Annotated in this window: 55 protein-coding genes, 1 tRNA gene and 3 pseudogenes (1 of these 59 running past the window's edge); 26 read left to right on the top strand and 33 right to left on the bottom strand. The window is 68.3% G+C overall.

All coding sequences use genetic code 11. The features are described from left to right. Positions 1-251, bottom strand: part of the annotated coding region (locus tag ON27_RS08760) for an SDR family oxidoreductase (protein ID WP_043722230.1) (this coding region is incomplete at its 3' end). The annotated region extends 387 nt beyond the left edge of the window; 251 of its 638 annotated nt are in view. 225 nt (positions 252-476) lie between these two features. Here ON27_RS08760 and ON27_RS41165 point away from each other — a divergent pair. After that, positions 477-1100, top strand: coding sequence for a TetR/AcrR family transcriptional regulator (locus ON27_RS41165; protein ID WP_169334494.1), 624 nt, complete (start codon positions 477-479; stop codon positions 1098-1100). 1143 nt (positions 1101-2243) lie between these two features. On the opposite strand, the pseudogene ON27_RS44660 reads toward ON27_RS41165, so the two are convergent. Next, positions 2244-2858 (bottom strand): annotated as a pseudogene (locus ON27_RS44660) (Eco57I restriction-modification methylase domain-containing protein); the annotation flags it as partial. A gap of 181 nt (positions 2859-3039) precedes the next feature. On the opposite strand from ON27_RS44660, the gene ON27_RS08745 reads away from it, so the two are divergent. Next, positions 3040-3726: a nitroreductase gene (locus ON27_RS08745; protein ID WP_043722225.1), complete on the top strand. Its 687-nt coding sequence runs from the start codon at positions 3040-3042 to the stop codon at positions 3724-3726. A gap of 141 nt (positions 3727-3867) precedes the next feature. Here the strand turns inward: ON27_RS08745 and ON27_RS08740 are convergent, their stop codons facing one another. From ON27_RS08740 to aceE, 8 genes are all read right to left on the bottom strand, one after another. Next, on the bottom strand, positions 3868-4515 hold the full coding sequence (locus ON27_RS08740) for an SDR family NAD(P)-dependent oxidoreductase (protein ID WP_245559870.1): 648 nt from the start codon (positions 4513-4515) through the stop codon (positions 3868-3870). A gap of 58 nt (positions 4516-4573) precedes the next feature. Next, a complete protein-coding gene (locus ON27_RS44300) occupies positions 4574-5056 on the bottom strand; it encodes a winged helix-turn-helix transcriptional regulator (RefSeq protein WP_043722222.1) in 483 nt (160 codons plus the stop codon). A 238-nt stretch (positions 5057-5294) separates the two neighbouring features. Continuing rightward, complete coding sequence (locus ON27_RS08730) at positions 5295-6728, bottom strand: acyl-CoA carboxylase subunit beta (RefSeq protein ID WP_043722220.1); 1434 nt, start codon at positions 6726-6728, stop codon at positions 5295-5297. A gap of 122 nt (positions 6729-6850) precedes the next feature. Further along, positions 6851-8101: a KasA/KasB family beta-ketoacyl-ACP synthase gene (locus ON27_RS08725; RefSeq protein WP_043722215.1), complete on the bottom strand. Its 1251-nt coding sequence runs from the start codon at positions 8099-8101 to the stop codon at positions 6851-6853. A 10-nt stretch (positions 8102-8111) separates the two neighbouring features. Beyond that, positions 8112-8411, bottom strand: coding sequence for a meromycolate extension acyl carrier protein AcpM (acpM, locus tag ON27_RS08720; RefSeq protein WP_014982996.1), 300 nt, complete (start codon positions 8409-8411; stop codon positions 8112-8114). A gap of 120 nt (positions 8412-8531) precedes the next feature. After that, positions 8532-9446 (bottom strand): ACP S-malonyltransferase, encoded by a 915-nt coding sequence (locus tag ON27_RS08715; RefSeq protein ID WP_043722214.1) that lies wholly within the window; start codon positions 9444-9446, stop codon positions 8532-8534. A gap of 128 nt (positions 9447-9574) precedes the next feature. After that, positions 9575-10909, bottom strand: coding sequence for a PucR family transcriptional regulator (locus ON27_RS08710; RefSeq protein WP_051046362.1), 1335 nt, complete (start codon positions 10907-10909; stop codon positions 9575-9577). 11 nt (positions 10910-10920) lie between these two features. Beyond that, positions 10921-13836 (bottom strand): pyruvate dehydrogenase (acetyl-transferring), homodimeric type, encoded by a 2916-nt coding sequence (gene aceE / locus ON27_RS08705; protein ID WP_043722211.1) that lies wholly within the window; start codon positions 13834-13836, stop codon positions 10921-10923. Positions 13837-14050: 214 nt separating this feature from the next. Here aceE and ON27_RS08700 point away from each other — a divergent pair, with 214 nt between their 5' ends. The 8 genes and pseudogenes from ON27_RS08700 to ON27_RS08665 all read left to right on the top strand — a co-directional run bounded on the left by ON27_RS08700 (position 14051) and on the right by ON27_RS08665 (position 19458). Beyond that, on the top strand, positions 14051-14608 hold the full coding sequence (locus tag ON27_RS08700) for an Rv2240c family protein (RefSeq protein WP_043722209.1): 558 nt from the start codon (positions 14051-14053) through the stop codon (positions 14606-14608). A gap of 126 nt (positions 14609-14734) precedes the next feature. Beyond that, entirely contained in the window at positions 14735-15157 is a 423-nt protein-coding gene (locus ON27_RS08695; protein WP_043722255.1) for a DUF3052 domain-containing protein, read from the top strand. Between the two features lie 78 nt (positions 15158-15235). After that, the gene (locus tag ON27_RS08690) at positions 15236-15700 is read left to right on the top strand and encodes a peroxiredoxin (RefSeq protein WP_043722206.1); all 465 of its coding nucleotides are present in this window, start codon (positions 15236-15238) and stop codon (positions 15698-15700) included. Between the two features lie 17 nt (positions 15701-15717). Next, positions 15718-15792, top strand: a tRNA-Val gene (locus ON27_RS08685). 421 nt (positions 15793-16213) lie between these two features. Beyond that, positions 16214-16555 (top strand): annotated as a pseudogene (locus ON27_RS08680) (sigma factor); the annotation flags it as partial. Between the two features lie 136 nt (positions 16556-16691). After that, positions 16692-17039 carry a hypothetical protein gene (locus ON27_RS08675; protein WP_051046360.1) on the top strand — a complete coding sequence of 116 codons (348 nt, stop codon included), beginning with the start codon at positions 16692-16694 and terminating at the stop codon, positions 17037-17039. Between the two features lie 359 nt (positions 17040-17398). Then, the gene (locus tag ON27_RS08670; RefSeq protein WP_083887444.1) at positions 17399-18073 is read left to right on the top strand and encodes an undecaprenyl diphosphate synthase family protein; all 675 of its coding nucleotides are present in this window, start codon (positions 17399-17401) and stop codon (positions 18071-18073) included. Then, positions 18070-19458, top strand: coding sequence for a protoporphyrinogen/coproporphyrinogen oxidase (locus ON27_RS08665; protein ID WP_043722201.1), 1389 nt, complete (start codon positions 18070-18072; stop codon positions 19456-19458). The genes ON27_RS08670 and ON27_RS08665 overlap by 4 nt, the downstream gene beginning before the upstream one ends. A 73-nt stretch (positions 19459-19531) precedes the next feature. On the opposite strand, the gene ON27_RS08660 is transcribed toward ON27_RS08665, so the two are convergent. After that, entirely contained in the window at positions 19532-19858 is a 327-nt protein-coding gene (locus tag ON27_RS08660; protein ID WP_043722198.1) for a hypothetical protein, read from the bottom strand. Positions 19859-19978: 120 nt separating this feature from the next. Between ON27_RS08660 and ON27_RS08655 the strand changes: the two genes are divergently transcribed. Then, positions 19979-21571, top strand: coding sequence for a hypothetical protein (locus ON27_RS08655; RefSeq protein ID WP_157227126.1), 1593 nt, complete (start codon positions 19979-19981; stop codon positions 21569-21571). Positions 21572-21591: 20 nt separating this feature from the next. Here the strand turns inward: ON27_RS08655 and ON27_RS08650 are convergent, their stop codons facing one another. Both ON27_RS08650 and ON27_RS08645 read right to left on the bottom strand, forming a co-directional pair. Beyond that, positions 21592-22779 carry a glycosyltransferase family 4 protein gene (locus tag ON27_RS08650; protein WP_157227125.1) on the bottom strand — a complete coding sequence of 396 codons (1188 nt, stop codon included), beginning with the start codon at positions 22777-22779 and terminating at the stop codon, positions 21592-21594. A 364-nt stretch (positions 22780-23143) separates the two neighbouring features. Then, on the bottom strand, positions 23144-23440 hold the full coding sequence (locus ON27_RS08645) for a hypothetical protein (RefSeq protein WP_043722189.1): 297 nt from the start codon (positions 23438-23440) through the stop codon (positions 23144-23146). 273 nt (positions 23441-23713) lie between these two features. Between ON27_RS08645 and ON27_RS40785 the strand changes: the two genes are divergently transcribed. Continuing rightward, entirely contained in the window at positions 23714-24322 is a 609-nt protein-coding gene (locus ON27_RS40785; protein WP_083887447.1) for a GNAT family N-acetyltransferase, read from the top strand. A gap of 79 nt (positions 24323-24401) precedes the next feature. Here the strand turns inward: ON27_RS40785 and ON27_RS08635 are convergent, their stop codons facing one another. Next, positions 24402-25220, bottom strand: coding sequence for a class I SAM-dependent methyltransferase (locus ON27_RS08635; protein WP_043722186.1), 819 nt, complete (start codon positions 25218-25220; stop codon positions 24402-24404). Positions 25221-25458: 238 nt separating this feature from the next. Here ON27_RS08635 and ON27_RS08630 point away from each other — a divergent pair, with 238 nt between their 5' ends. Continuing rightward, entirely contained in the window at positions 25459-25680 is a 222-nt protein-coding gene (locus tag ON27_RS08630) for a hypothetical protein (protein ID WP_043722185.1), read from the top strand. A gap of 133 nt (positions 25681-25813) precedes the next feature. On the opposite strand, the gene ON27_RS08625 is transcribed toward ON27_RS08630, so the two are convergent. Beyond that, positions 25814-26050 (bottom strand): hypothetical protein, encoded by a 237-nt coding sequence (locus ON27_RS08625; RefSeq protein ID WP_157227124.1) that lies wholly within the window; start codon positions 26048-26050, stop codon positions 25814-25816. A gap of 150 nt (positions 26051-26200) precedes the next feature. On the opposite strand from ON27_RS08625, the gene ON27_RS08620 reads away from it, so the two are divergent. Beyond that, a complete protein-coding gene (locus tag ON27_RS08620) occupies positions 26201-27061 on the top strand; it encodes a methyltransferase domain-containing protein (RefSeq protein WP_051046364.1) in 861 nt (286 codons plus the stop codon). Between the two features lie 80 nt (positions 27062-27141). On the opposite strand, the gene ON27_RS08615 is transcribed toward ON27_RS08620, so the two are convergent. The 5 genes from ON27_RS08615 to ON27_RS08595 form a co-directional block, all read right to left on the bottom strand. Beyond that, entirely contained in the window at positions 27142-27483 is a 342-nt protein-coding gene (locus tag ON27_RS08615; RefSeq protein WP_043722181.1) for a hypothetical protein, read from the bottom strand. Continuing rightward, on the bottom strand, positions 27480-27854 hold the full coding sequence (locus ON27_RS08610; RefSeq protein WP_043722179.1) for a hypothetical protein: 375 nt from the start codon (positions 27852-27854) through the stop codon (positions 27480-27482). Before ON27_RS08610 ends, ON27_RS08615 begins: the two co-directional genes overlap by 4 nt. A 124-nt stretch (positions 27855-27978) precedes the next feature. Beyond that, the gene (locus tag ON27_RS08605; protein ID WP_043722176.1) at positions 27979-29154 is read right to left on the bottom strand and encodes a helix-turn-helix domain-containing protein; all 1176 of its coding nucleotides are present in this window, start codon (positions 29152-29154) and stop codon (positions 27979-27981) included. A gap of 206 nt (positions 29155-29360) precedes the next feature. Then, positions 29361-29894 (bottom strand): DUF3145 domain-containing protein, encoded by a 534-nt coding sequence (locus ON27_RS08600; RefSeq protein WP_043722247.1) that lies wholly within the window; start codon positions 29892-29894, stop codon positions 29361-29363. A gap of 95 nt (positions 29895-29989) precedes the next feature. Next, positions 29990-30823: a serine hydrolase domain-containing protein gene (locus tag ON27_RS08595; protein WP_043722173.1), complete on the bottom strand. Its 834-nt coding sequence runs from the start codon at positions 30821-30823 to the stop codon at positions 29990-29992. Positions 30824-30865: 42 nt separating this feature from the next. On the opposite strand from ON27_RS08595, the gene ON27_RS08590 reads away from it, so the two are divergent. Both ON27_RS08590 and ON27_RS08585 read left to right on the top strand, forming a co-directional pair. Further along, positions 30866-32059, top strand: coding sequence for a serine hydrolase domain-containing protein (locus ON27_RS08590; RefSeq protein ID WP_043722172.1), 1194 nt, complete (start codon positions 30866-30868; stop codon positions 32057-32059). A gap of 68 nt (positions 32060-32127) precedes the next feature. Further along, positions 32128-32475 (top strand): iron chaperone, encoded by a 348-nt coding sequence (locus tag ON27_RS08585; RefSeq protein ID WP_043722170.1) that lies wholly within the window; start codon positions 32128-32130, stop codon positions 32473-32475. 6 nt (positions 32476-32481) lie between these two features. On the opposite strand, the gene ON27_RS08580 is transcribed toward ON27_RS08585, so the two are convergent. From ON27_RS08580 to ON27_RS08570, 3 genes are all read right to left on the bottom strand, one after another. After that, the gene (locus tag ON27_RS08580) at positions 32482-33612 is read right to left on the bottom strand and encodes an NDMA-dependent alcohol dehydrogenase (protein WP_043722168.1); all 1131 of its coding nucleotides are present in this window, start codon (positions 33610-33612) and stop codon (positions 32482-32484) included. Positions 33613-33755: 143 nt separating this feature from the next. After that, entirely contained in the window at positions 33756-34286 is a 531-nt protein-coding gene (locus ON27_RS08575) for a DinB family protein (RefSeq protein WP_043722167.1), read from the bottom strand. A gap of 71 nt (positions 34287-34357) precedes the next feature. After that, a complete protein-coding gene (locus ON27_RS08570; protein ID WP_043722164.1) occupies positions 34358-35413 on the bottom strand; it encodes a phosphotransferase family protein in 1056 nt (351 codons plus the stop codon). Between the two features lie 89 nt (positions 35414-35502). On the opposite strand from ON27_RS08570, the gene pabB reads away from it, so the two are divergent. Further along, entirely contained in the window at positions 35503-37752 is a 2250-nt protein-coding gene (gene pabB / locus ON27_RS08565; protein ID WP_043722162.1) for an aminodeoxychorismate synthase component I, read from the top strand. 7 nt (positions 37753-37759) lie between these two features. Here the strand turns inward: pabB and ON27_RS08560 are convergent, their stop codons facing one another. Next, positions 37760-38257, bottom strand: coding sequence for a hypothetical protein (locus tag ON27_RS08560; RefSeq protein ID WP_051046359.1), 498 nt, complete (start codon positions 38255-38257; stop codon positions 37760-37762). 84 nt (positions 38258-38341) lie between these two features. Between ON27_RS08560 and ON27_RS43860 the strand changes: the two are divergent. Both ON27_RS43860 and ON27_RS43855 read left to right on the top strand, forming a co-directional pair. Then, positions 38342-38764: pseudogene (locus ON27_RS43860) on the top strand (TerD family protein); the annotation flags it as partial. A 602-nt stretch (positions 38765-39366) separates the two neighbouring features. Then, positions 39367-40380 carry an HNH endonuclease gene (locus ON27_RS43855; protein ID WP_043722157.1) on the top strand — a complete coding sequence of 338 codons (1014 nt, stop codon included), beginning with the start codon at positions 39367-39369 and terminating at the stop codon, positions 40378-40380. 10 nt (positions 40381-40390) lie between these two features. Here ON27_RS43855 and ON27_RS08545 read toward each other — a convergent pair whose 3' ends face one another. From ON27_RS08545 to ON27_RS08525, 5 genes are all read right to left on the bottom strand, one after another. After that, entirely contained in the window at positions 40391-41116 is a 726-nt protein-coding gene (locus ON27_RS08545; RefSeq protein WP_043722154.1) for a TetR/AcrR family transcriptional regulator, read from the bottom strand. A gap of 8 nt (positions 41117-41124) precedes the next feature. Next, positions 41125-42354 carry a cytochrome P450 gene (locus ON27_RS08540; protein WP_043722241.1) on the bottom strand — a complete coding sequence of 410 codons (1230 nt, stop codon included), beginning with the start codon at positions 42352-42354 and terminating at the stop codon, positions 41125-41127. A 131-nt stretch (positions 42355-42485) separates the two neighbouring features. Then, entirely contained in the window at positions 42486-43892 is a 1407-nt protein-coding gene (locus ON27_RS08535; RefSeq protein WP_043722152.1) for a DUF1254 domain-containing protein, read from the bottom strand. Positions 43893-44009: 117 nt separating this feature from the next. After that, on the bottom strand, positions 44010-45413 hold the full coding sequence (locus tag ON27_RS08530) for a DUF1254 domain-containing protein (RefSeq protein WP_051046358.1): 1404 nt from the start codon (positions 45411-45413) through the stop codon (positions 44010-44012). A 126-nt stretch (positions 45414-45539) separates the two neighbouring features. Then, entirely contained in the window at positions 45540-45833 is a 294-nt protein-coding gene (locus ON27_RS08525; RefSeq protein ID WP_040865713.1) for a hypothetical protein, read from the bottom strand. Between the two features lie 390 nt (positions 45834-46223). Between ON27_RS08525 and ON27_RS08520 the strand changes: the two genes are divergently transcribed. Beyond that, entirely contained in the window at positions 46224-46499 is a 276-nt protein-coding gene (locus ON27_RS08520) for a hypothetical protein (RefSeq protein WP_043722149.1), read from the top strand. A 121-nt stretch (positions 46500-46620) separates the two neighbouring features. On the opposite strand, the gene ON27_RS08515 is transcribed toward ON27_RS08520, so the two are convergent. Further along, a complete protein-coding gene (locus tag ON27_RS08515; protein WP_043722145.1) occupies positions 46621-47907 on the bottom strand; it encodes a vWA domain-containing protein in 1287 nt (428 codons plus the stop codon). 394 nt (positions 47908-48301) lie between these two features. Next, entirely contained in the window at positions 48302-49759 is a 1458-nt protein-coding gene (locus tag ON27_RS08505; RefSeq protein WP_043722139.1) for an SDR family oxidoreductase, read from the bottom strand. Positions 49760-49881: 122 nt separating this feature from the next. On the opposite strand from ON27_RS08505, the gene ON27_RS08500 reads away from it, so the two are divergent. From ON27_RS08500 to ON27_RS08480, 5 genes are all read left to right on the top strand, one after another. Next, positions 49882-51039 (top strand): AI-2E family transporter, encoded by a 1158-nt coding sequence (locus ON27_RS08500; protein ID WP_051046357.1) that lies wholly within the window; start codon positions 49882-49884, stop codon positions 51037-51039. Between the two features lie 88 nt (positions 51040-51127). Further along, positions 51128-51643: an OsmC family protein gene (locus tag ON27_RS08495; RefSeq protein WP_043722134.1), complete on the top strand. Its 516-nt coding sequence runs from the start codon at positions 51128-51130 to the stop codon at positions 51641-51643. 43 nt (positions 51644-51686) lie between these two features. Further along, complete coding sequence (locus tag ON27_RS08490; RefSeq protein ID WP_043722133.1) at positions 51687-52982, top strand: bifunctional o-acetylhomoserine/o-acetylserine sulfhydrylase; 1296 nt, start codon at positions 51687-51689, stop codon at positions 52980-52982. Positions 52983-53296: 314 nt separating this feature from the next. Continuing rightward, positions 53297-54115 (top strand): hypothetical protein, encoded by an 819-nt coding sequence (locus ON27_RS08485; RefSeq protein WP_051046356.1) that lies wholly within the window; start codon positions 53297-53299, stop codon positions 54113-54115. Positions 54116-54240: 125 nt separating this feature from the next. Beyond that, positions 54241-54414, top strand: a complete 174-nt coding sequence (locus ON27_RS08480) for a CsbD family protein (RefSeq protein ID WP_043722130.1) — start codon at positions 54241-54243, stop codon at positions 54412-54414. Between the two features lie 203 nt (positions 54415-54617). On the opposite strand, the gene ON27_RS08475 is transcribed toward ON27_RS08480, so the two are convergent. Then, on the bottom strand, positions 54618-56702 hold the full coding sequence (locus ON27_RS08475; protein WP_083887440.1) for an MMPL family transporter: 2085 nt from the start codon (positions 56700-56702) through the stop codon (positions 54618-54620). A 116-nt stretch (positions 56703-56818) separates the two neighbouring features. Here ON27_RS08475 and ON27_RS08470 point away from each other — a divergent pair, with 116 nt between their 5' ends. Then, complete coding sequence (locus ON27_RS08470; protein WP_043722232.1) at positions 56819-57313, top strand: MarR family winged helix-turn-helix transcriptional regulator; 495 nt, start codon at positions 56819-56821, stop codon at positions 57311-57313. 27 nt (positions 57314-57340) lie between these two features. On the opposite strand, the gene ON27_RS08465 is transcribed toward ON27_RS08470, so the two are convergent. Further along, on the bottom strand, positions 57341-57671 hold a 331-nt coding region (locus tag ON27_RS08465), incomplete at its 5' end, for a sigma-70 family RNA polymerase sigma factor (protein WP_043722127.1).

Here is a 57671-nt window from a genome sequence, read left to right as displayed (position 1 = left end):
ACGCGCCCGAACCGCGCGACGGTCCGCTGCGCGAACTCGAACACAGCCGGGCGGTCGGTGACGTCCACGGTGCTCACCACCGGCTCGCTGCCCGCGGCGGCGCACAACGCGCCCGTCTCGGCGACGGCTTCCGCCGACTTGTCCGACAGCGCCAGCCAGGCCCCCGCACCGGCCAGCGTCACGGCCAATTCCCGGCCGATACCCGAGCCCGCACCGGTGACCGCCACCACGCGATTCGCGAAATACCCCACAGCCCAACCCCTTTCCGCACCGGCCGATGGTGCGGCCGGACGCCATCCACAGGCTAGTCAGTCGAATCTGGACGCGCGACCTATTGTCGGTGGACGGCACGGTTGGGCGATGCCCGGTCACGCTGCGCCGACCCAATGAAATAATGGATGTCCCGTCCGCACCCGTCGCGACGCCGCGCCTACCGGCCACGGCCCGGCCACCGCGCCGAAACCACTGGAGATCCGATGCCTACCGTCTCGCCCATACTGCAGCGCATTCTGGAGAAGCCGGTCGCCGACGGGGAAAAGCTGCTGGAAAGCGCGCTCTCGGCATTCCTCGACTTCGGCATCAAGCGAACCAGCATGGGCGAGATCGCCCGCCGCGCCGGCATCAGCCCGGCCACGCTGTACCGGCGCTACGAATCGAAGAACGACCTCGTCGAGGCGGTCAGCGTGCGGGAGGCGCAGCGCTTCGTCGCCGCCATCGACAAGCAAGTGCACGCCGTCTCGGGCACCGACGACCAACTGGTCGAGATCTTCGTCGCGTTCATCAGCGCGATCGCGGGCAACGAATTGCTGCGCAGGCTGCTGCGGACCGAGCCCGACCTGATCCTGCCCCGGCTGACCACCGAAGCCGGACCGATACTCGCCGTCGGCCGCGACTACCTGGCCGAGAAACTGCGCGGGTTACCGGATACCGGTGGCACGCACGATTTCGACGCCGATCTGGTCGCCGAGATCATGGCCCGTCTCGCGCTCTCGCTCGCCCTCACCCCCGACGGCCTCATCCCGGTCAGCGATCAAGGAGCCGCGCGCGAGTTCGCCCGCCGCACCCTGCTGCCGATGGTCGGGGTCCAGTTCAGCGCCTGACCGGACGCCGAACGCGGCGGCCACCCGCTCGTCCAGTTCGGCCTGGGCGGCCTGGTCCGGCGCTCGCCCGTGGGCGAACTCGCGCACCAGGTCGACGACCTCCGCCGACCGGGCGGCCGCCGGATCGGGCACCGGCAGCCGCGACACGTACTGGGTGATCCAGCGCCGCCTGCCCGAGTACAACCGGTTGCCGCACACCGCGTCGTAGAACCGCAGCCCGACTGCCGAATTGGCCACGCCCATCAGCAGATACGCCAAGCGCGTCGCCTCCGCGGGCGCCGCCGCCAAGTCGGGCAGCGAGATCCAGTAGCAGTCGCCGTTGACCACCGCGCCCGTTCTGTCCAGCGCGAAACGCGGACGGTCGCTGATGTCCGGGAAGACCAGTTTCGGCTCGCGCCACAAGTGCGGGCGCTGCGGAACCCAGATCTCGTACCAGGGGCGCCCGCTCGCTACGACGTAGCGGCGCCCGGCCAGCGTCTCCCGATGCGACAGCAGATACGCCGCGGCCCGGGGGAACTCGGCCAGATCTATCGGCGTCCGGCGCGAACGGGCCAGGTCGTAGGGGTAGAGCACCCGAACGTCGCGGGCGCGAACGGCCCGCCACGGCGCGAGGTCGTGGTGGGTGATCAGATCGAGCAGCAATTCCGGTTCCGGGCACGGGTCGGCGTCGGCCCAGCGGTCGGAGATGAACACGTGGTCGGCGGTGGTCTTGATGCCGACCCGGATGCGGGCCAGGTCGCCGAAACTGCGCCAGGTCGCCGCCGCTACCTGGGTCAACCAGGCGTCGACCGAGTCGTGCGACATCCGCCAAGCGACATCCGGTTCCCGCGTCGCGGGGCGGTGATCGCTTGCTTCCGTCTGCCCGTCGCGTGCCGCCGCGCGACCGGATGAACCCCCGCTGCCGTGCCCCGCCGCGTGATCGTCGCGCGGCGCCGTCACCAACTCGCCGACCTCGACCGCGAAGGTCCGGCCGTTGAACTCGACAAACGAGCCGTTCGTATCGGCAAGAGCCTCGAAAAGGGTTTTCCCGTTCGGCGTCTCATCGCTGACCTGGTAGGCGGAAACGTACCGGCAGCCGTCGCGGTGACTCGCGCGCCGAGCGATGGTGATCGCGGGCAAGACCGCGGCGGTGAAGAGTTTGGTGTCCCCCAGGTCGTACAGCTCCACCGGCGACAGGTCGGTCAGCAGCAGTCGCCGGATGTTCGCGCCCGCCTTGGTGGTCAGGAATCGGTTCGCGCACAACAGCCCCAGCACGCCCCCCTCGGCCAGCAATCGAGGCAGCGTCGCGACGAACGGATGGGTCAGGTCGATCCGCCCGCGCAGACCGAAGCGCTTGCTCAGCAACTGCGCGGTCGATCCGCCCAGCTGCTGGGTGCGCACATACGGCGGGTTCGTGATCACGGCGTCGAAGGAACCGTCCGCGAGCCGGGACGCGACGGCGAGGAAGTCGGCCTTGCGCCAGTGCGCGGCGATCCCTTGCGCACCGGCGCGTTCGCGGGCGACCGCGAGCGCGCCGGCGTCCAGATCGTAGCCGGTCAGCACCAGCCGGACACCCGGGAACCGAGCCGCGACCTCGTGATGCGTCGCGAGCAGCAGCTCGCCGTCGCCGCAGGCCGGATCGAGCACGCGCAGCACTCCGGCGTCCGAGGGCTCGACGTGGCGTAGCAGCCGCTGGGCGAGGAAGCGGGCCAGCGCCGGGGGCGTGTAATGCCTGCCGTGCCGTTTGCGGTCCCGCGCGGCGGGTGCTTCGGACGCCATATCGGGATTCTGCCTCGTCCCGCCACCCCGATAGCGGCAACGCGGACAACCGGATCGCCAGGCTGCGCGCGTCGCGCTCGACGCGCCCGCCCTCGGCGAGCCTACGACCGTCGGCTTTCGCGCCCGAGGCTTCGATGCTAGCGTTCAGTCTCGAAATAAGACTGCCAAAGGAGGCGGGGGAATGACAGTGACGACCGATGACTTCACGGCGCTGACGCGGGTGCTCGACGAGCGATGGACCTGCAGGCAGTTCCACTCGCGGCCGGTGCGGCGTGACACCATCCGCGCCCTGCTGCGGCTGGCCCAGCGCACGCCGTCGTGGTGCAACACCCAGCCGTGGCAGGTCGTGGTGACGGAGGGTGCGGGCACCGATCGCTTCCGGAAGGAACTGATCGAACACATCGCGACCGCCACACCCGCACCGGATTTCGAATTCCCCGCGCAATACACCGGGGTGTACCGGGACCGCAGGCGCGAATGCGGGAAGCAGCTGTACGACAGCGTCGGCATCACCAAAGGCGACCACGAGAAGACCATGCGGCAGGCCGTGCGGAACTTCGAACTCTTCGACGCGCCCCACGTGGCGATCGTGACCAGCGAAGCGGATCTGGGGGTCTACGGGGCCATCGACTGCGGCCTCTACATCGGCAGTTTCCTTTTGGGCGCGCAGAGCCTCGGCCTCGGCGCGGCGCCGCAGGCCGCGTTGGCGTCCTACTCCCCGTTCATCCGGGACTACTTCGGCATTCCCGAGAACCGCAAGGTGGTCTGCGGCGTCTCGTTCGGCTATCCGGATACCGAGCACCCGGTCAACGGGTTCCGCACCGCTCGCGCCGAACCCGACGAGGTCGCCACCTGGTTCGCCGAGTGACGTCCGCACCAGCCGTCGCGAACACCTCCGAGCAGTAGCGCCTGCTCAGAGGCGGCTGGGCAACCCACGAAGCAGCACCCGAAGCGGCGGCCGGGCACGCCTACCCGGCGTTCACCTCACCAGGGCAGCACACCGTATTCGTCACCCGCGGGAGCACCCCAGCGGTACCCCCTCAGCTGCCCGCTCGGCCCGTCCGCGGGCAGGGGTCGCGAGGTGCACGGCCACCTCCGCACCCTGCTCAGCGGTGCGGAAACCGGTGTTGCCGTTGAGATCCGTCGCGCAGTAACCGGGCTTCGCGGCATTCACTTTGATCGGCGTGTCCCTCAATTTCTTGGCATACATCGCGGTCACCAAGGTGAGGGCGGTCTTCGAGGACGGGTACGCGATCGAAGCCATCGGCCACATGGGCCCGCCGGGATCCATCATCAGCGCCAGTGAGCCGACCTCGCTCGACACGTTGACGATTCGACCGGCCTCGGCGCGGCGCAGCAACGGCAGCATCGCATTCGTCACGGCGACGACGCCGAACACGTTCGTTTCGTACACCTCTCGCAACGTGGTCAGGGCGGTGGACGAGGGCTTTCCGTCCCCGTCGCGTCGTCCCGCGATGCCCGCGTTGTTCACCAGGACGTCGAGCTCGCCGAACTCCTCATCGATCCACGCCGCCGCGCGGCCGACCGAATCGGTGTCGGTGACGTCCAGTTGGACGAAGCGTGCGTCCGCCCCCTCGGCGGTCAGCTTGTCGGCGGCAGCGGCGCCGCGGGCGGTGTTCCTCGCGCCGACCAGCACGGTGGCGCCCCGGGCGGCGAGTTGTCGAGCGGTTTCGTATCCGATGCCTTTTGGCGACTCAGCGCGTGATACCAGCGGAATCCGCGGCGGTGGCGTCGAGCAGACCCGGGCCCGGCTCGGGGGTGACGTCGCGGGCGGCGAGTTCCGCTCCGCAGAGGTCGCATTCGAGGCGTACGTGCGCCTCGCCCGCGCAGTCGCGGTGACCGTAGCGCACCGGCGGCCCCTCCGGCGCCATGTAGGCATCGCCCCAATCCCGGATGGCCAGCAGGATCGGGTAGATGTCGTGCCCTTTGGGGGTGAGGCGGTATTCCTCGTGCGCACCCACGGCAGCCTTCTGTTTGACGAGGATGCCGTTGTCGATCAGCCGGTCCAGGCGATCCTGCAATCTGCTGCGGGAGATGCCCAATGTGCTCTGGAAAGCGTTGAACCGCCGGATGCCGGAGAAGCAGGACTTGAGGATCAGCAGAGTCCAGCGATCACCGAAGATCACGAGGGGGCGCGTGATCGAGCACGGCACGTCGGCCAGTTCTTCGTAGCGCACCTCCCGATGCTACCGACCACTCCCCTGCTCTCGCCCCGTGAAACCTCACGATCCCGGCTGCCTCGGACAAGGAGACCAACTGAATCGGCTTCGCACTCCACCGGTGCGGAGCGCCGATGACGTCGGTGTCGCGAAGTCCGGCAGCACCGTCGCCGGCGCCGGACTCCGGTCCCCACGCGCGAAGCCCGGAAACGCGAAGCGGGCCCCGGCAGTGCCGGGGCCCGCTTCGGTGCGTAGGTCAGAGCGGGATGTTCTTGTGGTGGCTGGCGCGGGCCGGGGCCGCGGCCAGCGCCGCGGCGATGGTGCTGCGGGTCTTCGCCGGGTCGATGACCTGGTCGACGACGCCGATCGCGATGGCGCGGTCCACGCCGCCCGCGATGCGCTCGTGTTCGGCGGTGAGCCGCTCGTGCAGCGCCTCGCGCTCCTCCTCCGGCGCGGCCGCGAGGGCCTTCTTGTGCAGGATGCCGACCGCGGCCTTGGCGCCCATCACGGCCACCTCCGAACCGGGCCACGCGTAGACCGCCGTCGCACCGAGCGAGCGGGCGTTCATCGCGATGTAGGCGCCGCCGTAGATCTTGCGGGTGACCAGCGTGACCCGCGGAACGCGCGCCTCGGCGAACGCGTGCAGCAGCTTCGCGCCACGCCGCACGACGCCTTCCCATTCCTGGCCGACGCCGGGCAGGTAGCCGGGCACGTCGGTGACCACGATCAACGGAATGCCGAACGCGTCGCAGAGCCGCACGAAACGCGCCGCCTTCTCCGCGCTCTCGGAGTTCAGGCAGCCACCGAGCCGGATCGGGTTGTTCGCCAGCACGCCGACGGTGCGGCCGCCGAGGCGACCCAGACCGGTGACGATGCTGCGGGCGTACAGCCCCTGCAGCTCCTCGAACGACGACTCGCCGTCCACGTTGTCGAGCAGTTCGTGGATGATCGGCTTCACGTCGTAGGCGCGCTTGGCCGATTCCGGCAGCATGGCCTTCAGGTCCACGTCGCCGTGCTCGGCGGCGACCAGGTCGAACTCGCCCTGTTCGGCGAACATCGACACCAGTCGGCGCGCGCGGTGCAGCGCGTCGGCCTCGTCGTTGGCGACGATGTGGGTGACGCCGGACTTCTTGCCGTGCGTCTCCGGCCCGCCGAGGGTGGCCATGTCCACCTGCTCGCCGGTCACGCTGCGCACCACGTCCGGACCGGTCACGAAGACGCGGCCTTCCGGAGCCATGATCACGATGTCGGTCAGCGCCGGGCCGTAGGCAGCGCCACCGGCGGCGAAGCCGAGCACCACGGAGATCTGCGGCACCAGGCCGGACGCACGGACCATGGCCTCGAAGACCTGGCCGACCGCGTGCAGCGCCTCGACGCCCTCGGCCAGCCGAGCGCCGCCGGAGTGCCACAGGCCGACCACGGGAACGCCGGAGTCGATAGCGGTGTCGATGGCGTCGACGATGTGCTTGCAGCCCTCCACGCCCATCGCGCCGCCCATGACGGTGGCATCGGAGCAGTAGGCCACGGTGCGGACGCCGTCCACCTCGCCGATGGCGGCGAGCACGCCGGACTTGTCACGCGGATGTAGCGGAAGAATCGTGCCGGGATCGAAGAAGCGCTGGAGCCGACCGAGCGGATCGCGCGGGTCGGTCGAGGTCTCTTGGTGCAACGCGGGAGCGATGATCGTCATCGCGTGGTCTCCTCACTCACTGAGTGTTGCCGCTGCTGCGGCTGCGTATGTCGAACCACGGCGGGGTCGAGCCAGTTCAGGTGGCCGACCCCGCCGGGACCGTTGTGCAGTCGATCGCGCGGCTATGCCCGACCGAAGGCGAGCGCCACATTGTGCCCACCGAATCCGAAGGAGTTGTTGATCGCGTATTCGATCTCCTGGCGGCGGGCTTCGCCCTTCACCACATCGAGGTCGATCTGCGGGTCCTGGTTCTCCAGGTTCAGCGTCGGCGGCACGATGCCGTCGCGAATGCTGAGCACGGTCAGCACCGACTCCAGGGCGCCGACGGCGCCGATCGAGTGGCCGAGTGCCGACTTCGGCGCGTACACCGAGGCATGGCTGCCCACGGCCTTGTTGATCGCGTTCGCCTCGGCGGTGTCGCCGATCGGCGTCGCGGTCGCGTGCGCGTTGATGTGCGTGATGTCCTTCTTGGTCAGACCCGCGGACTGCATCGCCCTGGTCATCGCCCGCGCGGCGCCGTCACCCGTCGGATCGGGGGCGACGAGGTGGAAGCCGTCGGAGGTGATGCCCGCGCCGAGCAGTCGCGCGTGAATGGTCGCGCCACGGGCCTTGGCGTGCTCTTCGGTCTCGATGACCATCAGCGCGCCCGCCTCGCCGAAGACGAAGCCGTCGCGATCCTTGTCGAAGGGACGCGAGGCGCCCTTCGGGTCGTCGTTGCGGGTGCTCATGGCGCGCATCATGGTGAACGCCGCGATCGGCACCGCGTCGATGAAGCCTTCGACGCCACCGGTGACGACGATGTCGGCGTCACCCATGACGATCATGCGCCAGGCATTGGCGATGGCCTCGGAGCCGGACGAGCATGCCGAGACCGGAGTGACCACTCCTGCCCTGGCCTTCAATTCGAGACCGACAACGGCCGAAGGGCCGTTCGGCATGACCATCTGCACAGCCAACGGCGAGATCTTGCGATATCCGCCGTTCTTCAGCTTGTCCACGGAATCGATGAGGGCGTCGCCGCCTCCCAATCCGGTGCCGATGGCCACACCCAGCCGTTCCGGGTCGACTTCCGGGCTGCCCGCGTTCCGCCACACCTCGCGACCGAGCACGGTCGCGAGCTGCTCGACGTAGGCCATGCGCCGGCATTCGACACGGGACAACAGAGTGTCGGGCCGGACCTTCAGGTGACCGCCGATGCGGACCGGAAGGTCGTATTCCTCGACGAAGGAATCCTCGAGAACGTCGATGCCGCTCTCGCCGTTGAGGAGTCCCTTCCACGTCGCATCGACGTCACCCGCGATCGACGTGGTCGCCGCAAGGCTGGTTACGACGACGTTGGGGAAATTCCCGTTCAAGGTGGAAGGAGTGGTCACTGTTTCGGCCCTACTCGGCGTCGAACTTGGCCTTGAGCTCGGCCGCCGCGTCCGCGTTCTCGGCCTCGAGCTTCTGGATGTAGGCGACGGCGTCGCCGACCGTCTTCAGGCTGGCCAGATCCTCGTCCGGGATCTTGACGCCGTACTTGTCCTCGGTCTGAACCGCGATCTCGACCATGGACAGCGAGTCGATGTCCAGGTCATCGACGAAGGACTTCTCGATCGTCACCTCGGAGGGCTCGATGCCGGTCACCTCTTCGATGATCTTGCCGAGTTCCTCGACGATTTGTTCCTGGGTCAGAGCGGCCACTTCGTGGCTCCCTTCTTGATACTTTGTAGGGCTCTACTGGTTTTTTTCGGATCGAGCGCGGAAATGGTTACCGCCTCTCGGTCACGACCTCGCATCCGAATGCGTGGCCGCGGAGGAAAGCTAGCCGGATACGGTCAGCTCAGCCAACGCGGGGAGGTCTTGCGGGGTCTTCAGGGCCAGCGTGGGCGTGCCCTTCAGCTCCCGCTTCGCGATACCGACGAGGGTGCCCGCCGGCGGCAGTTCCGCCACTGCCGAAACGCCGGCTTGCCGGACGGTTTCGGTGCACAGATCCCAGCGAACGGGCCGGGTGACCTGCGCGGCGAGCTTGTCGATCGCGTCCTGTCCGGACGTGACCGGCTTGCCGTCGAAGTTCGAGAGCAGGGTCCTGGTCGGCTCGTTCGGCGTGATCTTCGTTATGGCATCGGTCACAGCATCCTGCGCCGGGGCCATGAACGCCGTATGGAAGGCGCCCGCGACGGGCAGCGCGCGAACCCGGGCCTTCTCCGGAGGGTTCGCGGCGAGCTCGGCGAGAGCGTCCAACCGACCCGCGGCCACGATCTGGCCCACCGCGTTGCGGTTGGCCGGCACGAGGTCGAGTTCGGTGAGCCGTTCCAGCACGGCGGCCTCATCGCCGCCGAGCACCGCGGACATACCGGTCGGCTCCAGTGCGCACGCCTTGGCCATCTCCGCTCCGCGGATGGCGGCCAGCCGGACCGCGTCGTCGGCGGAGATCACTCCGGCGACCGCGGCGGCGGCGAGTTCACCGACCGAGTGCCCGGCGACGATGGTAGCGGCCGGAAGCGCTTCCTGCGAGACCTCCGCGAACGCGAGCAGCGCGGCGGCGACCACCAGCGGCTGGGTGACAGCGGTGTCGGTGATCTCTTCGGCCGTCGCGGTGGTACCGAGACGGACCAGGTCGAGGCCGGAAGCCTTCGACCACAGCGTGAGACGCTCAGCCGCGCCGGGAAGGTCGAGCCAGGGCGCGAGCATGCCGGGTGTCTGGGACCCCTGTCCAGGGGCGAACAACGCGATCACGCCTCTAAGAAAACACTGTGAGGCGGGCCGTACGAGATGTCGACGCGGATGAAGGTTGGGAAGCGCTTTTGTGGGGGTTCCACAAAAGTCCACGTGGGCTGTCCGAATCGACCGATTCGACCGATGCGTTACAGCCCCTCGTGACCGAGCGCGACCCGAGCGTCTTCTGGGGCTGGAGTTGACGATTCGTTACGGGTTCGTGTCAAACGACCTACTGTGGCGGCAATCCGGAGCACATACGCATCCCGGGGATTCATCGGATCACGGCCCGTGATCTCGGCGATCCGCTTGAGCCGATACCGAACCGTATTTGGATGGACGTACAGCTGACGCGCACACGTCTCGACAGCTCCACCACAATCCAGGTATGCGTCGAGGGTGTCCGCCAGCGACGACCCCGCCGCGGCCAACGGTAGGACAAGGTACTCGTTCAACGCGTCGATCGCAGCTCGATCACCCAACAAAGCGCGTTCCGGCAGCAATTCCGCCGCGTGCACCGGCCGCGGCGCCCCGCGCCAGCCCACCACGGCCTCCATTCCGGCCAGCGCTTCCACCGCGCTGGCGTGGGCCGCGCCCAAGGTCCGCGTGGTCGGGCCGATCACCACCGGACCGTCCGAGAACACTTCGCCGAGCAGGTCGGCCAGGAACGGGGACACGTACGAGGACTCGCCCAGATGCCCGGAGACGACCATCACCAGCCTGGTCCCCTGCACCACCGCCAGGGCGGCGCGACCGTGCCGCGCGGCGATGGAATGCACCGCCCCCACCGACGAGACGCCCTGCTCACCGGGCGGGGTGCCCACCAGCACCGTGGCGGGCGCGGTGGCGTCCCAGTTCAGCGTCGCCGCCCGCGACAACATGTCCGGGCCGGTGTCGCCGCGCACCACGGCGTCGACGACGAGCGCCTCCAGCCGGGTGTCCCACGCGCCGCGCGACTCCGCGGCGCTGGCGTACACCGAGGCGGCGGCGAACCCGAGCTCACGCCCGTAACGCAGCACCGCCTCGGTGAGGGCGACCAGCTGCCGGTCGTTGCGCGCGAGCGCGGGCAGCCACTGCTCGAAGAACTCCATGGCCACGCGGACCATGTCGACGGTCTGACGCAGCGTCAGTCGTCGCGCCAGGTCCTGCGGGATCACCTGGAAGGCATCCAGGCTGAACCGGATGTCGCTGTCGGGGTCCTGCAGCCATTCCAGGAAGTTCACCACCGCGGTCTGCACCAGCATCTGCACGCCCGCCCGCTGCGCGGCGTCCAGGTCGGCGAAGAACGGCAACCGATCCTGCATCGACCCCACCGCCTCGGTGGAGAGGCGGCCGGAGAACTGCTTCACCCGTTTGAGCAGTGTGTCCGGAAGGGGGTCGCGAGTTTGCCGGTTCGGGGAGAGCGCGCCCGTCGGCAGATACACCTCGTGCTCGGAAGAGCCCTCGGAGATCCGTCGCGGCCGCGGCGGTTTACGTTCCACCATCCAATATTCCGCTACGCGAGTTCTTCTTCGGCGCTTGCCGCGGGCTTCGGCGCGGCGTCGACGTCATCGATCCGGTACTTCGCCGCGGCCTCGACCGCCTTGGCGGGATCGATCCCGCCCGTCCGGCCCAGACCGGCCAGCGCGGCGACCACAATGGACTGCGCGTCGACGTTGAACACCCGTCGCGCGGCCGGGCGGGTGTCGGAGAAGCCGAAACCGTCCGTGCCGAGCGTGGTGAAATCGCCGGGAACCCACTTGCGCACCTGGTCGGGCACCGCGCGCATCCAGTCGGTCGCCGCGACGTACGGGCCGTCGGCCCGCGACAGCGCCTCGGTGACGTACGGGAGGCCGGGATCGGCGCCCGGGTTGCGCAGCGCGGCGATCTCCTTGTCGAGCGCCTCCTTGCGCAGTTCGCCCCACGAGGTCACCGACCACACGTCCGCCTGCACACCCCACTCCTGCGCGAGCATCGCCTGGGCGCGCAGGCCGTCCGGCACGGTGACGCCGGAGACCAGGATCTGGGCGCGCACCGCGCCCTCACCCCCGCGCTTGTACAGGTAGATGCCCTTGAGCAGGCCCTCGACGTCGAGCCCTTCCGGCTCCGCCGGCTGCGGGTACGGCTCGTTGTAGAGGGTGATGTAGTAGAAGACGTCCTCGCCGCCGAACTCACCCGCGCTGCCGTGCGGATGGGTCCCCGGCAGCGGCGCCGAACCCTGCGGCGCAGTGCCGCCGCCGTACATCCGGCGCAGGCCGTCCCGCACGATGTGGGCGATCTCGAACGCGAACGCCGGGTCGTAGGTCACCACGGCCGGGTTGGTCGAGGCGAGCAGCAGCGAGTGCCCGTCGTTGTGCTGGAGGCCCTCACCGGTCAGGGTGGTGCGACCGGCGGTCGCTCCGAGCACGAACCCGCGAGCGAGCTGGTCGGCCGCTGCCCAGAGTCCGTCGCCGGTGCGCTGGAAGCCGAACATCGAGTAGAAGATGTACAGCGGGATCATCGGCTCGCCGTGCGTGGCGTACGAGGTGCCCGCCGCGGTGAACGACGCCGTCGAGCCCGCCTCGTTGATGCCCTCGTGCAGGATCTGCCCGACGGCGCTCTCTTTGTAGGCAAGCATCAACTCGGCGTCGACCGATGTGTACAACTGGCCGTTGCGGTTGTAGATCTTCAACGAAGGGAACCACGAGTCCATACCGAAGGTCCTGGCCTCGTCGGGGATGATCGGGACGATCCGCTTGCCGATCTCCTTGTCCCGCAGCAGCTCCTTCATCAGCCGTACCAGGGCCATCGTGGTCGCGACGTTCTGCTTGCCGGAGCCCTTGCGCACCGAGCGGTAGGCCTCGTCGCCGGGCAGCTTCAGCGGCTTGGCCGCGGCGCGCCGCTCCGGCAGGAACCCGCCCAGCGCCTTGCGCCGGTCGAGCATGTACTGCACCTCGCGGGCCTCCATACCCGGGTGGTAGTACGGCGGCAGGTACGGATCCTTCTCCAGCTCGGCGTCGCTGATCGGGATGCGCTGCAGGTCGCGGAAGTCCTTGAGGTCCTGCAAGGTCAGTTTCTTCATCTGGTGGGTGGCGTTGCGGCCCTCGAAGTGCTTGCCGAGGGTGTAGCCCTTGATGGTCTTGGCCAGGATCACCGTCGGCTGGCCCTTGTGCGCCATCGCGGCCGCGTAGGCGGCGTACACCTTGCGGTAGTCGTGGCCGCCGCGCTTGAGGTTCCAGATCTCCTGGTCGGACAGGTCCTGCACCAGCGCCTTGGTGCGCGGGTCGCGGCCGAAGAAGTGGTCGCGCACGTACGCGCCGTCGTTGGCCTTGTAGGTCTGGTAGTCGCCGTCGGGGGTGCTGTTCATCAAGTTCACCAGCGCCCCGTCGCGGTCGGCGCCCAGCAGCGCGTCCCACTCGCGGCCCCAGATCACCTTGATGACGTTCCAGCCCGCGCCGCGGAAGAACGACTCGAGCTCCTGGATGATCTTGCCGTTGCCGCGCACCGGGCCGTCCAGGCGCTGCAGGTTGCAGTTGACCACGAAGGTCAGGTTGTCCAGGCCTTCCATCGCCGCCACGTGCGCGAGACCGCGCGACTCCGGCTCGTCCATCTCGCCGTCGCCGAGGAACGCCCACACGTGCTGGTCGGAGGTGTCCTTGATGCCGCGGTCGTGCAGGTAGTGGTTGAACCGCGCCTGGTAGATGGCGTTCATCGGGCCCAGGCCCATGGACACCGTCGGGAACTCCCAGAAGTTGTTCAGCAACCGCGGATGCGGGTAAGACGGCAGCCCGTGGCCGGGGCCGCCGTGGCTGTACTCCTGGCGGAATCCGTCGAGCTGATCGGCCGACAGCCTGCCCTCCAGGAACGCGCGGGCGTAGATGCCCGGCGAGGCGTGACCCTGGATGAAGATCGAATCGCCGCCGCCGGAGTGGTCCTTGCCGCGGAAGAAGTGGTTGAAGCCGACTTCGTAGAGTGCCGCCGAGGACGCGTAGGTCGAGATGTGCCCGCCGACGCCGATGCCGGGCCGCTGGGCGCGATGCACCATGATCGCGGCGTTCCAGCGGATCCAGGCGCGGAAGCGCCGCTCCACCTCCTCGTCGCCGGGGAACCACGGCTCGTTCTCGGTGGGGATGGTGTTCACATAGTCGGTGGAGGTCAACGACGGGATGGCGACACGACGTTCACCGGCCCGCTCCAGCAGACGGAGCATGAGGTAACGCGCACGGCCGGGACCTTCCCGGTCGAGCATTTCATCGAACGACTCGAGCCATTCGCTGGTTTCCTCCGGGTCGATGTCCGGTAGGTAGGACGCCACCCCTTCGCGGATGACCCGCACCCGTCCGGCCGGCTGCGGCGGGTGCGACCCGTTCGGGTCGCGGCTCGCGGCGGGCGCGGGGGCGGAGCTGGAACCGGCGGATTTCGCCGGCGCGGAAGAGTGGATCAGGTCGGTCAAATCTGCTCCTCGTACAGGGGTGGACATGCTGATGGCGTCGGTATCCCCGGGCGGTTTCGCTGGTTGGCGGACCGCCCGTTTACGAAAGGTTCGGGCGCACCATCCATCCTTGCCGATGGCGCGTCCCAAAGCATCATGTCAGCCGTAAATCAAGTACCGTTCGACAGGCAAGGTGAGCATGACGAGCGAGGCAGCCCTGAGGAGCGGGAGGACGATGAAGCTGCTGAACCCACGCGGGTTCGGAATGATGTGCGCCACCGGAGCCGTCGCCATCGGATTGGCCGTCGCGGGATGCGCCAACCGGGTGGACGGCGTGGCCGGTCCGAACGCGAGCGATCTGGCGGCGTACAAGACCGAGGCGGCGTCCTCGTCGGCGGCCGCGACCTCCTCCCGGCGCGCGGCGGCCGAGGCCAAGGCCATCGCCGACAACTGCGGCCAGTTCCCCGCCACCACCGGCGCCGGCGTGAGCCGATACAACGACTTCGTCGACGCGCACGATTCGAACGCGCCCGATTACGTCGCCAAGCGCGACACGGCGGTGCAGACCCTGGAGGACGCCGCGAACAAGGTGGAAAGCGGCGTGAACTCCGCCAGGGACGCGCTGCCCGCCGACTTGGCGGCCAAGTTCACCGAGTACGTGAACGCGGCCCGCGCGCTCGCCGGCGAGACCAGGGGGATGACCTACACCGCGCCGGTCGCGGCGCTCAACGACGCCAGCAGGCGGGTCAACGACGCGCGCAACGTCGTGCGCGACTCGTGCCCGAAACGCTGAGAAAGCCCTTGACACACCATCCCAACGCGACATTCGGTAGCTATTTCGCCGGATCGGCTTGCGCTGAAGCCCATAACCATGTTCGCTTGCAACTACCTACTGTCGGGAGTTGAGGAGGACACCACCGTGGTCGCCGCGGCGGACGCGCAGAACTACGCTCAGAAGCTTGGCATTACACACGGCTTGGTTGTCCAGGAATTGGGCTGGGACGAGGACGTCGACGACGACCTGAGGGCCGACGTCGAGGAAACGATCGGCGGCGAACTCGTCGACGAGGACTCCGACGAGGTGATCGACGTCGTGCTGCTGTGGTGGCGCGACGGCGACGGTGACCTGGTGGACGCACTGATGGACGCGATCGGCCCGCTGGCCGACGACGGTTTCGTCTGGGTGCTCACCCCCAAGACCGGACAGCCCGGCCATGTTGAGCCGAGCGAAATCGCAGAATCCGCGCCGACCGCCGGTCTGACCCAGACCTCGGCGATCAGTCTCGGCTCGTGGGCGGGCAGCAGGCTGGTTCAGCCCAAGGCGCCCTCGAAGCAGCGCTGAGCCACCGCGCTATGGTTTCCACCAGGGTCGGTCCGGCAGGACCGCCCGGTGGAAACCCGACACGATGGAGGATTCGCTATGCCGCTCGAGGTTGGCACTCTCGCGCCGGATTTCACGCTGAAGGACCAGAACAACCAGGAAGTGTCCCTGTCGGACTTCCGCGGGAAGAAGAACGTCCTGATCGTCTTCTACCCGCTCGCGTTCACCGGGATCTGCCAGGGTGAGCTGTGCAAGGTCCGGGACGAGCTGCCCAAGTTCCAGAACGACGACGCGGAGATCCTCGCGATCTCGGTCGGCCCGCCGCCCACGCACAAGATCTGGGCCGCCGAACAGGGCTACACCTTCCCGCTGCTGTCGGATTTCTGGCCGCACGGCGCGGTGGCCCAGGCCTACGGCGTCTTCAACGCCAAGTCCGGCTACCCCAACCGCGGCACGTTCGTCGTAGACCGCGAGGGCTACATCCGCTTCGCGGAGATGAACGGCCCCGGCGAGCCCCGTGACCAGGCAGCTTGGGAGAAAGCCCTCGCCGCGCTAGATTCATAAGCCGCCGGTAACGGCACGGGCGTATAGCTCAGCGGTAGAGCACTGGTTTTACACACCAGCGGTCGGGGGTTCGATCCCCTCTGCGCCCACCAGAGAAGATGCGGTAGCCGGTCCTCGCTCCCGGGGCCACGCTCGTCTCGTCATAATCCGTGGGGCACCTGTGGGGCACGGTCCTCAGGTCTCGCTCATCGTGAGAGCAGCGCCTTCGGCTACAGCCGTCCAGTACGGGCGAGTGGCGCACGTCACATCAGTTCGTGTCATGTTTCGGCGCTGCGCGGTGTCCCGAGGGCATGCCCCCAAGGCACCCTTCACAAGGTCGTCGTCGGTGGCGGTTACGCCGGAGCAGTCGCGGCCAACCGTTTTGGAGCGGGCGTCGGGCCGGGCGCTGCATTACGACTACGCCATCTGCGCGGTCGGCAGCATCGCGGCGATACCCTCGGCACCCGGAGCGCCCGAATATGCCTCATCTCTCGCTGGAGAGTCGGCGTCCACCCCATCCGTGGCCGGTTCCCGATGACCGGCGGCGAGCACGCCGAGCGGTTCTCCCTGTTGCGACCGCTGCTGTTCACGATCGTCTACGAAATCCTGGGCTCGGCAACAGAATCCGACGACGTGCTGCAGACAGCTATCTGCGGTGGGCCGAGGTGGACCTGGCGGCGGTGCGCGACACGAAGTCGTATCTGGCGCGGCTGGTGACCCGACAGGCGCTCAACGCGGTGCGGGGCGGGCACGCGTCGTCGCGAGAAGTACGTCGGCCCGTGGCTGCCCGAGCCGCTGCTGCTCGACGAGCACGACCCGTCGGCGGACCTGGTGCTCGCCGAGTCGGTATCGATGGCGATGCTCTCCGCGATCCAGCGGAGAGCTGACACAGCTACCCGCCGCTGTGGTCGTCACCGACCACGGACCACGCCGCGTGACGACCGATGCTGGGCGCGTGGCAGGTCGGCGCGGCCGTGGTGATCATCGCGCCCAGGCTCACCCTGATCAAGGAGTGGCGTACGCGGGCGCCTTCTTCCTGTGGTCGGGCGCCGTCGCGTCCCATCTGGCAGTCGGCGACGGTCTCGAGTCATGGGTGGCACCGCTGATGTTCGCTGTCTGCGCCGTCGCGTCGTGGATGCTGAGGCCGACCGACCGGCGGCTCGCGCAGACGCGGCTTCGTCGGGACCGGCCTGCAGACTCTCGACCGGGCGAGACCGCCTTGCCGGGAACGCGACGCCGCGAGCGGGTCGTCGCGATCGGGGTTCTCGTCGTTCTGTATGCGGTTTCGTTCCTCACGCTGCCCGCGGTCGAGGACGCCATGCACAAGAACGCCGTCGAACTCGGCTGGATCGACGAGTAGTGGGCTCGCGAGTCGCACGGGGGCCACAGTCGGTCGGGAAACCCAGCCCCCCAGCGAGGCGGCGCAGTTGCAGACGATCGACACGAGCGGGGCGACGGCCGACACGTCTGGTCCACCCTGATGGGCCTGTCGCTCTCGACGGGTCGGCTTTCGAGAATTTTGCTGATCTTCATCGGTTCCGCGGGGTCTCTAGGTGTGTGCGGCTGTCACTCTCCCGCCTGCCCGTCCATTCCGCGATCGGCCTAGCACGCAAGATCTTGCTCGACGCACGAACTTCCCGGTCGATTTTCGAGCTGTTCGGCGAGTTCAACTTCTGCGAGTATCGAACTCGTATGTGAACTTCGATAGTTAGGCCGCCCGTGCAAACGACCTCCAGGAACCCTCGGCATATCGCATTCATCGTCGACGGTAATCGGCGTTGGGCCCGAGATCGCGATCTTCCCCCCTCGGCCGGGCACGATGCGGGCTACAGCAATGTACTCACCATCGACGCGGCATGTCAGCGACGCGGAATTCCATGGCGCTCGTACTATCTCCTGTCGTCGGCCAATATGCGACGCAGCAGTGTGGAGGTCGAGCATCTTCTGCAACTGCTGACGAATTTCTTCCGGGAGTGGGCAGAGGCCACGAAGGCCACCCCGCACCTTGTCGGAGAAATCGACTCGAGCGAATTTCCGCCGCCGCTGCGAGCCGAGGCTCGGCAACTAGCGGACTTGTGCCGCCATGCTTCGACCGAGAATACGGACCAGGTTGCTTTCTTCGTCAACTACGGCGGGGAATCAGGGTATACGGATGTGCCACAAGCAGCCTGCCTCGGACATATTCCGCCGGTCGATCTCGTTGTCCGAACCGGAGGCGAGCACCGCCTCAGTGGGTTCATTCCGCCCCAGGTCGCCTTCAGTGAATTGACATTCGTCAACGAGTACTGGCCGGAGTTCTCCGACATTCATCTGGATCTCGTCATCGACCAATTCGCGTCCCGGGATCGGCGCTTCGGCGGAGATCCGGCCGCCCAGGCCCGGATCACCGCGTGAGCGCGCGCACCTCGATGCCCGATTCCGATGTGCTCGTGATCGGCGCAGGGCCGACCGGCCTGGCGGCGGCCGCCGACTGTGTGCGCGCGGGACTCGTCGTCACGATCGTGGAGCGAACTGGAACGGTTGGTGGTCTGGCCCGTTCGGCCGAAATCGCTGGGTTCGAAGTCGATCCCGGCGGGCATCGTTTACTCGCGACCACAGCGCGCCAACGTCGCGCATGGTCCGAATTGGCTGAAGAGCTGGGCCGGTTGCCGCTGCACCGGGTCGGCCGCCGCAGCGGCATACTCAGGCGTGGGCGGGTGATCGCCTACCCCGTCGAATGGCGACAGTTCGCGCAGGTGACACCCCTGGGCACCCGGCTGAGAGCAGCGGCCTCCATGGCGCGCCGCCGGGTGCGGCCACTGCGTGACGAGGACTCGCTATCGGCCTGGGTAACCAACCGCTACGGGGACTATCTCACCGATGCGCTGATGGATCCCCACGCTCGCAAGGTCTTCGGTGTCGAGCCGACGGACATCCCGGCTGCGTGGGCCGCGCAACGAATCGCGGTGCCGCCGCTGCGTGAAGTGCTGAAGGCCGCGCTGCCTCGGCCGAACCGGCACCCTGCTCCGACGGAAGCCGATCATTTCCTGTACCCCGAGGGGGGACTCGGGCGGCTCTGGTCTCGCTTCGCCGAATCTCTCGCGGGTGCGCATCTGCTGTTCGATTCCCAACCGGTCGCGATCGGGAAGACGAATTCCGGAGAGCTGTCGGTCGATGTCCTGGCTCCGGGCGGACCGATGACCATCACGGCTCGGAAGGTCATCTCCACGGCGCCTCCGGAGGACCTCGCCTCGTGCATCGGCCTGACATCGCTCAGCGCGCGACTCGCGCCCCGTGCGATCCGACGGGATCTGATCGTCGCGCTGGTCCGGGTGTCGTCGTTGCCCCGAATGTGGGAGAACTACCAATGGCTGTACACCCATGACGTCGGCGTTCGAGCCAACCGTTTCCAGAACTACGGCGCTTGGAAGGGGTTGGCGTGCCCGCCCGGACTCATCGGCTTGGAGTACTCGGTCCCGTCGGGCCAGGTGCCCGACTACACCGCTCAGGTGCACCGTGATCTGTCGATCATCTACGGCGGCGAGTACGAACTGCTCGGCTTCGACACGTTGCACAACGCGTACGCGAACTTTGAAGCCACTCGCGGCCTGATCGAAGAATTCGACGCCGAAATGGCCCGGTTCGGCTCAGGACTGATCAGCACAGGCCGACAAGGCGCCGGGGTGTACATCAATCTCGATCAGGCGCTGCGGCTCGGCAGGCGGGCCGCCTCCATGCCCGCCGACTATTCCGGAGTACTCGGCGGCGGAGAATACTCCTCGTACCAGGAGCGCCGGTGACTCCCATGGCAACTGGCGAGAGCAGGCGTCGTTGCACGACACCTGCTCCCGCCGCTCGACTTACCGGATCAGATCACCTCCGAATCTTCCTCCTACTGCAGACCGGGCAGTTCGGCGTCAACGGCTGCAGCACCGCGCCGGGGAGCTGCAGCCCCCTGGTTTCGTTTGCCAGCAATATCGCGGCGGCCGAAGCCGCGAAGAGGACCGCCGGATCCCGGGACTTCAGCGGCCGGCAAGAGACCGCGGGCTCCACACGGGCAGTTTGCGTGCTTTCGCACACCTGCAGTCGATCGGAGCTGTTACTGATGAGCGAGAAGACGGTCATGCCGCCGAGGATGGACATTCCTACGACGAACCGGATGCGGCGGATCCGGTCGGATGACCTGTCGAAGATGGACACCGAATTCCTTTCTGTTCCGTCGGCCCGTAGTGGCGAAGGCCGTGAATCGACTATGTGCGACTCACGCGCCCGAATCCGCCCCTCGCGGCGCCGCGTAGCACAAAGCGGAAGCAGGGCAGCGTGGCAACGACCGAACTGACGCCCGAGCACATCGCCGAACTGCGACAGTGGCTACGATCCCGGCTGTCGTCCACTCGCCGCGGCAAGCCGTGCCCGGCCTGGCTCGGCAGCGGATCCGCCGAGCGGACTACTCGGATCCGCCACACCGTGGGCGAGATTCTCGGTCGAGCCTGCGCCGCCGAGATGATCACGCCCGCACAGAAGGCTGCATGGGCGGCCGCCGCCCGACTTGCGGTGGACGCTCCCGGCCAGGCAGATCTCGCCGCCACGTACGGCGTCTCGACCCGCACCGTCCGGCAATGGATTGTCGATGTGGACCGAATCATCGCCAACCACTTTGCCGAGCGGCTTCTTCAGAAGCGGACACCCCCGCCGGGCGGCCACATCGACGAGAGCATCGACACTGTCGTCCACCTGGCTCGCCTGTCCAGGCATCTCGCCGCCGAAGAGGCCGCGCCGGAGGAGCTCGAGGCGATCCGCTCCTTCGCTGCGGACCGGCTCGGCGGACCCCGAGTGCGTCGCGTCGGGTCCAAGCGCTGGGTACGCAAGCGCGCCTATGACATCGTCGCCGACCGCGTGAATGTGATCAGAAGCCAGCCGCTCCGCCCGGACCGTTTCGTAGCCGATCAGGCACAGAAGAAGATGGTCGTGGTCCCCTATCGGCTTTCCACCGATCCGGACGTCGCGGTCGGTGAGCTCGCCAGGGCATGGAGTAACCGCGACCGGGAGTTCGTTCCACTGCTCGCGAACAACGCACTCGAAGTCGTGCGAAATCCGGATATACCTGCGCTTCACCGACTTCAAGCTCTGGAGATCATATCCAACGCCCTCCGCGATGCCGAGAACCTCCAGGCATTCGAGAGCGCCGCGGCATGGCGTGCACTCGCACTCCAGGTAGGCGGCCCCTCCGACTACCGCGCCTGGAAGGCCTCGAGTGTTCTGATCCACATGATGCAGATCCACGGGTACACCGACGCGGCTCGGGTCGCACAACGTCGCCAAGTCGATTCGTTCGCCCGTGTCGAGTTCCCCGACGACAACGATCGAGCGATCCACGTGTACGACCGGGTGGCGCGATTGGTCGCGATCGAACTGCAACGCGACAGCTCCCGCTCGACCGAGCACGCCAAGCAAGCACTTCGGAATTTGCGCGACCTACAGTACGCGAACAACGACGGGACAGCCGAGACCGGATTCGTTGTGGATCGTCGCCGAGTCGAAGTCGCCCTTACCGAATTCCGGCAGCAAGGACGTGGACAGGCGGTCGGAACTCATCCCCAATTCGACCAAGCCGTGTACCGAATCGAAATGGCGGCGGCGGGTATGCCACCGCATCGCGCACTCGCGGCACTGGACCTGCTGCTCATGGTCGATGTCCAGCGCAGGGACTGGGCATCCGTACGCGAGCGCGTGAACACGATCCGGGCCGCCGTCTCGATCCCCGGCGCGCCGGCCAATCTTGTGCATCGACTGGACACGCATTTACGTTGGCTTGCCGATCGCGAAGTGATTCGATACGCGACGCTTCCGATCCCGCCGGACCCATATCGCGACGCGCGGTTCCTTCCGTACACGATGGCATCGCATCCCTGATCTCCGGTAGGTCGAGCAGATCAAATCAGTTGCAGCACATCCCTGACGGCAGCCGCTGTGCGTAACGCACTGTAATCTGCCGCCCGGCGCAGGCCACGCTGCGACAACTCGGCGCGCCGGCGCGAATCATCGAGCAGATCGCCCAGGCGGTCGCACGCATCGGATAAATCGGCCGCGACATACTCGACTGCGTCCCCGCCGACCTCAGGAATCGCAGCCGAGCGCGGCGCAAGGGTCGGGAGTCCGGCATGCATCGCTTCCAGCAGGGGCAGACAGAAACCTTCCTGCGACGAAAAGGTCGCCAGGACAGAACATTCCCGGTACCACCGACTCAGTTCAGCATCGGATACATAGGGGCGCCATTGGATCCATCCCTCCGCCACACCGGCCTCAACCCGTATCCGCAGCTGGTCGCCGTACTCGGGAAACGTCTCGATGGGGCGGCCGATCAGCAGGAGATCGACAGCTGTCCCTCCGCTGCGCAACCGCTCCATCGCATCCAGAAGACGATCTTGCCTTTTCCTCGGCTCCCACTTTCCGACATGCATGACAATGCGCTCCGCGCCGGACCCGTACCCGCCGGTCCCACTCTGATGATCGGCGGAATAAAGAGGGACGACAGAAAGCCGATTCGCGGCATGTGGGAAGAAACGCAGAAGATCTTCCCGGGAGAAGTCCGAAACCGTGACGAGCCTCGTAGCGCACGCTACGCTCAGTTCATAGAAGCGCTTTACGATCTCCCTCGGTGTGCAGCCGTCGAGCGGCAGGTCGAGAAACGCAGCGAGTTCGACGAGCTCGGCTGATCCGATACGCTGTTCGAAGGCAGTCGCAGACGGGCCATAATAGTCATCACGCATCGGGTACGCATCGTGCAGTACGCGAATTTGAGGACACCTCAGACCCGGAGGTATATAGTACTGCGGCGCCAAGAATACGTCTATCCCGTGCATGGCGGCCAGGGCGGGGAATTCGACGAACCCGCGCACAGAGATGAGAGCGGCGGAATAAGGCACCACCAGGCACGACTCGGTATAACGGCGGAGGTTGGCCGGATCGCCGAACAGGACCAGCTGAACTTCCGGCAAGAATTTCGCGATCGAGTCGACGAGTAACGAAGTGAACCTGCCGACCCCGTCGAACTCGGTCCGGCGGCAATCCACTCCGAGTCGCAACTTCGGCCGAGCGGATACAGAGTGATGCAGGGTCATACGATGCCGATTACCTTCATTACTCATACAACGGGCGGCGCCACGCGCCTTGCGCAGACTACTCGACCGTGAACGATTCACTGAAACCGAGAACTCCGGCAACGGCGGTGCAGGAGTATTCAATCATCCACCTCGGCTGCCGACCAGCAGATAGCAAAGGGTTACTCATTCCAGTGCCTGTCAGGCAACATCTTGCTTCAGCCCCATGCCCTCCAGCCCATTACCCCTTGCCGCGGCGAGCAACCGGTCGGCGGGCGCGCCCACCCAGTACGGCGGGGTATGTACCGGAGCGGTGTCCAGCGAGATAGATCAGCCCGGTCACATTCGCGCCGAGCACCTTGCGGTGTTGACCGAGGCACACGAATCACTCGACATCGATCACCAGTGGTCCCGACTTCGCGAGGGCGGCGAGCGAGCCGTCCGGCGCGAACGCCACGTCGTGCACGGAGTCGGTGATCGGGATGTGACAGACCCACTCGTTGTCGGCGAGGTTCCACAGAAAGACGCCGGCCGCGGTACGCAAAGCCAGCGCGGGACGGCTTCGCCATCGTCCCAGCCGCCCGCCGATGACCCGGCCCGGCGCGACCATGATCGGATCACCGTGCGGTGCGAGCATCTCGTTGTTGCCGAGATCCGCGGTTCCGGTGTAGCAGCGGACCACGCTGTCGTGCTCGCGGATCGACCCACGCCGACTCCGGGCAGGCGCGCCGCGCTGGTCGCTGCCACGATCGCGACGATGACAACCTCCCGCACGCCGATAGCCGCCACCGGCTCCATCCGGTTCCGCATCGGTATCGTCTCGCAAGTGCACCGTCCGGGTGGGCGACCGGATCGTGTGGGATCTCGAGCTGGGCCGATCGGCGATCGCGGCGATTCGGGCGCGCCGCGCGGCGGCGCTCGTCGCGATTCGGAAGGCGCGTCTATCGTCGCGATCATGCCCGCGTTGATCGCTCCGACGACACGTCTGCATGCGGCCTGGCTCGAGGCGCATGACGAGTGGGGTCCCGGCCCGCACGAGGACGGCTTCGGACTGCGGCCCTACGACGAGGTGCGTTCGCCGAACGGTTTCGCGGCCTGGGTGGCCCGGCTGGGCGGCGAATCCAGTCAGGCGTGGGTCGAGACCGGCCGGGCTCGGTGCACCTACCGATGGATCGTCGAGGGCGACCAGGTGGTCGGCGGGATCGCTCTGCGGCACGAGTTCGACGACTTCGTGCGGTGGGCCGGCCATATCGGCTACGGCATTCGACCGTCGGCGCGTCGGCGCGGGCTCGCCACCTGGGCGCTCGGCCGGATGCTGGACGAGGCCGGGAAACTCGGCATGGACCGGGTACTGATCGTCTGCGCGGCAGACAACATCGCCTCGGCGAAGACCATCGAGCGCCAGGGCGGCGTCCTCGAACGCGTCCTGGACACCGAACTCGGCCCCGCACGGCGTTACTGGATCGACACCTCCCCACAGGTGGCCGTCGCCGAGCACGGCGGTGGGCGTGTCGCGCCCCCGGCTGGCGAGCACCTCGGTGCCGCCGGAACAGATGGCCGCTGATCCGGCGGACAGCGGCGCCGTAGCGCTCCCCCGCAACCAGCTGTGCCGCTATATCAGCGCGGCGCGCCGAGCGACCGAGTCAGCCCGACCGGCGGGCGGTGACCAAGAGGTACTCCCACTCCATCCGTCCGTTGCCCAGGTCGTGGCGGGTGGCGAGGTCGGCGAGTGCGCGGTCCAGTTCCTCGATCCGGTCGGGTTCCCCGGCGTTGGCCTTGTACACCGCGACCGTGGGTCCGTAATAGGTCTTGAAGAAGTCGCGGAACTCGGTGCCGTCGGCGAAACGGTCGATGACCGCGTTCTCACGCCGTAACTCCAGGTCGGCGACGTGATCGCCGAACAGCGACCGGACGTGCTCCTCATCGCCCCACTGCGGGGGCGGCAGCGCGCCGGGCGGGGGCGGCGGCGCGAACGGTTTCATCGTGGCGAACATCTGTCCGATGAATCCGGTGGGCGTCCAGTTGATCAGTCCGATGGTGCCGCCCGGTTTCACCACGCGCACCACTTCGTCGGCGGCCGCCTGGTGGAACGGCGCGAACATGACGCCCACGCAGGACATCACGACGTCGAACTCGGCATCGGCGTAGGGCAACGCCTCGGCGTCGGCTTCCTGCCATTGCAATTCGACGCCCCTGTCAGCGGCGATACGGCGGCCCGCCTCGAACAACTCCGGCGTGAGGTCACTCGCCACGACATCCGCACCGGCTTCCGCGGCCGGGATCGCGGCGTTCCCGGATCCGGCCGCGACGTCCAGCACCCGCTGCCCCGGGCCGATCCGGCAGACCTCGACGAGATGCCTGCCCAGCCCCGGGATGACCTCGCTGGCGATGGCGGGGTAGTCGCCCATCGCCCACATCGCGCGATGCCGCTTCTTGAGATCCACGGAACCCGATTCGGTCATCTGACGCTCCCTCTGTGGTCGGGGCCGGTGATGCTGCCGCAGATAGCTACCGATAGTCGAAAATGTGCGCTGACCGGCTGCTTACCCGACATAGGTCAGCACAAACGGGCACGCCGGCGCAAGACCAGCCGAGCGGCGCTGCCGGGTACGCGGCGGACGCGCGCACGAGAACACGGCTTCTCCGCCGTCCGCCTTGCCGAGCGTGCATCGGTTTCACCGCGCGGTCATTACGTTCGCCGTGCTGGGCCACCGAGGGAAGCGCGCCGATGCCGCCGACCCGAATCCCTATCCGGCGGACGACGTAGCGCGCAAGCTCTTGCTCGCCACGGGGAATTCCTTCGAAGCCACCCGCGACCTGCTCGACGAATTCGACGCCGATCTGACCCGGTTCGGCCCAGGATTGATCAGTACCGGACGACAAGGAGCCGGTGTCTACATCAATCTGGATCAGGCGCTGTGACTCGGCCGGAGGGCCGCCTCCCTGCCCGCCGACTACGCGGGCGTCCTCGGCGGCGGCGAATACTCCTCCTACCAGGAACGCCGGTGATCCCGAAGCGTTCGAGCCGATCCCGAGGAAGTCCCGCACACCCCATTCAGAAGAAATGGCACTGGTTCGGCGGCAGAACGCGGACCAAGCACAAACCGACGATGCCGAAGAACAACACGCTGGCGATCGCGCCCCGCACCGAGTCCACGACGCCCGGGGGCAGTTCCACCGCCGAGGCAACCGGCTCGGCGGTGCTCGAGGCATTCGCCGTCGCGGGGGCAGTTGTCGCGGCAGTCAGTGCGATCGCGGTGGCCGCGATGACGCGCATAGCGGCATGCTTCATGGTCGACTCCTAGCTTCGGGCCCCGACCGTAGGACGACCTTACGTCCGCCGGCCAACGCGTGACAGCCGCCAGTTCTGGTGGGGCGCATCGGCGCGGAGCCGACTATCGGACCGCTCCCCCGCGCCCGCGCCGCGACTACTGTCGTGGGCATGTCGACCGAACACGCGACGCCCCGTCCCGCACCGTCGTTCCACACCGATGCGATATCCGCCGATCGGCCCAGCGAGGCCGCCGACGACCCGATGGCTCTGCTGGTCGAGATTCTCGATCTGCAGGCGGCGCTGCCCAGTATTCGGCGGATGCGGCGCTGGGGGCACGACGCCCTCGCGGTCAGGTCGGGTGAGCGAGCCCTGGACATCGGTGCGGGAACAGGCTCGGAGGTCCTCGAATTCGCCGAGCGAGTGGGACCGGACGGCGAGGCGGTCGGTGTCGATCCCAATCCCGCGATGCTCGCCGTCGCCGGTGCGCGAGCCGAGGCCGCCGGGGTGCGCGCCCGTTTCGTGGAAGGCACCGCCTATCGCCTGCCCTTCCCGGACGATTCCTTCGACGCGGTCCGTTGCGAACGCGTCTACCAGCACCTCGACGACCCCGCCGCCGCCACGGCCGAGATCGCGCGGGTGCTGCGGCCGGGTGGGCGCGTGCTGCTCATCGACAGCGACTGGCATACCGCCATCGCCTACCCGGGCGATGACGACGTCGTCGCCCGCCTGTCCGAGGCGATGCTCACCACCACCCCGAACCCGAAGTCGGGCCGACGCCTGCGCGGTCTGCTCACCGCTGCCGGGTTCACGATCGATGACATGGGCTCGGAGGCGGTGATCTGGGATCCGGAAACCATCCGCCCCCTCTTCGCCCAGATGACCGAACGCGCCTACACCGACGGCGTCATCACCGAGCAGGAGCGTGAAGACCTGGCAGCCGCAATGGAAGACGGGATCGCCCGAGGCGACTACCATCTCTCGGTCACCATGTTCGCTGTCCTGGGACACGCGGAGCCGCACGCCGAATGATTACGCTGCACCGAGCGGCGGCATGGACCGGTCGAGCGGCGCCACAGCGCTGAGAATCCAGGCCGGGAGCCGGTGCGCTCTCACCGTTGCCGTCCCGCGTCCGGCCGGATGCGCCCCGCCTCGACCAACGCCCGCCAAGCGACCGTCTTCCGAGGGCACTCACCCACCCGGCAGGAGCGGTGCCGCTGCATGGCCGTCTGCGCCTCCCGCACACCCATCGCGTAGTCCGGGGCGGCATGCGGGGAACGCATCGGCCGAGCCGCCAGATCCGGGGCGGTGCGCTCGCTGTGCACTCGCCGCGTGATCTCGTCCACGCTGCGACTCTCCGGCACCCGGACCGGCCACAGCCACACCGCCATGCCGAGCACCAAGACGAGCAGAGCCGCCCCCAACACGAGCGCCGACAATTGCCACCCGGTCACGGCAACCTCCGGTACGGGTGGTCGGCGGGAAGCAACGACGGCCACCGGTACTTACGCGGATAGGTCTGCTCCGGGGTGATCAAATCGCATAGTTCGGTCACCGCACGGGCGAACGGCTCGACATGCGCCAGCCCCGGCACGATCACCGCTGCCGCCTCGACTACCCGGATATGCTCGATCGCCAGTAAAGCCGCCGTCCTGACCGCCGTATCGCAGACGGCTACCTCCGCCACGAAATACCCGCGCACAACAGCTATTTCACGGACGATGCATGCATCCTGCTCCACACGCTCGCCGGATACCGCGCGCCGAACGAATCCCAGCGCATTCGGCCCCAACGCATCCGGCACACAGATGATTTCCCGATCCATCCCCTACTCCCCTGCTCGATGTTCAAGTGAGCACCCGCCGCCGAGGAGTCTTGAAGGGACATCGACTTGGCGGCGAGGCTGGATACAGCGTGCACGCCGAGCAGAGAGTGACGATTACAGAGCGCTATACCGCATGTGGATCGATGCCGAGACTGTTCGCCAACGTCAGAAGGCGGCTGTCGATCGACTTACGGTGAGCCCGGCGAGCAAGCGCCGACACCGAATCGAGAACCGTCGCGTCCATCCGAGTGCGTTGTGGGTCGACCATCTCGGCATGCGAGAAGGCGCGTACGGCCTCGGCGTCGTCACCTGCGGCAGTGAGAGCGTGACCGTAGTCGGTCCAGAAGTAGACGACTCGATTCGGCGCGCGAACCGGCCTCGGATCCACGGTGCGAGCGACCCGGATGGCGGCGTCGCTGTCACCGAGTTCGCTCGCCACCGATACATGCCAGATCGCCGCGCTGGTCGGGCCGAACCACAGAAGACCGAACCCGCCGTCCTCGGTTTCACCGAGCGAGCGCGCTTCCGAATACGCCTCATTCAGCAGAGTCGAAGCGGTACTCGGCTGCCCTGCGACAGCATTGGCTATCGCGCCTCGGCACAGCAGATTCCCGTACGCCTGGCGAACCGGCGTCGCACCGAGGAAAGGTTGCATCTCCGCCGCAGTTCGAGACGCCAACCGACCTGCTAATGCGGCATTTTCCGGCGGCATAGCGTTCAGTCTGGAAATCTCGGCCAGGCCGATCCATTCGGGTTGTTCCAGGTTGCGAGCACATCGAAGCCCGGCGTCCGCTATCCCTGACGCGAGATCGGGGAACCCCACACCTTTGACCAGGAATCTCGCGTTGAATGTCAACTCGACGAACTCCGGTCCACCGAAGTAGAAGGCGTCCCGCAACAGTTCGGCCATATCGGATGCAAGCGCGGCGTAGTCGGCGTTGTTGCGCAGGACCGTCGAACGAGCGACTGCTTCGCGCACGGCATCCCGAGGACGGTCCGGCTTCCGGCGTTCGCCTACAGAGATTTCGACGTAAGCCGACCTGATCTCCGGAATGGCGGCCATGGCAACGGCCTTGGCAGGATCCGTCGGATCTCCCGGCTGCCCGAGCAGCTGTGAAACGGTGACGTTCAGGGCGCGGGCGATGGCAACCTGCGTCGCACGCCGATCCAACGCACGCTGCCCACTCTCGATCTGCGAGATGTAGCCCTGCGTCAACCCGGCACGATCGGCCAGCACCTTCTGACTGATCCCGCCCCGCCGTCTGCGCCAGTACCGGATGCGCTGTCCGGTGTGCTCCATGTCTCGAGCGTAGGTCGTCGCACGGGCTGGTACCAGCCCCGGCGAGGTCGACGCGGCTGCACACGGTCGGCCGCTCGCCCCGGATCGGCCGCGCCCGCTACCTGCGCAAGCACGTGCGAACCCTGTGGGATCGAGTCGGCTTCGCGTTCACCCGATCCGGTTCTCCACACTTCTGGTGGCGGACAGGGTACGCAGCAGGCGATGCCCTACCCCACGTCCCGGCGCAGCCAGGTCACCTCCGCGCCGGTTTCCGTTCCGTAGCGGTAGATCTCGAGGTCCTCGTCCCAGGGTGTGCCGAGGGCGCGGTCGATCTCGGCGGCCAGGTCGTAGGCGGAGTACTTGCCGAGTTCCCGGGTGGCTTGCAGCATGGCGCGCAGGCGCATCTCGCCGATCATGACGTCGCCGTTGGCGCTGGTGGAGCCGTGCCACAGACCGAGGCCGGGAACGAAGCTGTAGCGCTCGCCGTCCACGCCGTCGCTGGGGTCCTCGGTCACCTCGAAGCGCAGAACCGGCCAGGAGCGCAACGATTGGGCGATCTTGGAGGCGGTGCCGACCGGGCCGATCCACTCACTGGTGGCGCGCAGTTGTCCATCGGCCGGTTGGGCGGTCCAGCGCAGCTTCGCCGGGGCGCCGAGGGCCGAGGTGAGTGCCCATTCGACATGCGGGCACAGCGCGGCAGGCGACGAGTGGATGTAGACCACACCCGCCGTCGCGTCCGCGAACTGACTCGATGCGCGCACCACCAACACCTCCAGCTTCGACGAGGAACGTCTTCCCCAACGATTCGTCGAACTGGCGTTGCCCGAGTGTACTGGAGTGCCCGAAGTTACGCGTGTTACTTCGTCACCGTGTTGCGCGTGGCGGTCACCTCCGCGATGACGGCATCGCTCAGTGGTGGCCAGGCCGCGCGCGCCCAGTCGCCGAAATTCTCGTCGCTCAAGGCGAGACACGCCAACCCCGTTTTCGGGTCAACCCATAAAAATGTCCCGGATTGGCCGAAATGTCCATAGGTTTGTGGCGAATTCGTGCCACCGGTCCAGTGCGGCGTCTTGCCGTCGCGGATCTCGAAGCCCAGCCCCCAGTCGTTGGGGCGCTGGGAACCGAAGCCGGGCAGCACACCGTTCAAGCCCGGGAACTGGACCGTGGTTGCCTCCGCGTGGGTCTGCGCCGAGATCAACCGCGGGTTCAGCAATTCGGCGGCGAAGCGCGCGAGATCGGCCGCGCTGGAGCGTGCCGCGTGCCCGGCCGGACCGGCCAGCACCGAATCCGTCATGCCCAGCGGCCGGAACACCGCGTCGCGCAGGTACTCGTCGAACGCGATCCCGGTCTGCTCGGTGACGAACGCGGCGAGCACCTCGAAGCCCGCGCTGGAGTAGATCCGCTTGCTACCGGGCCGCGCCTGCACGTCGGTGGTATCGAAGGCGAGCCCTGCGGCGTGCGCCAGCAGATGACGCACCGTGGCGCCGGGCGGCCCCGCGGGCTGGTCCAACTCGACCGCGCCCTCCTCCACCGCGACCAGCACGGCATAGGCGACCAGCGGCTTGGTCACCGACGCGAGCGGGAACACCCGCTCCACAGAGCCTTCGCTCGCGATGCCGCCGTCGGCGGTGACCACCGCGGACGCCGCGTGCCGAACCGGCCAGTCCCGAATCTGCTCGAGTGAACGCACCCTGCGAGCCTACGAGAACCGCCTGGCTACCATCGACTCACCATGACTGAAAAGCCCACTGTTCACGGTGACGTCGCGTCCGGTTTCGAACCGGTCGCCGACGCCTTCCGCCGCAACTTCGAGCGCCACGGTGAAATCGGCGCGGCGGTCGCGGTCTACGCGGGCGAGCGCCCGGTGGTCGATCTGTGGGCCGGTTTCCGTGATCGCGGGCGCACGCTGCCGTGGGAGCAGGACACGATCGTGCCGGTGTTCTCCTCCACCAAGGGCATGGCGGCGTTCACCGTCGCCGCCGCGGTCGCCGAAGGCCGGCTCGACTACGAGCAACCGGTGGCGAAGTACTGGCCGGAGTTCGCCGCGCACGGCAAGGACGCGATCACCGTGCGTCAGCTGATCGATCACCAGGCGGGGCTGTCCGGCCTCGACCGGACCGTGCGTCTTGCGCAGATCGCCGACCTGGACGGTCTCGCGCGCATCCTCGCGGCGCAGAAACCCGCCTGGCGTCCCGGCACCAGGCACGGCTATCACGCGATCACTCTCGGCCTGTACCAGGGCGAACTGCTGCGCCGGGTCGACAAGCACGGCCGCACGCTCGGGCGGATCTTCGCCGAAGACATCGCCGGACCGCTCGGTGCGGACTTCTTCATCGGCCTGCCCGCGACGCAGCGCATGGACCGCATCGCCACGATGTCGGCCACCCGCGGCCTGGACGTGCTGCGCTACGAGCGCGATCTCCCACTGCGCATCGGCGCGGAGGTCTACGCCGGACGCGGGCTGTCGTATGCGGCACTGACCAACCCGCGCTGCGGAGCGCCTGCGCGGGCGACCCGTCGCGAGTTCCTCGAGGTGGAGCTGCCGGGGTCCAACGGGGTGGGCAACGCCCGCGCGCTGGCCAAGGTCTATGGCGCGGCCGCCGGTCGCACCGGCGCACTGCCGATCGACGGCGCCCTGCTGGACCGGCTCGCCGCGGCGGAGACCGCCGACGACGTCCCCGCCGAGGATCTGGTGCTGCACACCAAAAGCCGCTACCACCTGGGCTTCCGCAAGTCGCGCGGCTCGTTCCGCTTCGGCTCGGACAAACGCGCCTACGGCACGACGGGACTCGGCGGCTCGTTCGGCTTCGCCGATCCCGCGACCGGTCTGGGTTTCGGCTACACGATGAACCGGCTGGGCTTGGCGGTCCTGGACGACGTTCGCAGCCGCAACCTGCGCGAGGCCCTTCTGCGTTGCAAGATCTGAGCGCCCTGGTTCCGTAGACTGGCCACGCTCGGACAGCGGTAGCCGATCCCGGAAGCGAGGAGGCCCTGGTGGCGGAGCATCCCGTGGACATCGACGCGTATCTGGCCGGATTCCCGGAGGACGTGCGCGAGATATTGAGCGGTATCCGCGCCGCCATCCGGCGGGCGCTGCCCGAGGCCACCGAGGCGATCAGCTACGACATCCCCACCTTCAAGCTGAGCGGCCGCAATGTCGTGCACTTCGCGGGGTGGAAGGAGCATGTCAGCCTCTACCCGATCCCGGACGGCGATCCCGCGCTGGAACGCGAGCTCGAGCCGTACCGGGCGGGAAAGGGAACGCTGCGGTTCCGGCTCGGCGAACCGGTGCCGTACGAGCTGATCGCACGAATCGCCACCGCGCTCGCCGAGCGGCGCTGAGCCGGTCTACCAGTCCGTCTCGGTGTACTTGATGATGCCGCGAATGTTCTTGCCGTCCAGCATGTCCTGGTAACCCTGGTTGATCTCTTCCAGGGAGTAGCTGCGGGTGACCATGTCGTCCAGGTTCAGCTGACCGGCCTTGTACAGCGCGAGCAGGCGCGGCGCGTCCTGGCGGGCGTTGCCGCCGCCGAAGATGCAGCCCTTCACCGTCTTCTGCAGCATCGACAGCAGGAAGCTGTTCAGCTTGACGTCGTTCTCGTCCATCCGGCCCATCGAGGTGACCACCAGGGTGCCCGCCTTCGAGGTGAGGATCAGGCCCTCCTCGATGTACTCGCCGTGCATCTCGCCCATGGTCAGGATGACCTTCTCGGCCATCCGGCCCTCGGTGGCCTCCATCAGCGGCATGATCGCGGCGGCCATGCTCTCGTAGGTGTGCGTGGCGCCGAACTTCTGCGCTTGCTCGCGCTTCCACGGATTCGGGTCGATGGCCACCACCTTCGAAGCGCCCGAGAGCACCGCGCCCTGCAGCGCGCTCATGCCGACACCGCCGATGCCCGCGATCACCACGGTCTCACCCGGGGACACCTGGGCGACGTGGGTGGAGGAGCCGAAGCCGGTGGGGACGCCGCAGCCGACCAGGCAGGCCACCTCGAACGGAATGCTCGGATCGATCTTCACCACCGAGGTGTGGTGCACCGTCATGTACGGCGCGAAGGTGCCCAGCAGGCACATCGGGATGACGTTCTCGCCGCGGGCCTGGATGCGGTAGGTGCCGTCGCTGATCGCCTGCCCCATCAGCAAGCCCGCGCCCAGGTCGCACAGCGCCATGTGTCCTGCCACGCACGCCGGACAGCGCCCGCACGCGGGGATGAACGACAGGATCACGTGGTCGCCGACCTGCAGGTCGGCCGGGCAGTTCGGGCCGAGCTTGGTGATCACGCCCGCGCCCTCGTGCCCGCCCATGACAGGGAAGGACGGCATCGGGGTCGCACCGGTCACGATGTGATGATCGGAGTGGCACATACCGGCGGTTTCCATCCGGATCTGCACCTCGCCCGCGACCGGGTCGCCGACCTCGATCTCCTCCACCGACCACTGCTGGTCGATCCCCCACAGGATCGCGCCCTTCGTCTTCATTCCTGTCGACCCTCTCGCATGCACGTGCTTATATGTGACTGCACCCACAGTACGAGAAAAATGTAACGCGTTCTAGTGGCACTGGAAAAATTCGTCGGTATAGCGTGACCTTCCACCCGAACGCGTTACAGTTTCGCCACGCGTCAACCCCGGACGTCGTGCACGTGATGCACCAGGTCGTGCACGAAGTACCGCGCGAACGACTCCACCGTGAACAGCGCGCCGTCGCTGCGCGCGCCACGCAGGCCACGCCGCTGCGGCGGCACCGATTCGAAGGAGCGCGCCACCCGCCCCGCGGCCTCGTCCAGCTCCGCGGCCACCCGGGCCGGGTCCTGCTCGTTGTAGCGGTCGGCGATCGCGGTGGCGTCCTGGTCCCAGTTCGCGAAACGCGGCGCTTCCCCCTCGGGTCCGCCGGCCAGCATCAAGGCGAGGCGAGTGTCGAACAGGCGGCACACGTCGCGCACGTGAGCGCCGTACTCCAGGGCCGACCAGGTCGATTCGTCGGGGCGCGCGCGCACGTCAGGGCGTTCGAGCACGGCGGCGAAGCGGACGGCCGTCTCCCGGGTCAGCGCGGCCACGGCTTCGTAGGCGGTTGCGGCGGCATCGAAGCCACACTGCGGACAGGGACGTTCGAGCACCCAGGTCCAGTCTTTGACATCGGGAACGATCGGCATGCGCTCAACCTAGGCGCGGCCGGATGACACCTTCCACCGATATCCGGTCAGCTGTCGCAACATCCCGACAGTCACTCCATCAGCCGCTGTGCCCGCTCGAAGAGTTCCAGTGTGATCGCGTGCAGGAAGTCGCCGACCTGCTTGGGGGCCTTGCCCGCGAACGCGCGGGCATGGGTGCCTTCCAGCACGATGCCGAGCTTGAAGCAGGCCAGCACGGTGTACCAGGGCATCGCGCTCAGATCACGCTCGGAGAACTGCCCGTAGTGGGCGATCATCTCCTCGGCCGTCGGCAGCCCGCCGACCGCGCCGAGCTTGCCGACCAGCGCCGCACCGGTGGTGCCGGGCTCCGGGCGGGTGGCGATCTGCCAGCCGAGGTCCAGCAGCGGGTCGCCGATGGTGGACATCTCCCAGTCGACCATCGCCGCCACCTGCGGGCCGTCGAAGTGGAACATCATGTTCGCCAGATGACAGTCACCGTGCAGGATGCCCGGCGTCCACTCGGCGGGGCGGTTGCGGTCCAGCCACTCCCCGACCGCCGCCACACCGGGGATCTCCGGGCCGGGGTAGCCCTCGTTGGCCGAATAGGACTCGAGTTCACCGAGCCAGCGCGGCACCTGACGCTCGAGGAATCCCTCCGGCTTGCCGTAGTCGGCCAAGCCCAGCGCCTGATAGTCCAGCGCGCCGAGCCGCGCGATGGCCTCGACCGCCGACAAGCCCATCTGCCTGCGGATCTCCGGATCGCCGGCGTGCAGTTCGGGCAGTTCGTTCTGCGGATTGAAGCCGTGGATCGGCTCCATCAGGTAGAAGACCGCGCCGAGCACCGACTCGTCGGTGCAGGCGGCGATCACCCGGGGCGCGCGAACCTCGGCGCCGCCCAGCGCACCCAGCAGGCGGGCCTCGCGCCGGATCACGTCGTTGCTCTTGGCGCGCAGATGCTTCGGCCCGCGGCGCAGCACGTACGTCCGGCCACCCCGGGTGAAGCGGAGCATGATGTTCTGCGTTCCGCCGCCCAGCGCGGTCACGTCCTCGAACTCGCCCGCGGGCAGACCCTGCTCATCCATCCACTTTCCGACGACGGCGAAGTCGACGACCGCGGGATCCACATCGACCGGTTGCGCAACAGACATGCCCCACATTGTGCACCACCGGCCGACCCGAACTGAAGGCAGACGACAACAGTTAGCTCCGACCGGTGCGGCGTAGGGTTTCCAGAACCATGCACACGCTGTTGATCGACAATTACGACTCGTTCACTTACAACCTGTATCAGCTGATCAGCGAGGTGAACGGCGTCGAGCCGACGGTCGTGCGCAACGACGAGGCGAGGACGGTCGCCGAACTCGATCCGTGGCGCTTCGACAACGTCGTCGTCTCGCCCGGCCCGGGGCGGCCGGACGTGGCGCGCGACGTGGGCATCTCCGCGGCGGTGATCCGCGAGTGCGACCTGCCGCTGCTCGGGGTGTGCCTGGGCCATCAGGGCATCGTGGTCGCGGCCGGCGGCGTGGTCGCCGGGTCGCCCGCCGCCAAGCACGGGTACCTCGATCGGATCGAGCACGACGGACGGGACCTGTTCGCCGGAATTCCGCAGGGCTTCACCGCCGTGCGCTATCACTCGCTGTGCGCGCTGCGGCCGCTGCCGGACGATCTGGAGGTCACGGCGCTGTCCGGCGACGGCGTGATCATGGGCGTGCGGCATCGCACGCGACCACAGTGGGGCGTGCAGTTCCACCCGGAATCGATCGCGGGCGAGTTCGGCGCGGCATTGCTGCGCAACTTCGCGAAGCTCACCGCCGCACACGGGAGCAGGCGTCCTTCCCTCGCCCGCAGCCGGTCGTTCGGCATCGAGCGCGACGTCCCCGCGACGCCCGTCGCCACCGGATTCCCCCTTCCCACGGCAGGCGCCGAAGCGCCGACCGGCGCCCACGTGCCGCTGGCACCCGAGCAGTTCCCCGCCGCGGCGGTCGAACTCGAGCGCCCCGCGCGATCGTCGGCCCCGCGCACCGATCCGGCGCCCACCGACCTCCCGGTGACGCGGACCTTCCGGCTCCAGCGGGCCGTCATCGAACGGCCGATCGATACCGAGAGCGCGTTCGTGCAGTTGTACGGCAACTCTCCCACCGCTTTCTGGCTCGACAGCGAGCATGTCGAACCGGGGGCCGACCGGTTCTCCTTTCTCGGGGACGCGAGCGGTCCCCTGGCCGAGGTGCTGCGTTACCGCGTGGGCGACGGCGAGGTGACCGTGGAGTCCGCCGACGGGCGCCGGCGCACCGCACCGGGCGGCATCCTGGAGTTCCTGTCCGCCGAATTGCGCGCGCGCAGACTGGAACTGCCCGACCTGCCCTTCGATTTCGCCGGTGGCTATGTCGGCTACCTCGGCTACGAGGTCAAAGCCGACTGCGGCGGGAACGCCGCGCACCGCGCGCCCACCCCGGACGCGCAGTGGATCTTCGCCGACAGGTTGGTGGTGGTCGATCACGTGGGCGGGCGCACGCACCTGCTCGCGCTGAGTGACGACGTGGCGACCGCCCGATCCGGCGCGGACTGGCTGCGCGACACCCGCGAAATCCTGGAGACCCTGCCGACCTGGTCCAATCCGCCGACACTCGAGGTACCGCAGGACAGCGACGCCGTCGCGCCGCTGCTCACCCGAGGCCGGAAGCGCTATCTCGCCGACATCGCGGTCTGCCAGGAGCAGCTGCACGCGGGCGAGTCCTACGAGATCTGCCTGACCGACAGCGCCACGATCCCCGCCGCCGCGGCCGACGGCCTCGACTTCTACCGCACCCTGCGCCGGTGCAACCCCGCGCCGTACGCCGCCTATCTGCGCTTCGACGACCTCGACATCGCCTGCTCGTCACCGGAGCGGTTCCTCAAGGTCGATCGCAGGCGCGTCGTGGAGAGCAAACCGATCAAAGGCACCGCACCGCGCGGCGCGACACCCGAGCAGGACGAGCGCCTGCGGCGTGAGCTGGCCGACAGCCCGAAGACCAGGGCGGAAAACTTGATGATCGTCGACCTGCTGCGCAACGATCTGGGCCGGGTCTGCGAGATCGGCAGCGTGTACGTCCCGAAGCTGATGGCCACCGAGCAGTACGCGACGGTGCATCAACTGGTGTCGACGGTGCGCGGCAGGCTGCGGCCGGAGGTCGATGTGGTCGATTGCCTGCGCGCGTGTTTCCCCGGCGGCTCGATGACCGGCGCGCCGAAGCTGCGCACCATGGAGATCATCGACGCGCTGGAAACCGAGGCGCGCGGCGTCTATTCGGGCACGATCGGCTATCTCGGGCTCGGTGGCACCGCGGACCTCAACATCGTGATCCGCACCGCCGTCCGCTACGGCGGACGCTGGCGGATCGGGGCGGGCGGCGCCATCGTGCTCGACTCGGATCCGGCCGAGGAATACCACGAGGTCCTGCTCAAGGCCGCGGCCACGCTGCGCGCCGCCGCCGATCACGCGCACCGCTGAGCGCGCACTAGGTACGCCGCTTGGTGGACTTCCGGCGCGGCGGCTCGGCGGCGGGCGGTTCCGGCGTACTCAAACCGGTCAGCTTGCCGAGCAAGGCGACGCCGGGCAGCTTCGCCAGCCGTCCGAGCACGTCCTCCCCTAGCGAGATCATCGCTTCCAGCCTGGGCAGCAGCCGGTCGTAGGCCGCGAACGCCGGATCGGCTAGCGCCAGGGTGCGGTCGAGGCGATCGATGGTGGAGTTGAGCCGCTCGATCGCCGCCGACAGGTTGTCGACCAGATCGGGCAGTTGCGCGGCGAGTTGGGCCGACGCGGGCGGTAGCCGCACCGCCGCGTCGAACGCCGAGGTCGCGGTCAACTGGGCGGCTTCCAGCGCTTGCCCCGCGGCCGTCTGCGCCGCTTCGACCGCGGCTTGGGCGGCGGCCAGCACGTCGGTGGGGCCGGGCACCCGCCCACCGGGCAGTTTCGGGGCCGGGGGCTTACGACCCGGGCGCTTCGGGTTCGTCATGAGAACACTGTGCCGCACGCCCCGCCGAAGGACCTCCCCTCGCGAGTTCGGCGTGTCGGAGGGTCGTGGCATAGTTCGAGCACAATGAAACTCAGCAAGGGCGCGAACGCAGCGGTACCGACATCTCTTCTAGCCGTGGTTGTTTCATGGCGATCGGAGCACGCGGTGGACGCGCACGCCTTGCTGCTGGACGCGGCGGGCGCTGTCCGCTCCGACCGGGACCTGGTGTTCTACAACGCGCCGCGGCACGTCTCCCAGGCGGTCACCCTCGACCAGGCACCCGCGCCGGGCACCGCGCGGCTGAGCGTGTCGCTGCCCCGCACCGAAGCGGACGTCGATCGCATCGTCGTCTCCGGCTCGGTGGACGCGGGCAGCTTCGGCGACATCCACGACCTGACGATCGCCGTGCACTCCGTCGACGGGCCGGTCGTGACATTCGAGATCGCCGACGTGGAGGCGGTGCCCGCGCTGATGTTCGGCGAGTTCTACCGCCGGGACGGGCAGTGGCGGTTCCGCGCCATCGGCCAGGGCTGGGCCAGCGGACTGGCCGGGTTGGTCAGCGAGTTCGGCGTCCAGGTCAGCGATCCGTCGGCGCCCGCCCGCACCACACATCCCACCAACCCGTTCCGCGTGCACCGCTCGGCCGCGATCACACCGGCGCAGGAACGGCTTCCGCACCGATCCGCGGGCGGGAGCGAGTCCGGCCTCGACGCGGGCGAACGGCCGGACCGCCGCGACCCGGTGCAGACCCGTCGCCTCCCCCACGGATCTTTCGCCTCCGGCCAGTCGCGCAGGAGCGGGGAATCCGCCGCGCCCGAGCGAACCGACGCACCGAACAGCGCCGCCGAACCTGTTCCGGTGCAGCGCGTCGGCGAGCATCGCCCCCAGGACGAGCAGTCACTCGCGCGGCCCGAAGCCCCGCACCCCGGCCCCGGCACACCCGCACGGCCACGCACCGAGGTGCTCGACCGCGTGGACACCGCTCCATTGCCGCGCACTCGCCGTCCGGTCGATCTCCACCGGTACACCTCGGACACCGCGCCGTTCCCTCCGCCGCCCCGAACCCCGAGCACGCGGACTGGCACCCGGACCCGGACGACCCGCAGCGCATGCGCTGGTGGGACGGCGCCGAATGGGCCGAGGACCGGTACCTGCGCGTGCCCGCCACGGGCCGCCACTGTGACCGCTGCGGAAATCCGCTGCGCCGCAAGCTGTTCGGCGGGCTCGCCCCGTGCCAGCGGTGTGCGCAGGAGATCGAGGAGTACCTCACCCATTGGCACACCCGCGCGTGGCGGGTGCTCACCGCCCACGGGCCGCGCGGCCCCGAGTGGGCGGCGTTGTGGGCCTCGTTGCGCTACCAGCGCATCGACGCCGACGCGGGGCGCACGGCCTTGCGCGAAGCCGGCCAGAGCTACGTCGAGCGGCTGGTCACCTTCGCCTTCGCCGACGCCGAAGTCCGGCACGCCGAAGTGGAACTGTTCGAGCAGGCGGTCACCGAACTCGCGCTCGGCGGACCCCTGATCGAGGACCTGCGCCGCCGGATGCATCGCGGGCACACCCTCTACCGGCTGCGCACCGGGGACCTGCCGGTCGTCCGCACGCCCGGCCTGCACCTGGACCCCGAGGAAACGGTGCACCTCGACCTGCCCGCCACGCACGTGCGGCAGCTCGCCCGCGGCCCGAGACTCACCGAGGGCAGGCTGATCGGCAGCAACAAGAAGCTGCGTTTCGTCGGCGCCGAGACCGGCATCGAGATGCCGTGGTCGCGCGTCGTGTCGGTGCACACCGAACAAGGGGCCGTGGTGATCGCGGCCACCTCCGCGCGCGGCGGCGCCACGTTCGCCGTCGATGATCCGGACTACGTCTCGGCCGCGCTGGAAGGCGCGCTGCGCGTGGCCAAGCGGCTGGTCCTCACGCCCGGCCAGCGCGACACCCGCAGCATCCCGCAGGAAGTGAAGGCGCAGGTGTGGCAGCGCGACGGCGGCCGGTGCGTCGAATGCGGCGACGGGCACTACCTGGAGTTCGACCACATCATCCCGCTCAGCCGCGGCGGCGCGACCAGTGCGGCGAACCTCCAGATCCTGTGCCGCGCGTGCAACCGCGCGAAGGGCGCGCGCATCTAGCGCGCCCGACTCAGTCGGCGAGCAGGCCCGCGGTACGACCCAGGTCGGCCAGCATCGCGTCGAAGAGGATCTCCGGCTTGTCCAGCGGGATCGGGTAGTTCCCGAACACCTCGAGGGTGACGTGTCCGTAGAGCCGCGCCCAGATCTGGATCATCAGATACGTCACCCCGAGATCCAGCTTCTCGGCGGGGAATTTGTGGCTCGACTCCGACAGCGCGGCCAGCAGTTCGGTCTGGAAGTGCACCAGATCCTCGCGCAGCTCCGGCGGGATGACATCGGTGGACGGCGTGACGATGTCGTAGTTCGCCAGCAGCCGGCCCGCTGCGGCCAGGAAGACCCGGCCGAAGGGCTCGTCGAAGCGGCGCAGTGCGCGGGCCTGGCCGGCGCCGGGGGAGGCGAACACCAGGGTGAACTCCCTGGTGTGCGTCAGCGCCCAGCGCCGGAAGCCACGGCAGATGGCGAAGAACTGCACGGCGCCGTCGTCGGGCAGCGTGGCGATCTCGGCGGTGAGTTCCGCCGCCAAGTCGGCGCAGAAGTCCAGCCGCAACCGTTCCAGCAGGTCTTCCAGCGAGTTGTAGTACCGGTACAGCGCGGGCGCGGTGACACCGAGTTCCCGCGCGATCGCGCGCAGGGTGACCGCGTCGGGCCCGCGTTCGACCAGCAGCGCGCTGGCGACCCGCCGGATGTCGGTGTCGGTCACCACCGGCGCACGGCCTCGCGGTTTGGACTGTTGCACCGTTCGATTCAAGCGTATTCGACTTCCCAGCGCTTGATCCCGTTCAGCCAGCCCGACCGCAGGCGCACCGGATCCGACACCTGCCGCAGGTTGGGCATCACGTCGGCGATCGCGTTGAACATCAGATCGATCTGCAACCGGGCCAGGTTCGCGCCGACACAGTAGTGCGTGCCGGTGCCGCCGAAACCCACATGCGGGTTCGGGTCGCGCAGCACGTCGAAAGTGAACGGATCCGCGAAGGCCTCCTCGTCGAAATTGGCCGAGCTGTAGAACAATCCGAGCCGCTGGCCCTGCTTGATCTCCTGACCGCCCAGCACGGTGTCCTGGGTCGCGGTGCGCTGGAACGCGGTCACCGGGGTAGCCCACCGGACGATCTCGTCGGGCGCGGTGCGCGGGCGCTGCTGCCGGTAGATCTCCCACTGCTCGGGGTGGTCCACGAACGCCTTCATGCCGTGGGTGATCGAGTTGCGCGTGGTCTCGTTGCCCGCCACCGACAGCAGGATGACGAAGAACGCGAACTCGTCCGAACCGAGGTGCTCCCCATCGATGTCGGCGTTGACCAGTTGGGTGACGATGTCCTCGGCGGGGCAGGCGCGCCGCTGCTCGGCCATGTTCCAGGCGTATCCCATCACCTCGGCGGTGGCGGCGTGATGGTCGCCGTCGAACTCCGGGTCGTCGTAGGAGATCATCTGGTTGGACCAGTCGAAGATCTTCTTCCGGTCCTCCTGCGGAATGCCCAGCAGTTCGGCGATGGCCTGCAACGGCAGCTCACACGCCACCTGTTCGACGAAGTCGCCGCTTCCGGACTTCTTGGCCTCGTGCACGATCCGCGCCGCGCGTTCGGTGAGCGCGGAGCGCAGGCTCTCCACCGCTCGCGGGGTGAAGCCCTTGGAGATGATGCGGCGGGTCTTGGTGTGCTTGGGCGGGTCGAGGTTGAGCAGCAGCATGTCGCCGAGCATGTCGATCTGCTCGCGGGTGGTCTCTTCGTTGAACCGGATGATCGCGGTGTTCTGGTGGGAGGAGAACACCTCGGGATTCTTCGAGATCTCCTTGATGTGCGCGAGCTTGGAGACGACCCAGTACCCGCCGTCGTCGAAGCCGCTGGCCCTATCGGTCTGCGTGCACCACCACACCGGGGCGGTGCGGCGCAGTTCGGCGAACTCCGCGATGGGCAGGCGGGCGGCGAGCAGGTCGGGGTCGGTGAAGTCGAATCCCGTCGGGATCGAGGGCGTGGTCACGGTCACGGCAAATCTCCTACGGTGTGGGGCGCGGCCCCCACGGCGATGCGGGAACGCGGTCAAGGGAGATGCAACCACAGAACACCGCTTCGTGAACAGTGTTTAGTAAAACATGTTTACTTTTCCGTTCCCTAGCGCAGCGCGATCAGCGGTGGCGGATGCCAGCGTCGCTGCAGGACGGAATCTCTCGGTTCGAACAAGGCCAGGGTTGCCGAGAACGGCTCCGACGCCGGGACGGGCAGCCAGTTGCCCTCGGGCACGCCGGGACCGGGCTCGTCGCGCTGGAGCGTCAGGTCTAGAGAGCCGTCCGGATTGAGCACGACAGGGACATGGTGACCTATCGAGTAGATCTCGGCCGGATTCGCCACCAGATGGTCCGCGGCATCGTAGACGGCCAGCGACCAGAAAGCGTCCACCGGCGGCAGCTCCCCGGCGGCGAAGTGCAACCGGAACGGGCCGGAGCCCGCGGGAACCGCCGTGAAGAAGTAGTGCGCGTCTTCGGGGAGGGGAATGCCGAGAGCGCCGAACGCCGTGACGGCGCGAAGGAGATAGTCGGTGCCGTAACGGCCGGCCCCGAAATCGGTGACCCAGCCGTTGTCGTTGATCGTGTTGGCTCCGATCGTCACGGGCAGCTGCTGTTCGACGGCGTCCGCCGCGGCAGTCAGTTCGGCGTCGGAGACGCCTTCCACCGCACCGCCGGGCCGGATGCCGATGGTCGCGAAGCGCCGCATGGCGGGCGCGTCCTCGGGGGCGGGCGGATTGATCGACAGCAACGCGCACATCCGATCGAGGAATTCGCGCCCGTCCATCGCCAGCACCTGCTCGACGGGGCGTTGGGCGTTCGATCGCCCGCTCGGCGGCTGGCTCGCGGGCGGCGGGGCGCCCGCCTGCCACGCGCTCAACGGCACCAACCGCAACCCCTCTTGCAGAGACCGCACCACCGGAAGATCCTTCTCACCGTCGACCTGAATCCGCACGATCAACCACACCGTCGGCGTCGGCACAGCCAACCGCGTCAACCCCTCCGGCAACACACCCGACCAACCAGGACCGGTCACCACATACGTATACGGCGGCACATCAGACACCGCCTGCGGCCGACGACTGCTCGGATTGTGCACATTGTTCGTCCACGCATCCAACACCTGCGCCAACCAGAACCGACCACCCATCCCAGGAACCTGCAACACCATCGGCTCCGACGTCAGATCCAGCCAAGCCGTCGAATGCAGAGTGTCAGGGTCCGGCCGCACCCGGTCGCGATCGGCGGCGGTGACCGGCGACGCCGCGTGCTGGAACCGGTTGACCGGGGTGACCGCCTCCGCCGCCGCGCGCGTGACGTCCAGCAACACCAGCGGAAACCCGAACACGTAGGCGTCCTTGGCGATCATGCCGTTCTCGGTGGTCACGGCCGAGCGCTCGGCGCCCTCCTGCTCCGATCCGCCGCATGCCGCCGCGCCGAGCGCGGCCATCGAGGTCGCGGCCATGCCGAGCACGGCGCGCCGCGACAGCCCGTGACCGCGGGTGCTGTCCGCCATGATCCCGCTCCGCCTCCGATCTGCTCGGTTACCGCGCCGGATCCACCGGATCATACCCGCCGCACGGAGGAGAAAACGCTGGTCAGCGGAGCGATACGCGGTCGGTCGCGCGGCGGATCAGAACACCGGGACCAGCGGCGGCGGACGCCATCGCCCCTGCACGGCCTCCGCCTTCGGCGCGTACATCCGCAGGGTCAGCGAGAACTGACCGGCTTCCGGGATGGGCAGCCAGTTCCCGGCGGGTACCGCCGGTCCCGGGTCGGCGTACTGCACCGCGATATCGGAGGATCCGTCCGGATTGAGCGCCACCGGGACCGGGTGGCCCACCGCGTAGATCGCCGCCGGATTGGACACCAGGTAACTGTCCGCGCCGTAGGCGGTCAGCGACCAGAACGCGTCGACCGGCGGCAACTGGCCGGGCGCGAAGTGCAACCGGAATCGACCCGAGTCACCGCCCGCGTCCGTGGAGGCGAACAGGGTCGGATAGAAGGCGTTCTCCGCCAGGCTCGCGCCGAGGGCCACCCCCGCGATGGCGGCGCGCAGCATGTAGTCGACGCCGTACCGGCCGACGTCCGGATCGATCAGCCAGCCGTTCTCGTTGACCGTCCGCGCACCGATATACACCGGTATCTGCTGCTGGGCGGTCTCCACCGCGGTGGCCAGATCGATGTCGGAGACGCCTTCCACCGCACCCCCGGGCCGGATGCCGATGGTCGCGAAGCGCCGCATGGCGGGCGCGTCCTCGGGGGCGGGCGGATTGATCGACAACAGCGCGCACATCCGATCGAAGAACACGCGCGCGTCCATCTCCCCGACCAGTTCCGGCGGCGACTGCCCGCTCTCCTGCGCGGGCGGCGCGGCGGGCGCCGGCGGCGGGGCGCCCGTCTGCCACGCGCTCAACGGCACCAACCGCAACCCCTCTTGCAGAGACCGCACCACCGGAAGATCCTTCTCACCGTCGACCTGAATCCGCACGATCAACCACACCGTCGGCGTCGGCACAGCCAACCGCGTCAACCCCTCCGGCAACACACCCGACCAACCAGGACCGGTCACCACATACGTATACGGCGGCACATCAGACACCGCCTGCGGCCGACGACTGCTCGGATTGTGCACATTGTTCGTCCACGCATCCAACACCTGCGCCAACCAGAACCGACCACCCATCCCAGGAACCTGCAACACCATCGGCTCCGACGTCAGATCCAGCCAAGCCGTCGAACGCAGCGTATCCCGGTCCAGGCGCACCACCTCCCGCTGCGCGGGTGTGGGCAGCGACGCCGCGTGCTGGAACCGGTTGACCGGGGTGACCGCCTCCGCCGCCGCGCGCGTGACGTCCAGCAACACCAGCGGAAACCCGAACACGTAGGCGTCCTTGGCGACCGTGACGGCATCGCCGGGAACCGGGCCGGAGTCCTGCTCGCCGGATCCGCCGCATGCCGCCACCCCGAGCGCGGTCGCCGCGATACCGAACGCCGTGCGCCGCGACACGGTGACCTTCCCGCCGGTTGTGTCCATGATCCTGCTCCGCCTCCGATCCGATCGGGCACCGCGAGATCCGCAACGGATCTTACCCGCCCTACCAGCGGAAATAGCAGGTCAGCGCCGTGAAGGGCGCGTCAGATCACCGAACGGCGGCCGCGGTCAGAACTCCAGGACGGTGTTCATGATGGTGCCCGCGCTGGTGGCGACCACCCCGCCGAGCATCGCCCCCGCGATCATCTTCGGCGACTGCAACCCGCCGCCGCTCCACTTCTCCCAGGCGAATCTGCCGCCCGCGTAGATGATGCTGACGATGCCGGACGCCAGTGCGAACCAGGTCAGATACCGCACGAACTGTAAGAGCTTGTCCGCCAGAGGCGGAGCCTCCGGGGTCGGATTGCCGATCTGCGCCAACGTCGTGAACGAATCGCCGACCGACGCCAGAATGATGCTCACCGTCTACTCCCTCTACGCTCGAATACAATCCCCGCCGTCGACCAGCCTCTTTGCGAAAACTGTTCGACCACCGATGAATTCGGCCAGGCACCAGGATACGGGTACGGACCGCGCCGCGGCGCGCTCTGCCCGGAACGCCCGCGATCGGCGGTGGATCACGTCGGATCGCCCCGCGAACAGTCCCCGGCCGGGTCCGGCGAAAAGCGGCGGCGAGGTCTCGACCGCCGCGCGTCATCCATGATCCCGAGCTTCGCCTACCCCGGCACGGAGACGGGAAACGCGAACTTCCCTGCGCTACACGGACCTGACTGCATCGCGGCGAGCGAACGGATACGATCTTCTTCAGCGAATCACTTGCCCCTGTCCCGAATCCAGAATGAGCGAACGACGATGATCCTGGCCGCCGCTTACGACACCCTGGCGCAGATCGGCAACCCCACACCAGAAGCACCGCCGATCTCCGACAAGTTCCTCCAACTGGTCCGCTACCTGACGTGGTTCGTGCTCCTGTCGGGCATCTGCGGCATCATCTACGCCGGTGGCCGCTTCGCCTGGGAGAAGTGGACCGGCGGCGGTCTCGAGTCGCCGAAGATGGTAGCGGGAGCCATGATCGGCGGGGTGGTCGCCACCAGCGCGGGCACCATCATGAACGCCGTCATCGGCTGATTCGGGCCGCGCCGAAACACACCCCAGCATAGCTTTTAGCTATGACAAACGGGGGATGTGTCAGTGGGCAGGCAGCTCCGCGCTGTAGGCCGTGGCAGCGCGCCGATGCGCACTTCCGCGGTCAGCGCAGGATGCCCGCGGCGCGCGCGGCGCGAAGCCAGTCCGGGAACTCGCCGAGCAGACGCGCGTAGAGCTGCGCATCGTCGACCTTATCGATGTCGTCCAAGGCGAAGAATCCCGCGTTGTCCACCGCTCGGTCGGACAGCTCGTCGAGAGTGCGCAACACACCGTAATTGGCACGTCCGAGACCGACGAACTGCCAGAACGCGGGCAGCAGCGAGGCATCGCGCATGAGCGCCGCGATCTCGCGCTTCTTGGCGAAGCCGCCGTCGGTGAAGAACAACACGAGGGTGGGGCGGCCGCCGGGACGCAACGACTCGATGATGTCGCTCATGATCGGCAGTTCGTCGTTGCGGCCGCCGAGCCGGTCGTAGTCGATGCCCTCGTGGGTCCCGGTGAGATGTAAGAAGGTCCGGGCCCACTCGTCACCGTGCTCGACGGTGATGTCGGGCAGCTTGACGAAGGAGAGGGCGTAGAGATACGCCTCCAAGGTGCCGTCGTCGTCGAGTTGGGTGGCCACCGGAATCATCCGCTGCACGACCCGGTGCACCACCTGGTTGTGATACTGCCGTTTCATGCTGCCGGTCTTGTCGATGACGAGCACGACACGGGCGCGGATCCCGAAAGCCTCCTTATCGATCAGCACTTTCGCGACCACGCGCTTACGCAGGTCCAACGTCGCCCGCTTCTCGAGCGAGAGCTTCGCCTCGCCGGGAACGGTGAAGACCTCCGCCGCCGGAGTGGCCATGGCCTGCGGCTGCGGCGCGGACTGGACCTGGTCCTGGGAGGGCTCGTCCTCGACGCTCACACCATGATCGGTGACCAGCGCGGCGAAGCCGCCCGCATAGCCCTGCCCGACCGCGCGCACCTTCCACGCGCATTGCCTGCGATACAGCTCGAGCGCGATCACCACGGATTCACTGCCCAGGCCCTCGATGCGGTACTCGTACAGCAGGTTTCCCGCCGCGTCGGCGACCGTCGCGACCGGTGGCGCGAACCGGCCGAAAGTCTGCGCCGGATCGTCCAAGGTCAGCACCGCGCGTAGCTGCGCGATGTCGCGGGGCAGGTCGTCGAGCGAAACAGCCAGCGCGCGAGGCGTTCCCGGCTCCAGCGACACGCCCGGCGCGCTGGGCTGGTTGAAGAACACGAAGTCGGCGTCCGATCGCACCCGCCCGGTCTCGGTCACCAGCAGCGCCGAAACGTCGATAGTGGCTTCGGTGCGCACCGACACCAGCACGCGGGGCACATCCAGTGCCCCGTTCTGTCCCTTGACCAATGCCGCACCCACCGAGACTCCCAGCCGTCGTCACTCCGAAATCGCCACCGGGATCAGGGTAGATCCACCATCGGAAGGATGCCGGGTCTTCGCCGCGCGCGGCCGGTTCAGGCGCCGACGAACTCGCGATCGCCGTAGTGCACCGTGACCGCATCCCACTCTCCGCCGATTCCCTCGGCAAAATCGCCGGGTCGGCTCGACATCGGCCATATCCGCGACCAGAACGAGCGTGCCGCCATCGCTGACCGAACCGCCGACCAGTCGTTCGCGCGCCCGCGGGTCGGCCACCAGCGCGTCGTGGAATCGCCGCACGTCGACTCCGGCGATCTCGACCGTGAACGCATCGATCCCGGGCGCGCCCGCCGGGTTCGGCGAGCCGCTGCGGTCGCGGCCCGACGGGGCGTCATCACGCGCGGGAGGATTCCGCGGCGCCCGTGATATTGCGCGCCATCCCACCGAAGATGACGGCGTGGAAGGGCGCGATCGACTTCCAGTAAAGATGCCCGGCCAGCCCGTGCGGCTCGAACAGCGCGCGTTGACGGTAGGTGGCGCCCGGACCGTCCGGCTCGACCGCCAGTTCCAGCCAGGCCCGGCCCGGCACCCGCATCTCGGCGCGCAGACGCAGCAGCCGGGGACGCTCCAGCCGCTCCACCCGCCACCAATCCAGTGCCTCGCCTTCGTGCAACCGGTGCGGATCGCGGCGACCGCGGCCGAGACCGGCGCCGCCCGCGAGCCGGTCGATCCACCCGCGCAGCGACCAGGCCAGCGGGAACGAATACCAGCCGTGTTCGCCCCCGATCGCCTCGATCACCCGCCACAGCGTCGCCGGGTCGGCGTCGGTGTGACGCTCGCGGACATCCCGGTACAGCGAACCGCCAGACCACGCCGGGTCGGTGGGCAGCGGATCCGACGGCGCGCCCGGCGAGTGGGCGTCCGACCACCGGGTCGGCACGTCCAGATCGCGGATCTTCCGCAGTGCCAGCGTCAACGCCTGCCGGTAACCGGTCAGGCCCCCCGGCGGGTCCGGGACCAGATCGGCGATCGCGTGATCGCGGCAGACCACGTCGTTGATCAGCGACTCCATCAGCGGCACGGCGATCGCGCGCGGTACCGGGGTCACCAGGTTCACCCACTGCGCCGACAACCACGGCGTCAGCACCGGCACCGGCACGATCAGCCGGCGCGGCAGCTGCGCCACTTCGGCGTAGCCGCGCATCATCTGCACGTAGGTCAGCACGTCCGGACCGCCGATGTCGAAGGTTCCGCCCGCGCCTGCGGGCAGCGTCGCGGCCTCGGTCAGGTAGTACAGCACGTCACGCACCGCGATCGGCTGGATCCGGTTGCGCACCCAGCGCGGCGTGACCATCATCGGCAACCGCTCGGTCAGGTAACGCAGCATCTCGAAACTGGCCGAGCCGGAACCGATGATCACCGCGGCTTGCAGCACCAGCGCGGGCACCGGCCCCGCCCGCAGGATCTCGCCGACCTCCGCGCGGGAGGCCAGGTGGCGCGACAACCGCTGCGTGCCCGGGGTGATGCCGCCCAGATAGACGATCCTGGTCAAGCCCGCCTGCGCCGCTTCGGCGGCGACCAGCGTGGCCGCCTCCCGGTCGACGGTGTCGAAGTCGGCGCGGGTCAGCGAATGGATCAGGTAGTACAGCACGTCCTGCCCGGACAGGGCGGCGCGCACGTCGGCGACGGAGGTCACGTCACCGGCGAGCACCTCGACGCGATCGCGCCACGGCGCCTCGGCGAGCTTGCCCGGCGTGCGCGCCAGCACCCGGACCCGGTGACCAGCCGCCAGCAACTCCGGTACCAGTCGTCCGCCGATGTAACCGGTCGCGCCGAACACCACACATCGCACGACAACCACCCTTCCGATGACCTGCTCCGGTGATGACCCGGGGCCGCCGGGTCAAACAGCGTCTCGCTCGCGACCGGCCGTGAGCCCTGATCAATGCGGCCACCTCGTGCCAGACTGGGCCGGTGAGCGAACGTAGCAAAAGCCACGGACCGGACAAGCCCACATTGCGGGATCGCGGTGACGTCATCGGCGGGGGTGTGCTGTGGCTGGCCAAGTGGGCGCTGTGCATCGTCGCCATCGCGGCGGGCGCGTGGGTGCTCGGCTTCCTGATCGCCCGGCTGTGGGTGGTGATCCTGCCGGTGGCGCTGGCCATTGTGATCGCCACGGTGCTGTGGCCGCCGGTGCGCTGGCTGACCGCGCGCGGCCTGCCGCCCGCCGCGGCCGCCTCGATCGGGGTGATCGGTTTGATCGGTGTGCTGGCCGGGGTCATCGCGCTGATCGTGCCGTCGGTCGTGGACCAGGCGCCGGAACTGGCCGACAAGTCGAGCGCGGGCGTCGAGCAGGTGCGCGACTGGTTACAAGGCCCGCCGCTGAGAATCCGGGACGAGCAATTGGATTCGGCCGTGGACGCGATCGTCTCCCGGCTGCAGTCGAGTTCGGAGCAGATCGCCAGCGGCGTGTTCACCGGCGTGACCACCGCGACGTCGGTGCTCATCACCCTGTTCCTGGTGCTCGTGCTGGTGTTCTTCTTCATCAAGGACGGACCGCGTTTCCTGCCCTGGGTGCACGGCATCACCGGTAGCCGCAGCGGCAAGCACCTGGAGGAGGTGCTCGGCCGGATCTGGACCGTGCTCGGCGGATTCATCCGCACCCAGGCGCTGGTCAGCCTGATCGATGCCGTGCTCATCGGCGCGGGCCTGGTCATCCTCGGGGTGCCGCTGGCGCTGGTCCTGGCGGTGGTCACCTTCCTCGGCGGATTCGTCCCGATGGTCGGCGCGTTCGTCGCGGGTGCGCTCGCGGTGCTGGTGGCGTTGGTGGGCAACGGTTTCGTCACCGCCCTGATCGTGCTCGGCATCGTCGTCGCCGTGCAGCAGCTGGAGGGCAATGTGCTGCAACCGGTGCTGCAGAGCCGCACCATGCAGCTGCACGCGGTCATCGTGCTGCTCGCGGTCACCGCGGGCGGCTCGCTCTACGGGATCGTCGGCGCGTTCCTGGCCGTGCCCGTCGTCGCGATCGTCGCGGTCGTCCTGCGCTATATCGGCGAACAGATCGACGCGGCCACCACCGCGCCGCCGGAACCGAAGACGGAGACCGCGCCTGAGACCGAGACCGCGGACTGACCCATCGCATCGAAGGCCCGGCCATCGTTGTACTCAGCCCGAATGAAACTCTCGCCGTCGTCCGCCGCGGTTCTTAGCGTCAGTGGACATGACAACTGATGTGGGCACTCCGCTCAACGACATCGCCGACGCCACGGCTCGTGCCGTTGCGGACGACCCGGCGAACGCGCTGGTGGTGTTCCGTGCCTCCGGAACTCCGGAGGGTACGGTGGGCAGCGCGATCAGCCTCGGCAAGTACACCGTGCGGGTGGACGAGCCGCCCGCGCTCGGCGGCGCGGACACCGCGCCCAATCCGGTCGAGGTGTACCTTGCGTCGCTCATCGCTTGTCAAGTGGTGACCTACCGGTTCTGGGCCCAGCGCCTCGGCATCACGATCGACGACCTCGCGGTGAGCGCCGAAGGCGACCTCGACGTGCGCGGATTCTTCGGCTTGGATGACAACGTCCGCGCCGGGTTCCGAGCGGTGCGGGTGACCGTGCGGATCAGCGGACCCGACACCGAGCAGCGCTACGCCGAACTCCAACGGGCCGTCGACGCGCACTGCCCCGTGCTGGATCTCACCACCGGACGCACTCCGGTCGATACCACCCTGATCACCGACTAGCCGCTGCCACAACCGATCGACCATCACCAGGAGGACCACCCCGATGACTGAACCCGATCTCTCCCAGGACTGGAGCTTCGAGACGAAGCAGATCCACGTCGGACAGATCCCGGACGGCACCACCAACGCCCGCGCGCTACCGATCTACCAGACCACCTCCTACACCTTCCGCGACACCGCGCACGCGGCGGCGCTGTTCGGTCTGGCCGAGCCCGGCAACATCTACACCCGGATCATGAACCCCACCCAGGACGCGGTGGAACAGCGCATCGCCGCCCTCGAAGGCGGCGTCGCCGCGCTGCTGGTGGCCTCCGGGCAAGCCGCGGAGACCTTCGCGATCCTGAACATCGCCGGAGCGGGCGACCACATCGTCTCCAGCCCCCGGCTCTACGGCGGCACCTACAACCTCTTCCACTACTCGCTGCCCAAGCTCGGCATCGAGGTCTCGTTCGTGGACGATCCCGACGACCTCGAGCAGTGGAAGGCCGCCATCCGCCCGAACACCAAGGCGCTCTACGGCGAGACGATCTCCAACCCGCAGAACCACATCCTCGACATCCCGGGCATCGCGGGCGTCGCCCACGACAACGGCGTTCCACTGATCGTGGACAACACCGTCGCCACGCCGTACCTGATCCAGCCGCTGGCCCACGGCGCCGACATCGTCGTGCACTCGGCCACCAAGTATCTCGGCGGCCACGGCGCGGCCATCGCCGGCGTGATCGTCGACGGCGGCAAGTTCGACTGGACCGGCGGCCGTTTCCCGGGCTTCACCGAACCGGACCCGAGCTACCACGGCGCCGTGTTCGCCGACCTCGGCGCACCCGCATACGCGCTCAAGGCGCGCGTGCAACTGCTGCGCGACCTCGGCTCGGCGGTCTCGCCGTTCAACGCGTTCCTGATCAGCCAGGGTCTGGAGACGCTGAGCCTGCGGATCGAGCGGCATGTGCAGAACGCGCAGGCGGTGGCCGAATTCCTCACCACCCGTGCCGAGGTCACCTCGGTGTCCTACGCGGGCCTGCCGTCCTCGCCGTGGTACGAGCGGGCGCGCAGCCTCGCCCCGAAGGGCGCCGGCGCGGTGATCGGCTTCGAGCTGGCCGGCGGGGTCGACGCGGGCAAGCGGTTCGTCGAGGCGCTGCGGCTGCACAGTCACGTCGCCAACATCGGTGACGTGCGCTCGCTGGTGATCCATCCGGCCTCCACCACCCACTCGCAGCTCACGCCGGAGGAGCAGCTGGCCGCGGGCGTCACGCCCGGCCTGGTCCGGCTCGCGGTCGGCATCGAGGGCATCGATGACATCCTCGCCGATCTGCGCGCCGGGTTCGCGGCCGCGTCCTGACGCACTGTGCCCCGGGGTGATCCGCCTCGGGGCGCTTTGCCTGTCCGCGATGCGGATCGGAAGCCGTGCAGCAGGGGGAAACCCCGTTTCGAGCCGCTTTTCGTGATTTCCGTCGATAAATCGGGCCGACACCGCGATTGTCATCGTTTGCGCACGGCGGCACGGCGATTCAGCACCGTCGCGCGGATTACATTGTCCACGTGCACGGTTCCCCGCGATCGAAAAGAAATCGAACTTTCGCGCATCCGTAAGGCTTTCTGAATCGAACTAGAAAGGTAGGTATATGTCCTCTTCAGAATGAGGTGGGTAAGTCCATGGACATAGCGGTACCCGAAACTCCCGCACACCCCTTCTTACGCCGCGCCGCCACTCTGGTCGTCGCGGGCGCCATACCGCTGTCGGTGATCGGCGCCGCTACCGCCACCGCCGATCCGCTGGTGCCGGAGATCTCGATTCAGCTTCCGTTCGCACCGGCGCCCGCCGTCGGCGTCATCACCCCCGCCGCCGATCCCGCGGACCCCGGAGCCCTTCCGCCCGAGGCCGTTCCGCCCGCGCCGCCGGTTTCCGCAGGCCGCAACGACCTGAGCACCAACCGGCCGATGCCGGATCCGAACGTGCTCGCCCCGATTCTCCCGCACCGCCTGCACCTGCCCAATCCCGCCGCCCCCGCTCCCGCGGTCGCGCCGATCGAGGCGCCGCCCGGCACGCTGCGCGTGGGTTCGGTGGTGATCGGCCGACCGGACTTCATGACTCCCGAGCAGGGCAAGATCTTCAACGACGCGATAGCGGTTCCGGAAGCGGGCATCGCGCAGACCTTGGATTCGGCGGGCTTCGAGCCGTCGCGCTCCGACCGCATCGCCGCCGACCTGATCGGTTCCACCGCCATCGGCGCCTCGGTGGGCAGCATGGTGGCCGCGCCGGTCGCCTCCATCGGCGCGGTCATCGGCGCCGTCTGCGGCGCCATCGCCGGCATCCCGATGTTCCCGACCGGGACGGTGGCCGTGATGGCCTTCGGCGCCGCCGTCGGTTACGGATTCGTCGCCTCCCCGGCCATCGCCGTCGGCGCGGCGGTCGGCGCCGGTGTGGGCGTGCTCCAGGGACTTCTCACCCCGCCCACGGTTCCTGCTTCTTGATCCGCTTTCCGAGCGCTCCCGACCCGGATCGGTTTCTTCCGTACGTTTGACCGCGTCATAACGGGCTATGGCGAAGAAGACCGGCTGAAGATGGTCGGCCGGTCTCTTCACAAGGAGGTTGTGACATGAGCACAGTCGACAAGGCGAAGAACAAGGCCGATAAAGTCGCCGGTCAGGCCAAAGAGAAGTTCGGCGAGGCCACAGGCGATCGGGGGAAGCGCGACGAAGGCCGCACCGACAAGGTCAAGTCGGACCTGAAGGACGCCGGCGAGAAGGTCAAGGACGCCTTCCGGCACTGACGACCGCCCAGGGCGCATTCGGACGCAGACCGTCGAGAGTGCCCGCACGGCCGTAGCGATGGCGGACGACGCCGTTCCGCACGGCCGGTAGGGCAGGCGACACCTATGAGCGGATGGCCGCATCGAGCGGTCATCCGCTCATCGCGCTGCACAGGTTCAACCGGTCCAGGTCGGCCCCGCGTCCGGACGCGCTCGAGCGTGGACTACTTGCCCTGCGGACCCGGCTGGTCACCGGCCGACTGATCCGCGCCGGAAGCCACACCGTCCTCCTCGACCAGCCGCAGTTCACTCGGCCACCAGATCTTGCGTCCGATCAGACTGAACAGCGCCGGAATCACCACGGTGCGCACGACGAACGTGTCGAGCAGGATGCCGAGGCCGACCACGATGCCGACCTGGGTGAGCGTGATCAGCGGAAGCACGCCGAGTACACAGAACACCGCGGCCAGCACGATGCCCGCGCTGGTGATCACCGCGCCGGTCACCGACACCGCCCGAACCATGCCGTGCGTGGTGCCGTAGCGCGGCGTCTCCTCCCGTGCCCTGGTGACGAGGAAGATCGTGTAGTCCACGCCGAGGGCGACCAGGAACAGGAACGCGAACAGCGGCACACTGATGTCCAACGCCGGGAATCCGAACACGTGCTCGCTCATCCAGCTGCCCAGCCCGAGCGCGGCCAGCGCGCTCAGCACCGTCACCGCGACCAGCAGCAGCGCGGCGGGCACCGCCCGCAGCAGCACGAGCAGCACCACGAGCACGACCACGAGGATGAGCGGGATGATCACCGCGCGGTCCCGGCTCGCGGCGTTCTGCACGTCCAGCGCTTGGGCGTCGGTGCCGCCGACCAGCGCGTCGGCTCCCGCCACCTGCCCGACCGACGCGCGCAGCGCCTCGATCGTGCCGAAGGCGCGAGCGGACGACGGTGGCGCGTCGATCACGACCGACCACCGGGTCAGCCCGGTCGGCGAGGTACCCGTCTGCCAGGTCAGCACCACGCCCTCGGTGCGCCGGAACGCCTCCTCGATTCCCGCCGCCGCCGTGCCGCGCGCGAGGACGATCGCGGGGTCGGAAGAACCGGAAGGGAAGTGCTGCGCGAGGGCGTCGAACCCCTCCACCGACTCCGCGCTCACCCGGAACTGCTCGGTCTGCGAAAGCCCCACCTGCGACGTCAGCAATCCGGTCGCGCAGACCGCGAGCACCGCGATCGCGCTTCCGGCGATCAGCGCGGGTCGGCGCACCACGCGCGCGGCGATCGCGTGCCAGACTCCCTCGCCGGCCGTGTCGCGATCGTCGGCCCGCGGCACGAAGGGCCAGAACACGTTGCGACCGCACAGCGCGAGCGCGGCGGGCAGCGCCAGCAGGACGAACACCACCGCGATCAGCAACCCGAGCGCGGCCATCACGCCGAGGCTGCGGGTGCTGGGCACCGACGCCAGCAGCAGCACGAGCAGCGCGGCCACCACCGTGACGTTGCTCGCCAGGATCGCGGGCCCGGCGCGCCGCACGGCCTGGCGCAACGCGGCGCGGTGATCCGGTTCACGGTGCAGTTCGTCGCGGTAGCGCGACACCAGCAGCAGCGCGTAGTTGGTGCCCGCGCCGAACACCAGCACACTCGTGACGCCGGAGGTCGAGCCGTCGAAGGTCAGCGGGGTCAGCCGCGCCAGGGCGGTTCCGGCGCTGGTGGCCACCCGGTCGGCCGCCCCGACCACCAGCAGCGGCACCAGCCACAGCACCGGGGAGCGGTAGGTCGCGATCAGCAGCACCGCGACAACCACCGCAGTCACCGCCAACAAGGTGACATTTGCGCCGGAGAACGAGTCGGCGATGTCGGCGCCGAACGCGGGGCCTCCGGTCACCTGCAAGGTCAGCCCTTCGGGCAGTCCCTCCCTGGCGGCGGTGCGGATATCGGAGATGCGCTCGGTCAGCGGGAAGCCGCTCAGGCCCGCGTCGACGGGCACCTGCCCGATCGCCGCTTTGCGGTCCGGCGCGGCGAGCAGGTCGGCCGGTCCCGGCGTCCGGCCCGACGCACGGGCCACCGCCGCGGCGGTGGCGTTCCGGTCGTCCTCGGTCAGTTCGCCGCCATCGGCGCGGGTGACAACCACAATGGCGGCCGCCGTCCCCGCGTCGGGGAAGTCCGCCAGCGCCTGTTCGACCCGCGCCGACTCCGCCGACGACGGCAGCGCGGTCGGGGCCTGCCCGGCGGCCTCGTTCTCCCCCACCGCGCCGATCAGGCCGATCGAGGCCGCGGCGAGGGCCAGAAGCAGCACCCACGAGGTCCGGGCGGTCACCGACGATGCATAGCGGTCCCAAGCGCTCACCCGGCAACTCTCTCAGAAACTTAAATATTAAGCAATCGAGACACCTGCTGAACTACGCTGACGCCCGTGTGGAAAAGGATGCGCCGTTGACCGAGGAACCAAACGCGGACGAGCCGGACCGCGACGCATTGGAATCCGACATCGCCGCCGACATCCGCGCGCTCACCGCGATCTCCGAGCAGATCGGACAGGTCTTCGCGCGGTCCAACGAACTACGCGCCAACGACTTCCGTGCCCTGATGCACGTCGCGACCGCCGAGATCGAGGGCGCCCCGCTCACCGCGGGCGGGCTCGGCAAGCTGATGGGTATTTCCTCGTCCGCGGTGACCTATCTGGTCGAGCGCATGATCGAGTCGGGTCACCTGCGCCGCGCATCGGACCCGGCCGATCGCAGGCGGGTCATCCTGCACTACGACGAGCACGGCATGGACGTAGCGCGCGGCTTCTTCACCCCGCTCGGGCGGCAGACCCGCGCCGCGATGGCCGCGCTCCCCGACGAAGACCTGCGCGCCGCGCACCGCGTGCTGGTCGCCGTCGTGCTGGCGATGCGCGACTATCACGCCGACCTGACCGGCGATTGAGCGCCGGCGGCAGGTCCGGTCCCGGCGTCAGTCGCGCAGAGCCTGCTCGCGGAGCGATTTCAAGGTCTTCGACAGGATCCGCGAGACCTGCATCTGGGAACAGCCGATCCGCTGGGCGATCTGCTCCTGGGACATCGAATCGAAGAAGCGCATCACCAAGACCTGCTTCTCCCGTTCCGGCAAGGCCGCCAGCAGCGGCTTGACCGCGAGGTAGTTCTCGACGGTGCCGAAGTCCGGGTCCTCGGCGCCGAGGGAGTCCAGCAGCGAGGGACCGCCCGACTCCGCGTCGTCGGTGTCCGCGGCGGCATCGATCGAGGAGGTCTGGTAGGCGTTGCGCGCGATGAGGGCCTGGGTGACC

Origin of the sequence: Nocardia asiatica NBRC 100129, from assembly GCF_000308415.1 — a bacterium.
GTDB classification, from domain to species: Bacteria; Actinomycetota; Actinomycetes; order Mycobacteriales; family Mycobacteriaceae; genus Nocardia; species Nocardia asiatica.
The sequence above is the reverse complement of the archived record's forward strand: the minus strand, read 5'-3'. Positions and strand labels throughout refer to the sequence as shown.

Coding starts and splice junctions, on each gene's coding strand:
- ON27_RS08635 (WP_043722186.1), bottom strand. CDS start 25,220: ATGACCGAATCGGGTTCCGTGGATCTCAAGAAGCGGCATCGCGCGATG.
- ON27_RS41165 (WP_169334494.1), top strand. CDS start 477: ATGCCTACCGTCTCGCCCATACTGCAGCGCATTCTGGAGAAGCCGGTC.
- ON27_RS08730 (WP_043722220.1), bottom strand. CDS start 6,728: ATGACGATCATCGCTCCCGCGTTGCACCAAGAGACCTCGACCGACCCG.
- ON27_RS08580 (WP_043722168.1), bottom strand. CDS start 33,612: ATGAAGACGAAGGGCGCGATCCTGTGGGGGATCGACCAGCAGTGGTCG.
- ON27_RS08575 (WP_043722167.1), bottom strand. CDS start 34,286: ATGCCGATCGTTCCCGATGTCAAAGACTGGACCTGGGTGCTCGAACGT.
- ON27_RS08610 (WP_043722179.1), bottom strand. CDS start 27,854: ATGGATCGGGAAATCATCTGTGTGCCGGATGCGTTGGGGCCGAATGCG.
- ON27_RS08485 (WP_051046356.1), top strand. CDS start 53,297: ATGGACATAGCGGTACCCGAAACTCCCGCACACCCCTTCTTACGCCGC.
- ON27_RS08620 (WP_051046364.1), top strand. CDS start 26,201: ATGTCGACCGAACACGCGACGCCCCGTCCCGCACCGTCGTTCCACACC.
- ON27_RS08700 (WP_043722209.1), top strand. CDS start 14,051: ATGAAGCTGCTGAACCCACGCGGGTTCGGAATGATGTGCGCCACCGGA.
- ON27_RS08480 (WP_043722130.1), top strand. CDS start 54,241: ATGAGCACAGTCGACAAGGCGAAGAACAAGGCCGATAAAGTCGCCGGT.
- ON27_RS08650 (WP_157227125.1), bottom strand. CDS start 22,779: ATGACCCTGCATCACTCTGTATCCGCTCGGCCGAAGTTGCGACTCGGA.
- ON27_RS08490 (WP_043722133.1), top strand. CDS start 51,687: ATGACTGAACCCGATCTCTCCCAGGACTGGAGCTTCGAGACGAAGCAG.
- ON27_RS40785 (WP_083887447.1), top strand. CDS start 23,714: ATGCCCGCGTTGATCGCTCCGACGACACGTCTGCATGCGGCCTGGCTC.
- ON27_RS08530 (WP_051046358.1), bottom strand. CDS start 45,413: ATGGACACAACCGGCGGGAAGGTCACCGTGTCGCGGCGCACGGCGTTC.
- ON27_RS08605 (WP_043722176.1), bottom strand. CDS start 29,154: ATGGAGCACACCGGACAGCGCATCCGGTACTGGCGCAGACGGCGGGGC.
- pabB (WP_043722162.1), top strand. CDS start 35,503: ATGCACACGCTGTTGATCGACAATTACGACTCGTTCACTTACAACCTG.
- ON27_RS08710 (WP_051046362.1), bottom strand. CDS start 10,909: ATGGTGGAACGTAAACCGCCGCGGCCGCGACGGATCTCCGAGGGCTCT.
- ON27_RS08520 (WP_043722149.1), top strand. CDS start 46,224: ATGATCCTGGCCGCCGCTTACGACACCCTGGCGCAGATCGGCAACCCC.
- ON27_RS08535 (WP_043722152.1), bottom strand. CDS start 43,892: ATGGCGGACAGCACCCGCGGTCACGGGCTGTCGCGGCGCGCCGTGCTC.
- ON27_RS43855 (WP_043722157.1), top strand. CDS start 39,367: ATGCGCTGGTGGGACGGCGCCGAATGGGCCGAGGACCGGTACCTGCGC.
- ON27_RS08570 (WP_043722164.1), bottom strand. CDS start 35,413: ATGTCTGTTGCGCAACCGGTCGATGTGGATCCCGCGGTCGTCGACTTC.
- ON27_RS08625 (WP_157227124.1), bottom strand. CDS start 26,050: ATGAAGCATGCCGCTATGCGCGTCATCGCGGCCACCGCGATCGCACTG.
- ON27_RS08560 (WP_051046359.1), bottom strand. CDS start 38,257: ATGACGAACCCGAAGCGCCCGGGTCGTAAGCCCCCGGCCCCGAAACTG.
- ON27_RS08590 (WP_043722172.1), top strand. CDS start 30,866: ATGACTGAAAAGCCCACTGTTCACGGTGACGTCGCGTCCGGTTTCGAA.
- ON27_RS08745 (WP_043722225.1), top strand. CDS start 3,040: ATGACAGTGACGACCGATGACTTCACGGCGCTGACGCGGGTGCTCGAC.
- ON27_RS08690 (WP_043722206.1), top strand. CDS start 15,236: ATGCCGCTCGAGGTTGGCACTCTCGCGCCGGATTTCACGCTGAAGGAC.
- ON27_RS08495 (WP_043722134.1), top strand. CDS start 51,128: ATGACAACTGATGTGGGCACTCCGCTCAACGACATCGCCGACGCCACG.